55 protein-coding genes (1 of these 55 only partly in view) are annotated in these 54,099 nt (G+C 67.3%); 28 read left to right on the top strand and 27 right to left on the bottom strand.

The window, feature by feature from the left end; genetic code table 11:
• Positions 1–434: the 5' portion of a 2OG-Fe(II) oxygenase gene (locus ACFZCE_RS21620; RefSeq protein ID WP_390942566.1), read on the bottom strand. 355 nt of this gene lie to the left of the window's left edge; 434 of the gene's 789 nt are visible here — the first part of the coding sequence; its start codon is at positions 432–434; its stop codon lies beyond the left edge, outside the window.
• Between the two features lie 107 nt (positions 435–541).
• Between ACFZCE_RS21620 and ACFZCE_RS21615 the strand changes: the two genes are divergently transcribed.
• Both ACFZCE_RS21615 and ACFZCE_RS21610 read left to right on the top strand, forming a co-directional pair.
• Positions 542–1,432: a LysR substrate-binding domain-containing protein gene (locus tag ACFZCE_RS21615; RefSeq protein ID WP_390942565.1), complete on the top strand. Its 891-nt coding sequence runs from the start codon at positions 542–544 to the stop codon at positions 1,430–1,432.
• A 54-nt stretch (positions 1,433–1,486) separates the two neighbouring features.
• A complete protein-coding gene (locus ACFZCE_RS21610; RefSeq protein WP_390942564.1) occupies positions 1,487–1,777 on the top strand; it encodes a DUF1330 domain-containing protein in 291 nt (96 codons plus the stop codon).
• 43 nt (positions 1,778–1,820) lie between these two features.
• Here the strand turns inward: ACFZCE_RS21610 and ACFZCE_RS21605 are convergent, their stop codons facing one another.
• Positions 1,821–2,702 (bottom strand): LysR substrate-binding domain-containing protein, encoded by an 882-nt coding sequence (locus ACFZCE_RS21605; protein ID WP_390942563.1) that lies wholly within the window; start codon positions 2,700–2,702, stop codon positions 1,821–1,823.
• Between the two features lie 93 nt (positions 2,703–2,795).
• Here ACFZCE_RS21605 and ACFZCE_RS21600 point away from each other — a divergent pair, with 93 nt between their 5' ends.
• The 3 genes from ACFZCE_RS21600 to ACFZCE_RS21590 all read left to right on the top strand — a co-directional run bounded on the left by ACFZCE_RS21600 (position 2,796) and on the right by ACFZCE_RS21590 (position 4,631).
• Positions 2,796–3,296 (top strand): lactoylglutathione lyase family protein, encoded by a 501-nt coding sequence (locus ACFZCE_RS21600; RefSeq protein WP_390942562.1) that lies wholly within the window; start codon positions 2,796–2,798, stop codon positions 3,294–3,296.
• 57 nt (positions 3,297–3,353) lie between these two features.
• Positions 3,354–4,037, top strand: a complete 684-nt coding sequence (locus ACFZCE_RS21595; protein WP_390942561.1) for a DJ-1/PfpI family protein — start codon at positions 3,354–3,356, stop codon at positions 4,035–4,037.
• A gap of 78 nt (positions 4,038–4,115) precedes the next feature.
• The gene (locus tag ACFZCE_RS21590; RefSeq protein WP_390942560.1) at positions 4,116–4,631 is read left to right on the top strand and encodes an SRPBCC domain-containing protein; all 516 of its coding nucleotides are present in this window, start codon (positions 4,116–4,118) and stop codon (positions 4,629–4,631) included.
• A gap of 12 nt (positions 4,632–4,643) precedes the next feature.
• Here the strand turns inward: ACFZCE_RS21590 and ACFZCE_RS21585 are convergent, their stop codons facing one another.
• The 4 genes from ACFZCE_RS21585 to ACFZCE_RS21570 form a co-directional block, all read right to left on the bottom strand.
• Positions 4,644–5,102, bottom strand: coding sequence for a hypothetical protein (locus ACFZCE_RS21585; protein ID WP_390942559.1), 459 nt, complete (start codon positions 5,100–5,102; stop codon positions 4,644–4,646).
• A 3-nt stretch (positions 5,103–5,105) separates the two neighbouring features.
• The gene (locus ACFZCE_RS21580) at positions 5,106–5,864 is read right to left on the bottom strand and encodes a hypothetical protein (RefSeq protein WP_390942558.1); all 759 of its coding nucleotides are present in this window, start codon (positions 5,862–5,864) and stop codon (positions 5,106–5,108) included.
• A gap of 96 nt (positions 5,865–5,960) precedes the next feature.
• On the bottom strand, positions 5,961–6,302 hold the full coding sequence (locus tag ACFZCE_RS21575; protein ID WP_390942632.1) for a GNAT family N-acetyltransferase: 342 nt from the start codon (positions 6,300–6,302) through the stop codon (positions 5,961–5,963).
• Between the two features lie 75 nt (positions 6,303–6,377).
• Positions 6,378–7,079 carry an antibiotic biosynthesis monooxygenase gene (locus ACFZCE_RS21570; RefSeq protein WP_390942557.1) on the bottom strand — a complete coding sequence of 234 codons (702 nt, stop codon included), beginning with the start codon at positions 7,077–7,079 and terminating at the stop codon, positions 6,378–6,380.
• A gap of 154 nt (positions 7,080–7,233) precedes the next feature.
• On the opposite strand from ACFZCE_RS21570, the gene ACFZCE_RS21565 reads away from it, so the two are divergent.
• The 5 genes from ACFZCE_RS21565 (at position 7,234) to ACFZCE_RS21545 (ending at position 12,262) form a co-directional block, all read left to right on the top strand.
• Entirely contained in the window at positions 7,234–8,115 is an 882-nt protein-coding gene (locus ACFZCE_RS21565) for a LysR substrate-binding domain-containing protein (RefSeq protein WP_390942556.1), read from the top strand.
• Between the two features lie 109 nt (positions 8,116–8,224).
• Positions 8,225–9,196, top strand: coding sequence for an NAD(P)-dependent oxidoreductase (locus ACFZCE_RS21560; RefSeq protein WP_390942555.1), 972 nt, complete (start codon positions 8,225–8,227; stop codon positions 9,194–9,196).
• Positions 9,197–9,211: 15 nt separating this feature from the next.
• Complete coding sequence (locus tag ACFZCE_RS21555) at positions 9,212–9,901, top strand: RraA family protein (RefSeq protein WP_390942554.1); 690 nt, start codon at positions 9,212–9,214, stop codon at positions 9,899–9,901.
• A 69-nt stretch (positions 9,902–9,970) separates the two neighbouring features.
• Entirely contained in the window at positions 9,971–11,263 is a 1,293-nt protein-coding gene (locus tag ACFZCE_RS21550; protein WP_390942553.1) for a citrate:proton symporter, read from the top strand.
• A 54-nt stretch (positions 11,264–11,317) separates the two neighbouring features.
• Positions 11,318–12,262, top strand: a complete 945-nt coding sequence (locus ACFZCE_RS21545) for an amidohydrolase family protein (protein ID WP_390942552.1) — start codon at positions 11,318–11,320, stop codon at positions 12,260–12,262.
• A gap of 139 nt (positions 12,263–12,401) precedes the next feature.
• Here ACFZCE_RS21545 and ACFZCE_RS21540 read toward each other — a convergent pair whose 3' ends face one another.
• Both ACFZCE_RS21540 and ACFZCE_RS21535 read right to left on the bottom strand, forming a co-directional pair.
• Positions 12,402–12,926: a hypothetical protein gene (locus ACFZCE_RS21540; protein WP_390942551.1), complete on the bottom strand. Its 525-nt coding sequence runs from the start codon at positions 12,924–12,926 to the stop codon at positions 12,402–12,404.
• Entirely contained in the window at positions 12,923–13,669 is a 747-nt protein-coding gene (locus ACFZCE_RS21535) for a hypothetical protein (protein WP_390942550.1), read from the bottom strand. The genes ACFZCE_RS21540 and ACFZCE_RS21535 overlap by 4 nt, the downstream gene beginning before the upstream one ends.
• Before the next feature lie 199 nt (positions 13,670–13,868).
• Between ACFZCE_RS21535 and ACFZCE_RS21530 the strand changes: the two genes are divergently transcribed.
• The gene (locus ACFZCE_RS21530; protein ID WP_390942549.1) at positions 13,869–15,830 is read left to right on the top strand and encodes an ATP-binding protein; all 1,962 of its coding nucleotides are present in this window, start codon (positions 13,869–13,871) and stop codon (positions 15,828–15,830) included.
• Here ACFZCE_RS21530 and ACFZCE_RS21525 read toward each other — a convergent pair.
• Both ACFZCE_RS21525 and ACFZCE_RS21520 read right to left on the bottom strand, forming a co-directional pair.
• Positions 15,758–16,543 carry a response regulator gene (locus ACFZCE_RS21525; protein WP_390942548.1) on the bottom strand — a complete coding sequence of 262 codons (786 nt, stop codon included), beginning with the start codon at positions 16,541–16,543 and terminating at the stop codon, positions 15,758–15,760. The genes ACFZCE_RS21530 and ACFZCE_RS21525 overlap by 73 nt on opposite strands.
• 84 nt (positions 16,544–16,627) lie before the next feature.
• Positions 16,628–17,956 carry an MFS transporter gene (locus ACFZCE_RS21520; protein ID WP_390942547.1) on the bottom strand — a complete coding sequence of 443 codons (1,329 nt, stop codon included), beginning with the start codon at positions 17,954–17,956 and terminating at the stop codon, positions 16,628–16,630.
• Between the two features lie 408 nt (positions 17,957–18,364).
• Here ACFZCE_RS21520 and ACFZCE_RS21515 point away from each other — a divergent pair, with 408 nt between their 5' ends.
• Positions 18,365–19,264, top strand: a complete 900-nt coding sequence (locus ACFZCE_RS21515; RefSeq protein ID WP_390942546.1) for a helix-turn-helix domain-containing protein — start codon at positions 18,365–18,367, stop codon at positions 19,262–19,264.
• Between the two features lie 14 nt (positions 19,265–19,278).
• Here the strand turns inward: ACFZCE_RS21515 and ACFZCE_RS21510 are convergent, their stop codons facing one another.
• From ACFZCE_RS21510 to crcB, 4 genes are all read right to left on the bottom strand, one after another.
• Positions 19,279–19,818, bottom strand: coding sequence for a histidine kinase dimerization/phospho-acceptor domain-containing protein (locus ACFZCE_RS21510; protein WP_390942545.1), 540 nt, complete (start codon positions 19,816–19,818; stop codon positions 19,279–19,281).
• A gap of 93 nt (positions 19,819–19,911) precedes the next feature.
• Positions 19,912–20,850, bottom strand: coding sequence for an AraC family transcriptional regulator N-terminal domain-containing protein (locus ACFZCE_RS21505; RefSeq protein ID WP_390942544.1), 939 nt, complete (start codon positions 20,848–20,850; stop codon positions 19,912–19,914).
• 6 nt (positions 20,851–20,856) lie between these two features.
• Positions 20,857–21,681, bottom strand: coding sequence for an oxidoreductase (locus tag ACFZCE_RS21500; RefSeq protein WP_390942543.1), 825 nt, complete (start codon positions 21,679–21,681; stop codon positions 20,857–20,859).
• Positions 21,682–21,772: 91 nt separating this feature from the next.
• Complete coding sequence (gene crcB, locus ACFZCE_RS21495; protein WP_390942542.1) at positions 21,773–22,150, bottom strand: fluoride efflux transporter CrcB; 378 nt, start codon at positions 22,148–22,150, stop codon at positions 21,773–21,775.
• A 93-nt stretch (positions 22,151–22,243) separates the two neighbouring features.
• Between crcB and ACFZCE_RS21490 the strand changes: the two genes are divergently transcribed.
• Positions 22,244–22,864, top strand: a complete 621-nt coding sequence (locus ACFZCE_RS21490) for a hypothetical protein (RefSeq protein ID WP_390942541.1) — start codon at positions 22,244–22,246, stop codon at positions 22,862–22,864.
• Between the two features lie 51 nt (positions 22,865–22,915).
• Positions 22,916–23,407, top strand: a complete 492-nt coding sequence (locus tag ACFZCE_RS21485) for a sterol desaturase family protein (RefSeq protein WP_390942540.1) — start codon at positions 22,916–22,918, stop codon at positions 23,405–23,407.
• A gap of 9 nt (positions 23,408–23,416) precedes the next feature.
• Here ACFZCE_RS21485 and ACFZCE_RS21480 read toward each other — a convergent pair whose 3' ends face one another.
• A complete protein-coding gene (locus ACFZCE_RS21480) occupies positions 23,417–23,767 on the bottom strand; it encodes a gamma-glutamylcyclotransferase (RefSeq protein ID WP_390942539.1) in 351 nt (116 codons plus the stop codon).
• An 11-nt stretch (positions 23,768–23,778) separates the two neighbouring features.
• Entirely contained in the window at positions 23,779–24,447 is a 669-nt protein-coding gene (locus ACFZCE_RS21475) for a M24 family metallopeptidase (RefSeq protein ID WP_390942538.1), read from the bottom strand.
• A 149-nt stretch (positions 24,448–24,596) separates the two neighbouring features.
• Here ACFZCE_RS21475 and ACFZCE_RS21470 point away from each other — a divergent pair, with 149 nt between their 5' ends.
• Entirely contained in the window at positions 24,597–25,580 is a 984-nt protein-coding gene (locus ACFZCE_RS21470) for an XdhC family protein (protein WP_390942537.1), read from the top strand.
• A 5-nt stretch (positions 25,581–25,585) separates the two neighbouring features.
• Here ACFZCE_RS21470 and ACFZCE_RS21465 read toward each other — a convergent pair whose 3' ends face one another.
• Genes ACFZCE_RS21465 through ACFZCE_RS21455 form a run of 3 tightly spaced genes read right to left on the bottom strand, consistent with a single transcriptional unit; the run spans position 25,586 to position 27,969 of the window.
• Positions 25,586–26,569, bottom strand: a complete 984-nt coding sequence (locus tag ACFZCE_RS21465; protein ID WP_390942536.1) for an acryloyl-CoA reductase — start codon at positions 26,567–26,569, stop codon at positions 25,586–25,588.
• Between the two features lie 42 nt (positions 26,570–26,611).
• A complete protein-coding gene (locus ACFZCE_RS21460) occupies positions 26,612–27,241 on the bottom strand; it encodes a TetR family transcriptional regulator C-terminal domain-containing protein (RefSeq protein WP_390942535.1) in 630 nt (209 codons plus the stop codon).
• A gap of 56 nt (positions 27,242–27,297) precedes the next feature.
• A complete protein-coding gene (locus ACFZCE_RS21455) occupies positions 27,298–27,969 on the bottom strand; it encodes a pentapeptide repeat-containing protein (RefSeq protein WP_390942534.1) in 672 nt (223 codons plus the stop codon).
• A gap of 148 nt (positions 27,970–28,117) precedes the next feature.
• On the opposite strand from ACFZCE_RS21455, the gene hmgA reads away from it, so the two are divergent.
• The 5 genes from hmgA to ACFZCE_RS21430 all read left to right on the top strand — a co-directional run bounded on the left by hmgA (position 28,118) and on the right by ACFZCE_RS21430 (position 35,736).
• The gene (gene hmgA, locus ACFZCE_RS21450) at positions 28,118–29,431 is read left to right on the top strand and encodes a homogentisate 1,2-dioxygenase (RefSeq protein ID WP_390942533.1); all 1,314 of its coding nucleotides are present in this window, start codon (positions 28,118–28,120) and stop codon (positions 29,429–29,431) included.
• Positions 29,428–30,696, top strand: coding sequence for a fumarylacetoacetase (gene fahA / locus ACFZCE_RS21445; protein WP_390942532.1), 1,269 nt, complete (start codon positions 29,428–29,430; stop codon positions 30,694–30,696). The genes hmgA and fahA overlap by 4 nt, the downstream gene beginning before the upstream one ends.
• A 416-nt stretch (positions 30,697–31,112) precedes the next feature.
• Entirely contained in the window at positions 31,113–32,444 is a 1,332-nt protein-coding gene (locus ACFZCE_RS21440) for an OprD family outer membrane porin (protein WP_390942531.1), read from the top strand.
• A gap of 269 nt (positions 32,445–32,713) precedes the next feature.
• On the top strand, positions 32,714–33,415 hold the full coding sequence (locus tag ACFZCE_RS21435; RefSeq protein ID WP_390942530.1) for a response regulator: 702 nt from the start codon (positions 32,714–32,716) through the stop codon (positions 33,413–33,415).
• Positions 33,412–35,736 (top strand): ATP-binding protein, encoded by a 2,325-nt coding sequence (locus tag ACFZCE_RS21430; RefSeq protein WP_390942529.1) that lies wholly within the window; start codon positions 33,412–33,414, stop codon positions 35,734–35,736. The genes ACFZCE_RS21435 and ACFZCE_RS21430 overlap by 4 nt, the downstream gene beginning before the upstream one ends.
• Here the strand turns inward: ACFZCE_RS21430 and ACFZCE_RS21425 are convergent.
• The 3 genes from ACFZCE_RS21425 to ACFZCE_RS21415 all read right to left on the bottom strand — a co-directional run bounded on the left by ACFZCE_RS21425 (position 35,725) and on the right by ACFZCE_RS21415 (position 38,121).
• Positions 35,725–36,654, bottom strand: coding sequence for an AEC family transporter (locus tag ACFZCE_RS21425; RefSeq protein ID WP_390942528.1), 930 nt, complete (start codon positions 36,652–36,654; stop codon positions 35,725–35,727). The two genes, ACFZCE_RS21430 and ACFZCE_RS21425, sit on opposite strands and share 12 nt — an antisense overlap.
• A 96-nt stretch (positions 36,655–36,750) precedes the next feature.
• The gene (locus tag ACFZCE_RS21420; protein WP_390942527.1) at positions 36,751–37,626 is read right to left on the bottom strand and encodes a hypothetical protein; all 876 of its coding nucleotides are present in this window, start codon (positions 37,624–37,626) and stop codon (positions 36,751–36,753) included.
• A gap of 54 nt (positions 37,627–37,680) precedes the next feature.
• Positions 37,681–38,121 (bottom strand): NUDIX domain-containing protein, encoded by a 441-nt coding sequence (locus tag ACFZCE_RS21415; protein ID WP_390942526.1) that lies wholly within the window; start codon positions 38,119–38,121, stop codon positions 37,681–37,683.
• 152 nt (positions 38,122–38,273) lie between these two features.
• Between ACFZCE_RS21415 and ACFZCE_RS21410 the strand changes: the two genes are divergently transcribed.
• Positions 38,274–38,870 carry a cupin domain-containing protein gene (locus ACFZCE_RS21410; RefSeq protein ID WP_390942525.1) on the top strand — a complete coding sequence of 199 codons (597 nt, stop codon included), beginning with the start codon at positions 38,274–38,276 and terminating at the stop codon, positions 38,868–38,870.
• Here ACFZCE_RS21410 and ACFZCE_RS21405 read toward each other — a convergent pair.
• Entirely contained in the window at positions 38,807–39,748 is a 942-nt protein-coding gene (locus ACFZCE_RS21405; protein ID WP_390942524.1) for a LysR substrate-binding domain-containing protein, read from the bottom strand. The two genes, ACFZCE_RS21410 and ACFZCE_RS21405, sit on opposite strands and share 64 nt — an antisense overlap.
• A 96-nt stretch (positions 39,749–39,844) precedes the next feature.
• On the opposite strand from ACFZCE_RS21405, the gene ACFZCE_RS21400 reads away from it, so the two are divergent.
• Entirely contained in the window at positions 39,845–40,696 is an 852-nt protein-coding gene (locus ACFZCE_RS21400; protein WP_390942523.1) for an oxidoreductase, read from the top strand.
• On the opposite strand, the gene ACFZCE_RS21395 is transcribed toward ACFZCE_RS21400, so the two are convergent.
• Positions 40,693–42,159, bottom strand: a complete 1,467-nt coding sequence (locus ACFZCE_RS21395) for an MFS transporter (protein WP_390942522.1) — start codon at positions 42,157–42,159, stop codon at positions 40,693–40,695. The two genes, ACFZCE_RS21400 and ACFZCE_RS21395, sit on opposite strands and share 4 nt — an antisense overlap.
• Positions 42,160–42,324: 165 nt before the next feature.
• Here ACFZCE_RS21395 and ACFZCE_RS21390 point away from each other — a divergent pair, with 165 nt between their 5' ends.
• Positions 42,325–43,542, top strand: coding sequence for a carbohydrate porin (locus ACFZCE_RS21390; RefSeq protein ID WP_390942521.1), 1,218 nt, complete (start codon positions 42,325–42,327; stop codon positions 43,540–43,542).
• A 44-nt stretch (positions 43,543–43,586) separates the two neighbouring features.
• On the opposite strand, the gene ACFZCE_RS21385 is transcribed toward ACFZCE_RS21390, so the two are convergent.
• Together ACFZCE_RS21385 and ACFZCE_RS21380 are read right to left on the bottom strand one after the other, a co-directional pair.
• The gene (locus ACFZCE_RS21385) at positions 43,587–44,297 is read right to left on the bottom strand and encodes a GntR family transcriptional regulator (protein WP_390942520.1); all 711 of its coding nucleotides are present in this window, start codon (positions 44,295–44,297) and stop codon (positions 43,587–43,589) included.
• Between the two features lie 44 nt (positions 44,298–44,341).
• Positions 44,342–45,643: an MFS transporter gene (locus ACFZCE_RS21380; protein WP_390942519.1), complete on the bottom strand. Its 1,302-nt coding sequence runs from the start codon at positions 45,641–45,643 to the stop codon at positions 44,342–44,344.
• 108 nt (positions 45,644–45,751) lie between these two features.
• On the opposite strand from ACFZCE_RS21380, the gene ACFZCE_RS21375 reads away from it, so the two are divergent.
• The 4 genes from ACFZCE_RS21375 to ACFZCE_RS21360 are packed head-to-tail and all read left to right on the top strand — an operon-like array spanning position 45,752 to position 50,193.
• Positions 45,752–46,588 carry an isocitrate lyase/phosphoenolpyruvate mutase family protein gene (locus tag ACFZCE_RS21375; protein ID WP_390942518.1) on the top strand — a complete coding sequence of 279 codons (837 nt, stop codon included), beginning with the start codon at positions 45,752–45,754 and terminating at the stop codon, positions 46,586–46,588.
• 15 nt (positions 46,589–46,603) lie between these two features.
• On the top strand, positions 46,604–47,416 hold the full coding sequence (locus ACFZCE_RS21370; RefSeq protein ID WP_390942517.1) for an SDR family oxidoreductase: 813 nt from the start codon (positions 46,604–46,606) through the stop codon (positions 47,414–47,416).
• A gap of 55 nt (positions 47,417–47,471) precedes the next feature.
• Complete coding sequence (locus ACFZCE_RS21365; protein ID WP_390942516.1) at positions 47,472–48,824, top strand: MFS transporter; 1,353 nt, start codon at positions 47,472–47,474, stop codon at positions 48,822–48,824.
• On the top strand, positions 48,805–50,193 hold the full coding sequence (locus ACFZCE_RS21360; RefSeq protein WP_390942515.1) for an FAD-linked oxidase C-terminal domain-containing protein: 1,389 nt from the start codon (positions 48,805–48,807) through the stop codon (positions 50,191–50,193). The genes ACFZCE_RS21365 and ACFZCE_RS21360 overlap by 20 nt, the downstream gene beginning before the upstream one ends.
• Positions 50,194–50,506: 313 nt before the next feature.
• Here the strand turns inward: ACFZCE_RS21360 and ACFZCE_RS21355 are convergent, their stop codons facing one another.
• Positions 50,507–52,411, bottom strand: a complete 1,905-nt coding sequence (locus ACFZCE_RS21355; RefSeq protein WP_390942514.1) for a hypothetical protein — start codon at positions 52,409–52,411, stop codon at positions 50,507–50,509.
• Positions 52,412–52,597: 186 nt separating this feature from the next.
• On the opposite strand from ACFZCE_RS21355, the gene ACFZCE_RS21350 reads away from it, so the two are divergent.
• On the top strand, positions 52,598–53,908 hold the full coding sequence (locus ACFZCE_RS21350; protein ID WP_390942513.1) for an Nramp family divalent metal transporter: 1,311 nt from the start codon (positions 52,598–52,600) through the stop codon (positions 53,906–53,908).
• The last annotated feature ends 191 nt before the right edge of the window (positions 53,909–54,099 follow it).

The following is a 54,099-nucleotide window of genomic DNA, read 5'->3' as shown; positions in this document are numbered from 1 at the left end:
TAACTCATCACATTGACCCGCGCCAGCGGGTCGGCCATCAGGTGCAGCGCGGGTTTATCCATCACCGCCGCGAGAAACACCAGCAGCGGCGGGTATTCGTACACCTGGGTGACCAGGCTGCTTTGCAGTTGGTCGGCACACAGGGTGTGGCTCACCGTTTCGACCCGGCGCAGCGCCGGGTGGTCGCCCGGCAGCCCGTCGATCTGCGGCTTGAAGTAAATGTTGTGGGTGCGGCTGTGGGTGTGGGACTCGCCGCGCATCGCCGGTTCGAGCTGCCGCGCCGCCTCGGCGATCACCTCGGCGCGCACGAAGCCTTCGAGGTTGAACATGCCGTGCGCCCGCAGCGCCTGCCGTGAATGCTCCACCAGGGCTTGCCAGGCGCCGCTGCCGGGCTGGTCGAGGGGGTAGCGCTGAAGGTCGATAAGCAGGCTCATGGGGCACCTCCGTGTTGAGATGTAGCGAGGTTATTCCAAGAAAAAGTTAGCCACAACGGCATAAATTGTTAGCATCGGCCAAGAAAAACTTAACGGAGAACCTGCCCATGCGCTTGCCGCCGCTCAATGCCGTGCGCACTTTCGAGGTCGCCGCCCGGCTTGAAAGTTTCGCCATGGCCGGGGCTGAACTGGGGGTGACGTCCGCCGCCGTGAGCCAGCAAATCCGCCACCTCGAGGACTTTTTCGGGAAAAAACTCTTTGTGCGCAACGGCAATCGCCTGGCCCTGACCGACGCCGGCCTGGCGATGTACCCGCAAACCGCCAAGGCCCTCGAAGAACTGGCGGCGATGACCCTGCGCACCCTGGAGGGCGAGTTGCGCACGCGCCTGATCGTCAGCGTGCCGTTCTCGCTGGCCGAGGGCTGGTTGGCGCCGAAGCTGGCCACGCTGCTGGCCAGCCACCCACAGTGGTCGGTGGATGTGCGGGTGGAAGACGACCCGGTCGACATCGCCCGCCACGCCATCGACCTGCGGGTGAGCTACGGCGAGTACCACTACCCGGCGTGCCAGGCCAGCCCGCTGTTTCACGATGAGGTGCTGCCGCTGTGCTCGCCGGGGTTCTGGCACCAGCATGGCAACCCGGAGTTCGACCTGGGCGCGCTGCACGACAGCCAGTTCATCCATACCCAGTGGGGGGCGCAGTTTGCCTCGCACCCCACCTGGGGCGATTGGTTCGCCGCCCAGCGCGCCGCCCGCGCGCCAGACCCGGCCGCGGGCCGGCGCTCAGGGTTGTCGAGCCTGGCGATTACCCTCGCCGCGTTGGGGCTGGGGGTTGCCCTGGGCCAGCGGGCGCTGGCGGCCCAAGCGATCCGTGACGGGCGGTTACTGCTGCTGGCCCAAGCGCCGTTGAAACTGGGGCATGGGTACTGTGCGTTTATCCCCCGCGGCAAGCTGGGGCGGGGCGATGTGCAGCGGTTGTTGCAAGTGTTGCAGGGGTAGGGCGGGCGTGGGCAGCGATGCTAGAGTGCCTGTTCATTACGCAGAGGGCACCCTATGAAAGGCTATTGGATCATCCTGGGCAGCGACGTGAAGGACCCTCAGGCGCAAGCCGAATACGGGCGCTTGTGGAAGCCGATCGCCGAGAAATACGGCGCGGTGCTCAAGGTGTTAGGCGCCGGCGCGTTGCAGGAAGCGCTCCACAGCCAGCGGGTACTCGCGGTGGAGTTTGCCTCCATCGAGTTGGCCCGGGCCTGTTATGCCGACCCTGCCTATGTGGAAGCCAAGGGTTTCGCGTTGCGTGCTTCGGCGCGGGAGTTGCTGATCGTGGAAGGTGAGCTGGCCTGACAGGCGTGGTGGGCCGCGTTGGGCCGGGCAAGGAGGCTGCCGCTCAGCCCAACAACTGCCCCACCCGCGCCTGCAGGTACGCCACCACCGCGGCCGCCCGCGCGCTCAGCGGCCATTCGGCGCGGTGGATCAGCCACAAGGTGTCGCGCACCGGGTTGCCGCACTCCACCACCTGCAATGCCGGTTGCTGATGGAACGCCTGGCGCGCCAGCCGCGGTAACACGGTAAACCCCAGGCCACGCGCCACGGGCTCGAGAATCAACCCCACCTGGTTACTGAAGCCGCTGCGCGGTAAATCCTTCACCCCACGGCTGCCCGGGTAGCGCCGGCTGAGCAGGCGGGTGGCCATGCCAGTGCCGTCGGGGTGGTCGATAAAGCCCAGTTGCTGCAGGGTTTCCCAGCCTTGGTAGAGCACCCCGGCCGGCAGGATCAGCTCCAACGGTTCCTCGGTGAAGTGCCGAGCGTGCAGACGTGGGTCGTCGGGGTTGAAGGTCAGCAGGCCAAGTTCAAAGCGGTTACCCAGCACGGCCTCGAGCACTTCGGCGTCTGGGGCGAAGCGGTGGCGAACCACGCACTGCGGGTGCTGTTGCTGGTAGTCGAGCAGCCAGGGGTACAACGCCAGGCCAATACTGCCAGGGCTGACCAAGCCGATCTCACCGCGCTCGGCCTCGGCGCCTTGCAGGCGCGCGGCCAAGGCCAGCCCCGCTTGGTCTACCTGCTGGCAGTAATCGAGCAACGCGGCGCCGGCGGGGGTAAGTTCCACGCTGCGCGGGCGGCGGATCAACAGGGCGCCGAATTGCCGCTCCAGGTGCTTGATGTGCTGGCTCACCGCAGCTTGGGTCAGCCCCAGTTGCTCAGCGGTGCGGGTGAAGTTGCCGAGCCGGGCCAGGCTGGAGAAGGAGGCAAGCCATTGCGGGTTTACCATCATGAACTCTTATCGAAGTGATAATTGGAGAGTGGTTCATTTTATACCCCTGGCTGGCTAAGGTGGCGCATTCCTGGTTCGCCTGAGGTGCGTATGCCCGTTTACCCCCGCAGTTTTTCCCACATTGGCCTGAGCGTGACCGACCTGGACGGCGCCGTGAAATTCTACAGCGAGGTGCTCGGCTGGTACCTGATCATGCCGCCGACCACCATCAGTGAAGACACCAGCGCCATCGGCGTGATGTGCACCGATGTGTTCGGCGCCGGCTGGGGCTCGTTCCGCATCGCCCACCTGTCTACCGGCGACCGCGTCGGGGTCGAGATCTTCGAGTTCCGCAATGCTGAGCGGCCGCAAGACAACTTCGAATATTGGAAAACCGGCGTGTTTCACTTCTGCGTGCAAGACCCGGACGTCGAAGGCTTGGCGGCAAAGATCGTCGCCGCTGGCGGTAAGCAGCGCATGCCGGTGCGCGAGTACTTCCCCGGCGAGAAGCCGTTCCGCATGGTCTACATGGAAGACCCGTTTGGCAACATCCTGGAAATCTACAGCCACAGCTACGAGCTCACCTATTCGGCGGGGGCGTACCAGGGATGAGTACTCCGAGTAACCCGCTGGCGCGTTGCCGGCCCCCAATGACCCAGAGCCCACGCCATGAATAAACGCATCTTACTGGTGTCGACCTCCCAGGCCACCCTGGGCGCCAGCGCCCGCGCCACGGGGGTGTGGTTCGAAGAGTTGACTACGCCGTACTACCACTTTCTCGATGCCGGCTTCAGCGTTGAACTGGCATCGCCCAACGGCGGCGAGGTTCCGATAGACCCGCATTCACGGGAGGAGGCCGCGCCCAGTGTGCAGCGTTTTCTCGTCGACCCTCTGGCAATGGCTGCGCTGGGCAGCGCGCGCCCGCTTGCGCAGGTGCGTGCCGAGGGCTACGCCGCCGTGTTCCTGCCCGGCGGCCACGGCACTATGTGGGACCTGCCCGCCCACCCGCTACTGGCAGCGTTGCTCAGCAGTGCCTGGCAGCTGGGCAAGGTGATCTCCGCGGTGTGCCATGGCCCGGCGGGTTTGCTCAGTGCCCGCGATAGCTCAGGCCAGCCGCTGGTGGCGGGGCGCAGGGTCAGCGCTTTCAGTAATGAAGAGGAAGCGGCGGCAGGCTTGACCGAGGCCATGCCGTTCCTGCTGGAAACTCGCCTGCGTGAGCTCGGCGCCCGTTACGAGGGTGGCCCGGCGTTCACGCCCTACGCCGTGCGTGATGGGCGTTTGGTCACCGGGCAGAACCCGATGTCCAGTGAGCGGGTGGCGCAATTGACCCTGGAGGCGATAGGCGAGGGTTAACGCGATAGCCAAGTGACCAAACCGCATTGGCAACCGGCGCCCGCTGGCACCGGCTACTCTCCCCCGAGGAAACACCCCATGAAAATGAATGCCATCCACTGGCCCGAAGGCTACCTGCCGGGCTTTACCGAGAATTTCTGCTCCAACGAAGTCATCGCAGCGGGCTTGAGCGCCGAGGCGGTGTGGCCTCTGCTGGCGGAGCCTGCGCAGTGGCCCACCTATTACGCCAACTCGGCGAACATCCGCCTGCACGGCATCCCTGGCCCGGCGTTGGCCGAGGGCGCGCGATTCTACTTTGAAACCTTTGGCTTCCCGGTCGAGGCGCAATGCACCGAGTACCAGCCGCCTGCCGGCGGCGAGCCGGGGCGGATTGCCTGGCATGGCTGGGCCGGTGAAGGCGACACTCGGCTAGACGTGCACCACGCCTGGCTGGTGGAGAACCTCGAAGGCGGGCGCGTGCGCGTCCTCACTCAGGAAACGCAAAAAGGCAAACCGGCCGAGGCACTGAGCGTGGCCAAGCCGAACCCGATGATCAACGGCCATCAGGACTGGCTTGACGGCCTGCTGAGCGCGGCGCGCAAGGGCCGCGCCTAACGGCTGGCGCGTTCAGTGCACGCGCTTACCCACCACCTCACCGGTCGCGGCATCTTCCAACCAAACCTTCAGCAAGCCCAGGCCAATGTAGCGAGTCCGGGCGATGATCCGCTGGCCAGGCTTACCCTCGAACTGCAGGTCGGCGAACATGAAGTTCACCGGCAGCTTGTATTCCAGCTGTACCGTGTAGGTACCCGGGGTGAGCAGCGCCCGTTGCGGTGAGTCGTTCTTGTAGTAGTAGGTGGAGAACGGGATGTCGCCGACCTTCTTGCCGTTGATCCTGATGATGTTCAGGTTTGGCTGGCTGTCGGCCCAATGGCGTTGCGGTTGGCCGGCGTAGGTTTCGGTCTCGAACACGACGTTGCTGGCGTCGTCGGCGGGCTGGCCGGCCTCTACGTTGGAGTAGGGCGGCATGTCGGCGCAGCCGTGCAGCAGCAGCGCGGCGGCGGCCGCTAGCAGGCGTGGTTTCATGGGTCAGTAATCCTTGGGTTGCGGCGCGGCCTGGCGCCAGGGCGAATAAGAGGTCCACACCGTGCCATTGGCCAAGCCGTTGTTGCCGGCCGCGAAGCCTGGCATGGCCGCCAGGTTCATCTGCAGGCAGGCGCCGTTGAGGCGTTCCAGCAGGTGTGGGTTGTCACGGAATTCGCCCTCGCGGGCTTCAGCCGGGGCGATGCTGGCGGTGCACGCCAGCACCCGGCCCTGGCGGTCGGCCACGTACTGAAAGCGCGCTTCGCCCACGCTCGTGGGGCCCACCGCGGCGATGCCGTGGTCCCAGAAATACTGGCCTTGGGAGAATGCCGGGAAGGCGATGCCTTCATAGCGGGCGCGCAGTTGTGGGTCGCTGACGGGGTCCATGTCGAACACGATCGGCATGCGCAGGCGCGCCTGGCCGTCAGCGTTGAAGGCCTGCGCCGGCACGGGCGGGAACACCGTGGCCCAGCAGGCACGCTCGGCCACCGCGGCCAGCCCGGGCGCACCCGAGGTGGGCTTGGCCGCGCACTTGAGCAGTTGGTTGTTACGGTCGATGGTCACCTCGAGCGACACCGCGCCGCTGAGCCAGTCTTTGTTGGCGGCCTGGTTCATCGGCCCGAGCACGCGAATCACCGCCTGGTGAAGGTCCGCTTGTTGGGTGGCGCTGAGGGGGCCCTTGGCCGGGCCGGCGCAGCCATTGAGCATCAGGCTGCCAGTGGCCAATGCCGCGCATGCGGCGGCGAGTGAGCGAACGGTATGCATCCCAACCTCCCTGGAAATGGGCGGCCATTCTAGGGGGGGTTGGGAAAGCGCTCAAGTGGAGAGGAACGCATCAGCCAAGGCGTTGGTGAGAGGCCCTTATGCCTGTTTGAACGCTTTGAGCAAGGTTGCAGTAGGAAGCACAAGGCGCAAAACATTATCGAATGAAGGTACAAAGCCCAGCTGCTGGTATAACTCGGCCGCCGGAGGGTCTTTTGCATCGACGATTACGAAAGCCACGCCTGAGTGCTGCGCCGCCACAGACACCCGCCGGAAGAAATCAGCCATCAATCGACGGCCCAAGCCCGTGCCTTGCGCACACTCATCCACCGCCAAGCGGCTCAGCAAGATGGCGGGAATAGGGTAACGGGGTAGCCCCTTCTTGTGCGCTTCGCTGAGCTCCCCAAGGCCCACGGAGGCGTTTGCCGCTATCACTGCCATTGGCGCGGCAGGCGCCAGTGAGCCGGCCAAACCGTTACCTGAGATGCACCCGCGCACGCCTGTAGCGCCTAGCGTTCAACCCGCCGTGATGTCCTTCAACAACACCCGCCCTTGCAGCATCGGCGTCGCCAAGGTGGCGGCATAGCCGCTGCGGATGGTCTGGATCACCGGGCGCTGCAGGTTGGCCTGGTGCTGTTGCTCATCGGCCCAGCGTTCCAGTTGCACCATCTGTTCGGGGTGGTCGCGGTCTTGGAAAATGTCGAACGCCAGGTTGCCGGGGGCCGCGCGGAAGGTGGGGATCACCTGGGCGACGTTGGCGCGAAATTGATGCAACGCCCCGGGCTTGACGTTGAGGAACACCAGCAGGTCGCTGGTACCGGCTGGGTTGGCGACCACCGCCGGTTGGGTGTCGCTGCCTGGGCCCAGGCCCCGCAGGCTGCGGTGCTCGATACCGCCCACCAGCGCGCTGCGGGCCAGCGCATGCATGGCCAGCAGCTTGGGTTGCTTGAGGTGGGCCTGGTAGGCCTGGGTGCTGCCCCACTGCTCGAGAACGTAGAGGGTGGTGGGGCTGCTTTGTGCCTGGAACAGGCTGAACGACAGGTTGCCCGGTTCGTGCCGCGCAGCCTCGGCGTTGGCCCGCAGGGCACTGATGAAGGGCTGCAACTGCTCAGGCTTGACCTGCAGGGTGGCCAGGCTTTCGAACGGCGCCGCCTGGGCCATCGCAGCCATGCCCATGGCCAGCGCGAGGGTTGAAAAACCGCGTACTAGAGCATTCATGTGGATCCTCCTTGGCTAGGCCGCGAACACTAGCAGCGCCCCGGGGGCGGGCGGATGAAACTCCGTTTAAGCGCGCTTCAGGTTCGCCGCGCCGCGCACGCCAGCCGCCAGCCCAGTACACTGGCGCGGCCCCCAGCAGCCATAGGCAGTGCCCATGCGTGATCTTTCCTACTTCATCAAGGTGGCCCAGCTCGGCCACCTGGGCCGCGCCGCCGAGGCGCTGCATATCTCACCTTCGGCGCTGTCCAAGTGCATCGACCGCCTTGAAAGCCAATACGCCGCGCAACTGTTCCAGCGGGTGGGGCGCAGCATTCGCCTGAGCGAGGCCGGCCAATTGCTGCTGGCCCACGCGGTGCAGGTGGAGCGCCTGCTCGACCAGGCCCAGCGGCAAACCACCGCGCTGGGCCAGGGCCTGAGTGGCAGTGTGCGGGTGGGCGCTGCCGCCACCAGCGCCGACTACCTGCTGCCGGCGGCGTGCAGCGCGCTGCAGCGCGAGGCGCCGGCGGTGGTGGTGGAGTTGCAGATTGGCATGAACGATGTGCTGCGCGAGCAACTGCGCAAGGGCCAACTGGACATCGTGGTCGGGCCGCTGGGGGAGGGCGATGAAGAATTGCTCGAGCGCGAGGTGAGCGGCGATGAAGTGGTGGTGGTCGCCCACCGTGAGCACCCGCTGGCCGGGCGCCCGGTGGCGCTGGCCGAGTTCGGCGGGCAGCGCTGGTTGCTCTCGCCGCCCAGCGTCGCCACCCGGCAATGGCTGGATGCTGCGTTTACCCGCCAGGGCCACCCGCCACCGGCGGTGGCGATCGTCACCAACTCGATCGCCGCGGCGCCGCAACTGATCGCCGAAACTGGCCTGCTGAGCTTTGTGTCACGGCGCAACCTGGCAACCTTTGGGCGCGCCTATGGGCTGGTGGAGGTGCAGGTGCGCGCTGAAGCGCTGACCCTGCGGCGGCGCTTCGGCATTCTGCACCGCGCCGATGGGTATTTATCTCCCGCCACCCTGCGTTTTATGGCACTGCTGGCCGAAGCAGCTTGAACGTTTCCTGAAAGGAAAGGTTAACTGAAAAAACGATAATGGAAGCGAACGGTAAGCCCCGCGATACTGCCAGCCACTGCACACAAAAATAAAAGGCTGGAGTACGTTCATGCCCTATACCGTTCTCGTCACCGCGCCCACCTTGGCGCCCGCTGGCCGCGAGCTGCTCGAAGCCGGCGGCCACCGGGTGCTGTACATCCCGCAGGGCCAGGGCAGCGCGGCCATCGAACAACTGCTCGCCGCCGAGCCGGTCGACGCGATCATTTCCCGCACCCTTGAGCTCACCCCTAACGCCATCGCCGCCGCGCGCCAGCTCAAGGTCATCAGCAAGCATGGCGTGGGCGTCAGCAACATCGCGGTGGAAGCGGCCAGCGCCCGCGGCATCCCGGTCTACGTCACCCCTGGCGCCAACGCGCAGTCGGTCGCCGAAATGGCCTTGGGCCTGTTGCTGGCGGCCTCGCGGCGCATCGCCTGGATGGACGCCGAGCTGCGCCAGGGGCGCTGGTCCCGTGCCCAGGATGGCCTCGAGCTGAGCGGCCGCAGCCTCGGCCTGGTCGGCTTTGGCCAGGTCGCGCGCAAGCTCTGGCGCGCCTGCCAGGCACTGGGCATGCACGCCTGGGTGTACGACCCGTTTCTGCCCGAGGGCGCCGACCTCGACGGCGCCCAGCGCGCCCCCAGCCTGGCGGCGTTGCTGGCGCGCAGCCAAGTGCTGTCGCTGCATATTCCCTTGACCGCGCACACCCGTGGGCTGATCGGCGCCGCCGAGCTGGCGGCGCTGCCTGAGGGTGCGGTGTTGATCAACACCGCCCGCGGTGAGGTGATTGATGAACCCGCCTTGGTCGCGGCGCTGCGCAGTGGCGCGCTGTACGCCGCCGGGCTCGACACCACCGCTGAAGAACCCCTGGTCGCGGGCAACCCGCTGCTGGCGCTGGGCAACGTGGTGCTCACCCCGCACGTGGGTGGCTCCACGCCCGCCGCGCTGGCGGCCATGGCGCAGGGGGCGGTGCACAACGTGCTGGGGTTTCTCGGCGGCCAGCCGCCCGCCGCGAGTGCCTGCGTGAACCCGGCTGTTCTTTCCTGACTCGTGAGGTGCTTTATGACAACTGCCCAATGGCCTGCCGGCTACCGTATCAACCCGCGCGCAGAGGGCCTGGCCGCCGAACTGCTGGCGGCGTTTCGTGACATCCCGGTGGCCGTGGCCGGTGACTGCATGGGCCGCTGCATTGGCGCCCGTGGCCTGCGTGCCTACCATGGCGACCTGGCGCTGAAGCTCTGCGGCCCGGCCTTCACCGTGCGCGTGCGCCCCGGTGACAACCTGATGATCCACAAGGCGTTGATGATGGTGCAGCCCGGTGATGTGCTGGTGATCGACGGCGGCGGTGACCTCAGCCAGGCGGTGATCGGCGGCCTGGTGCGCACCACGGCGCTGCGCGTGCGCCTGGGCGGTATCGTCATCGATGGCGCGGTGCGTGACCTCGAAGAACTGGCCGAAGGCGTGCTGCCGGTGTTCGCCGCCGGCCACACCCACCGCGGCCCGAGCAAGGACGGCCCCGGCGAGATCAACGTGCCGGTGGCCTGCGCCGGCCTGGCGGTGCTGCCCGGCGACCTGGTGCTGGGCGATGCCGACGGGGTGATCGCGGTCCGCGCCGAAGACGCCGCCGCGCTGCTGCCCAGGGCCCTGGCGCACCTGGAGCGGGAAGCCGGCATCCGCAAAACCAATGAAGAAGGCAGCGCCGACCCGGAACGTTTCGACGCCCTGCTGCGGGCCAAGGGCCTGCCGCTCTGATGCCTGTTCGCCGCGCCGGGTAGCCCCCGGCGCGGCCTGCCTGACAACTATAAAAAGAAGGGTTCCCCCATGCTGGTTACGCTCAGTTGCGTGATGTTGGCGTGCTTCATCTATGTGCTGATGAGCAAAAAGCTCTCGGCATTGACCGCGCTGATCCTGATCCCCACGTTGTTCGCGCTCCTTGGCGGTTTCCATGCCGAGATGGGCAAGTTCGTGCTCGATGGCTTGAAGATGGTCGCGCCCAACGGGGTGCTGATGATCTTCGCCATGCTCTACTTCCTCTGCATGACCGAAGCCGGGATGTTCGACCCCTTGGTGGCCCGCATCGTCGGCGCGGTGCGCGGCGACCCGGTGCGGATCTTTCTCGGCACCGTGGCGCTGGCCTTCGTGGTCGCCCTCGACGGCGACGGCGCCACCATCTACATGATCGTGCTCTCCGCCTTCCTGCCGATCTACCAGCGCCTGGGGTTGTCGCGGCCGATGGTCTGCTGCCTGCTGCTGCAGGTGGCCGGGCTGGGCAACATGGTGCCCTGGGGCGGGCCCACCGCCCGCGCTGCCACGGCCATGCATGTAGACATGGGCGAGATGTTCGTGCCGCTGTTGCCCGCGTTGCTCGCCAGCGCGCTGTACACCTTCGGCCTGGCCTGGTGGTTCGGCCGCCGCGAGCGTGCCCGCCTGGGGGGCGGGATCGACCTCAATGGGGACTTTTCAGAGCGCGCCCACCTGCGCTGCGAAAGCCCGTGGCGGTTCGCCTTCAACTGGGCGCTGACGGCCGCGCTGCTGTTGGCGCTGTGCCTGGAACTGCTGCCACTGGCCTACCTGTTCATGATCGCCGCGTGCCTGGCGCTGGTGGTGAACTTCCCCAGCCTCAAGGCCCAGCAGGCGCAACTGGCGTTGCACGCACCGCCAATTCTCGCCGTGGCCGGGCTGATCTTCGCCGCCGGGGTGTTCACCGGGATCCTCAGTGGCAGCGGCATGGCCAACGCCGTGGCCGATGGGCTGGTGAGCGTGATCCCGCCGGCGATGGGCCCCTACATGGCGGTGCTTACCGCACTGCTGAGCATCCCGGTGACCTGGCTGGTGTCCAACGACGTGTTCTATTTCGGCATCCTGCCGATCCTCGCGCAAACCGCCCAGCACCACGGCATCAGCGCGCTGGAGATGGCCCGCGCCGCGCTGGTCGGGCAGCCGGTGCACATCCTCAGCCCGCTGGTGGCCTCCACCTACCTGGTGGTGAGCATGCTCAAGCTCGACTACGCCGAAAACCAGCGCTTCACCCTCAAATGGTCGGTGATCAGCAGCCTGGTGCTGTTGGCGATCGCCTTGCTGACCGGGGTGATTCCTCTGGTCGGCCACGCCTAGGGCGGCTGAACGCTGAGTGTTCCGCTCAATAACAACGATAAAGAGGTGTATACGATGCCATTTTCCACTCGCGGGCTGCGCCGCCGCACCGTACTCGGTGCCATGGCCACGCTGGCGGCTGGCCGCGCCTTGGGCGCGCTGGCCGATGGCCCGGGCGCAGGCCCGGCGTTCAAGGTGCCGGCCGCTGCTTGCGACTGCCACCATCATATCTACGACCCACGCTTTCCCTTTGTGGCGGGCGCGAAGCTCACCCCGCCAGCGGCCACGGTGGCCGATTACCGGCGGCTGCAGCAGCGCTTGGGCACCACCCGCAACGTGGTGGTCACGCCGTCGGCCTACGGCACCGACAATCGCTGCCTGCTCGATGCCCTTGGCCAGTTCGGCGCCAGCGCCCGTGGTATCGCGGTGGTCGACCTGAGCGTCACCGACGCGCAGCTCGAGCAGCTCAACGCCCAGGGCGTGCGCGGTATTCGGGTGCTGTTCGGGCGCACCAACCCGGTGACCCCGGAGGCGATCGCGCCGCTGGCCGAACGCATCCGCGGGTTGGGCTGGCACATGCAGTTCTACATGCCCGCCGCGCAACTGGTGGCGTTGGAGCCGGTGCTGCTGAAGTTGCCGGTGGACGTGGTAATCGACCACATGGGCCACGTGCCACAACCGGAGGGGCAAAGCGCGCCGGTATACCACACGGTGCGGCGCCTGCTTGACGCCGGGCACGGTTGGGTGAAGGTGTCAGGGGCGTACATGGACACCCGCCTCGGCGCGCCGGGTTTTGCCGACACGTCCGCCGTGGCCCGTGGCTACATCGCCGCGGCGCCGGAGCGCATTCTCTGGGGCTCGAACTGGCCACACCCCGCTGCCCAGGCCGGCGAAACCCCGGTTCCGAACGACCTGCAACTGTTCGACCTGCTGGCCAGTTGGGCCCCGGAGGCGGCGTTGCGGGAGCGGATCCTGGTGGATAACCCGGCCAGGCTGTTTGGGTTTGGCGCAGGCCTGTAGGCAGATGTGGAGCTTGGCGGGCCCTTCGCCCGGCACAGCCGGCCTCCCACCATTTTTTGGTAAGTACTTGATTTACTGGGAAATACAAGACCCGTGGGAGGCCGGCTGTGCCGGGCGATGGGCCCTGAACGCCGCCACCTCATTCCTCTTCGAACTTCATCTTCTCCAGCGCCCGCCGGGCCACCGTCCCATTGCGCTCGACCACGGCGGCGTCACGGTAACCACTGAGGCAGTCCTTCTCGGCCACGGTATGCCAGGCGTATTCAAACTGGCCCGCAGTGTTTTTGCCGGCCATGTCGCAACGCAGCGAGCGTTTGCCCACGCACATCTTGGCGCCCGGCGGGTGGGCCAAACCGTAGCCGGTTTCCAGCTGGTAGGGGCAGCCCCGGGTGGCCGGAGCGTCCGCCAGTACCGCGCGCTGCGTGCTGGGCGCGCGGGGGGCGCTGGGCGCGGGGCTGGGGGCGGGCTGCCTGGCCACGCTGGGGCGGCTGGCCGGCTGCGCGCTGGCCAGGCGTTGCTGAATGCAGGCGAGAATCGCCTCGGCGCCCTGGCCCTCGAGCTCACGGGCGCAGGCCTGGCCGACGTTGGCTGGGTCCGCGGCCCAGCCCGGCGTGGGTAGGGTGGTTGCCAGGGCGAGCCACATCGCCATGGCGGCGCGGTTCATTTGCGGGCCTGCAGGGTCTGAGTGCAGCGCAGGCCGGCGTCAACGTAGTTATAAAGCGTGTCGGCATCTTTGAGCATCCAGTACACGTTCACGCTTGGGCAATAGATTCCGTCGCTCACGTTGGCGCATTGGTCACGGTCCAATGGGGCCCCTGGGCCGGCGAACACTTGCAGCGCTGTTTCGCGGGCCTGGCTCATGCTGGGCTGGTTGGCCACCTGTTGCGCTGCATTGGCGGCGATCGCCTGGTCATAGCCGCCGGCTTTCTGGGCCATGTCGGTGAAGGTCTGGCTAAAACTTTCAGGGTTACTGAGCAATTCCGGAGCCTTCACAAACGAACGCGCCCCTTCGAGATTCTTCGGGCAACTGCCGGGCTTGAAGCTGAAGGTCTGCGAGGGCGTTTCGGCGCTTGCCAGTGCCGTGCTGGCCGCTGGCGTGGCCGTGGCCACTTGCACCGCGGCGGGCTGGTCGGCGCCGTTGAGCAGGCTCGCCAGGCGGCCAAACGGGTTGCTGCTTTGCTTGTCCATTTCATTCGCCGCCTGGGTCAGGCCCATGACCCGCCATACCGACGAGGTCACCTGCTGGCCTTGGGCGGTGCTGCCGCTGTTGTAGGTGGCGGCGCTACCCAGGGCCACGCCCATCAGCGCGCCGAACATCTGGCTGGCGCTGCCATCGCCACCGCCGTCGGTGGCGCAACCGGCCAGGCCCAGGGAAAGGATCATTGCAACGACCGGCGTATGTTTCATGGCGCACCTCTTGCGTGGGTTGAGTGAAAAAAAACCGCACCTCACTCTCCGCCTGCTTTACTCCACTCCAGCCTCGCGTAGTCGTGCGTGGCCGCGTCTCTGAAGAGCCCTGGATGGGTGAAGCCATGGTCGCACCGCGCGGCCGGCGGCAACATACAACGGGGGTTGTGCTACAGCTGTAGTACCCAGGGGAGGGGCCATGCCTGCCTTGCCATTCAAAGCGCTCAGCGCTGACCTGTCGCGGCTGTTCATCCCGCCACGGGCGTTTGCCGACAACGGCACCGAACAACGCTTTCTGAGCGACTACGCCCGGCAGAACCTCAGCCAGCGGCGGCTGTTCATGATCATCGCGCTGGGCCTGTGGGTCGCCTTCACCTATTGGGACTACCACCACCGCTACCACCACCCCACGGTGATTTCCGCGCAGCGCTTCGGGGCCATTTTGGCCTGGCGCGCGGTGGGTACGCTGTTGATCGGCGCGGGCATCGCGCTGGCCTGGAGCGAGCGCTTTCTCGAAGAAAAACACGCGGCGCGCACCATCATGGCGCTGGTAATCTCCATCAACGGCTGCCTCACGGCGATGATGAGCACGCTGCCAGCGCCGCTGAATTACCAGTACTACTTCGTCGGCATCGTGCTGGTGCTGTTCTTCCAGTACGGCACCATGGCGCTGCTGACCCGCTGTTCAGTGCTGGCCACGCTGGCGCCGGTGCTGATGCTGCTGGTACAGGATTGGCTCCACCACCCGTTGGACATCTACTTCTTCCCGGCGATGTTCTACCTGGTGGCCTTCGCCACCCTCGGGCTGGCGGTCAGCGTGCGTTTCGAACGCGCCGCGCGCGAGCGTTTCAGCCAGTTGCTGGCGCTGAACAGCAACTACCAGCAGTTGCAGGAAGCCAACCTGAGCATGCGCCGCGAGAAACAAAAAACCGATGCCGCCCAACAGGAGCTGTTTCGCAATGAGTTTCTCAAGGCCCAGGCCCTGAGTGAAAAAACCGAGGCCACCGCGCGCTTCGTCCGTGCCACCTACCACGACACGCTGCAGCCGTTGACTTCGATCGCCGTACTCGCCCACGCCGGGCAGCAGGCGAGCGACGGCGGCCGGGGCGCGGAGGTGGCGCCGATCCTGCGAAGCATCGCCACCGCGGCGCGCGAGATCAACCTGCTGTTCAAGGGCCTGCGCGACGTGTTCATGATTGGCGAACGCGAGCCGCAGTTGGCGCCGGTGTCGCTGAACCGGCTGCTGGCCGAACTGCAGCAGGTGCACGCCCCGCGCGCCCAGGAGAAACACCTGCAACTGCGGGTGGTGGCGCGCCGGCAAGACATCCTCATCCACACCGACGCCGCGTTGATGATGCGTGTGCTGGGCAACCTGGTCGGCAACGCCATCAAGTACACCGAGCACGGCGGCGTGCTGGTGGGCAGTGTGTCAGCCAAGACCGTGCTGCGGATCGACGTGGTCGACACCGGCGTGGGCATCGCCCCGGCCTACGGGCAGCGGATTTTCGAAGAGTTCTTTCAGGTCAATAATCCCTCGCGAGACAAGGCCAACGGCCTCGGGCTGGGCCTGTACATCGTGCGCAATTTCATCGGCAAACTGCCTGGCCACCGCTTGAGCTTTGCCTCTCGCCCAGGCCAGGGCAGCCGCTTTTCGGTCGACTGCCCGGTGGCCGATGCGCACCCGCCGCGAGTCGAAGCGCCGTGCCCGGCGAGTGCATTGGCGGGCCTCGGCGAGTTGGCCGGGGCTTACCTGATGGTGGTCGAAGACGACCCCCACGTGCTCGCCAGCCTCGAGCAGTTACTGGCGCCACTGGGTTGCCTGGTGCACAGCGCGGCCAGCCTTGAAGCGCTCCAGGCCCTGCTGGAGCGCGCCCCGGACCGCCACCCTGACTTGCTGATCACTGACTACAAGCTGGCGCCGGGCGCCAGCGGCCTTGACGTGGTGCGCCAGGTGCGCGAGCACTTCGCCTGGGCGCAGGTGCCGGTGCTGGTGTATTCGGCGGAACTGGCGCAGAACCTGGTCAGCGACCTGCCGCTGGCTACCTTCGTGGCCAAGGGCGAGGAGCCGGCGCTGTTGCTGCGGCAGGTTCAGGCGCTGGTCGGCGCCGGGCGCGTGGCCAACGAAGCGGCGTTGCTCGACAACAGCACACCCACCACCTGACCGGTCTTGGCGAACAGCCCTTGCAGGCCGTAAAGGTCGATCACCCCGAAGCGCGCATAGAGCCGGCTGAGGTACTGGCGAACGTTGACCGCGTTGATTTCCAGGATCGCGGCGATCTTCCACGGGGCGTTGCCCTGCAACGCCAGGCGTAGCACGTCGAACTCCCGCGCGGTGATGCCCAGGTCTTTGTGGCTGAGCGGTACGCCAGCACCCTGGCCGAGCTTGCCAACATCGGGCTCGGGGATCGCGCCGCCGCGGCCGATGGCCGGCGACGGCAGGAAAATCCCGCCATGCAGGGCGCGGTGAATGGCCTCGAGCATCACCTCATGGGAGGCGCTTTTGGGCACAAAGGAGGTGGCGCCACGGCGCATCACCTCGTCGACGAACTGCCGGCCGGGCTCGGCGGACATCACGATCACCGGGGCGGCCACCCGTTGCGCCGGGTCGGGGTCGGCCGGCTCGCTGCGCGCACCCTTGAACAGCGCCAACAGGCCCAGCCCGTTGGCCACGTTGAGGTCTTCGCTGTAGCGGGTCTTGGGGATGCACAGGTCGAGGAAGATCACGTCGAAGGCCTGCTGGCGGACCAGGTCCGCCGCTTCATCGCTGCACGCGGCCTCGAGCACCACCGCCTGATGGTGCACCTGTTGGATCAGGCTGCGCACACCGGCCCTGAGGATGCCATGGTCGTCCACCAGCAGTATGTGCATGTTCATGGCCCTCCAGCGGCACCCTGTACAAGCAGTATTGCCGATCCTGGGGTAGGTGTCGGTGCTACAGCTGTAGTAGGCGCGGGCCCCTCACTGCACCTTCAATTCAATCCGATGCAAGCGCCCCAGCAAGAACGCATACGACAACGTACCCACCGCCGCCACCGCGCCGATGAACCAGAACGCATAGGCGAACGAATGGGTGGCCTGGACGATCGCGCCGATCACGATCGGGGTCACAATGCCGCCGATATTGGCCGCCAGGCTGGTGATCCCGCCGGTCAGGCCGATCAGCTCCTTGGGCGCGACTTCCGACACCGCCGCCCACGACGCCGAGGCGATGCCCTGGGCGAAGAACGCGCAGGTGAGGATGGCGATGCACACGGCGTTGGAATCCGTGAAGTTCACCAACACGATGCTCATGCCCAGCGCCGAGCCCACCACCAGCGGCAGCTTGCGCGCGAACGACAGCGAATGGCCCTTGCGGATCAGCGTATCGGACACGATCCCCGCCAGCAGGATGCCCACCGTCGCGCCAAGGAACGGCAGCACCGCGAAGATGCCGACCTTGATCGTGCTCAGTTGGCGCTCTTCCATCAGGTAGGTGGGGAACCAGGTCAGGAAGAAATACAGCGCCGAGGTGCTGGCGAACTTGCCCAGGCAGATCGCCCAGATCTGCCGGTAGCGCAGCAGCTCGGCGACCTGGCGCCAGTTGAAGCGGGTGCGCTGCTGGCTGCTTTGCACCAGCGCGCCGCCTTGCTCGATGTAGTCCAGCTCTTCCCGGCTCACCTTTTTACAGGCGCTGGGGTCGCGGTACAGCCACAGCCAGATAAAACCAAACAGCACCCCGGCGGCGCCGGTGGTGTAGAACACATGGCGCCAGTCCCAAGTGGTCGCCAGCCACAGCAGCGCGCCGGTAAACAGCGCCGTGCCCAGGTATTGGCCGCACACATAGATGCTGCTGGCGATGCCGCGCTCGCGGGCCGGGAACCACACCGTGACCGCGCGGCTGTTGGCCGGGAACGCCGGGGCCTCGAGCGCGCCGACGGCCAGGCGCAAGCCGAACAACGAGGCGAACCCCCCGGCCAGGCCCTGGCCGACGGTGGCCAGCGACCAGGTGATCAGCGAGGCGCCGTAGGCCATGCGCGAGCCCAGCCGGTCGGCGACGAAGCCCGCCGGGACCAGGGCGAAGGCGTAGGTCCAGGCGAAGGCGGAGAAAATCAGCCCCATCTGGATCTTGTCCAGGCCCAGGTCTTTGGCCATGAACGGCGCGGCGATGGAGATGTTCACCCGGTCCACATAGTTGATGATGGTCGCGATCAACAGCAGCGACAGCATGAACCAGCGCCGGCGGCTGGGCAGGCGCCGGGCGGGCGCGGCGTCACGGGGCGCGGCGGCCTCTTGGGTCAGGATTGGCATGCGAAAGCCTCTTTTTGTTGTTGGAAGGGTTCGGGCATGGGGGGGCTGGCGCTAGCCGCCGGGCAGGCGTAGCGGGAGCGGGCGATAGGGGTGAGGAGGGCACGGCATCATGGGTAAGCACCTGATATTTATTGTTGAAGGATGCTGAAGATGATGGAGTTAGGTTATCGTACAAGCTATAAAGATCAACCGGCTGGACCCGTATTCAGGGGGCTTGGGGTGCAAGTCCGTGTTTTTCTCCAAGTCTGTTGGGCTGTGCTGAGGGCGTGGCGTAAACCAGGGTTTGGCGGAAAATATCGCGCTAGAGCACTGGCTGGCGGGTCGCGGAAAAACCCCGGCTTGGATTTCACCCCGGGCAGATAAAACAAGACGTAGCGGCAGTCATCGTACAGGCTGCCAGGAGTGCACATGGTAGCGAGCGCCCGGGTACCCACCTACGGCATGCGCCAGCGCAGCGAGCGCGGCGATTTTCATATCCGTGACAAAGGCCCGGACAACGCCGAGACCGGCGCCCACCGGCATGAGTATTTCCAGATCCAGGCCAACCTCGGCGCCGCCACCGAGCAGCGCATCGGCGGCACCCAGCGGCCGTTCCCGGCGCAGAGCCTGGCGTTCATCCTGCCGCACCGGATTCATTACATCCCGGTGATGGAGCAGGGCGGCGGGTTGTTGATCAACTTCGACCAGCAGTTGCTGTTGCCGCACCTGCAGTGCTCGCCGTTGGACCTCGAAGACGTGCCACTGGCCCAGGCCCCTGAGCTGGCGCCGTTTCGCTTTCAGCAGCAGTTGGACTTCGTGCTCGACGGCGCCGACTGGGCCGATGCCTTGGCGCTGTTCGAGCGCATGCGCCGGCTCGACCGCGACCGCGAGTTCGGCACCCGCGAGTACCTCAAGGGCTGCCTGCTGCAACTGATTGGCCTGGTGTGCCGGGCCTACGCCCAGCCGCTGAAGGCCCTGGCCGCCAGCAACGCCACCGGGCGCAGCCGCCGCGACGCCCTGGCGCGGATGAGCGACTACGTGCGCAAGCACCTCGCCGACCCGGCGCTGGACCTGAAAACCGTGGCCGCCGCCACTTACCTGTCGCCGAACTACCTCACCCACTGGCTGCGCAAGGAAACCGGCAAGACCTTCAGCGAACTGGTGCTGGAGCGCCGCATGCACCTGGCGCGCAGCCTGCTGCAGGGCAGCGAGCGGCCGGTGGGTGAGATCGCCGGGCTGTGCGGGTTCGCCGATGAGGCGTACTTCTCCCGGCGTTTTCGCCAGGCCCATGGGGTGCCGCCGTCGCAGTTCCGGCGCGAGCAGTGCTAGGGGCACGCCACCCGCTACAGGCCAAAGCGCTGCTCACGCAAACTCGCCAGGGCCTTCTCGACCTGTGCATTGGCCTGGTCAAGGTCTCGGCGAAAGCCCTCGCGCAGGGCTGGGTCTTCGAGCAGCTCCAGGCGCAGGCGCAGGCGTGACAACGGTGTGCGCAGGTCATGGGACACCGCCCACACCACCCGTTCCTGCTGCGCCAACTGTTGCCCGATGCGCCGTTGCAGGCGGTTCAGCGCGCGGGCGCCCTTGCGTGATTCGAGCAGGCCGTGTTCGTTCATCGGTGGGCCGTTGAGGTCGTCGGCCAGGCGTTCGCTGGCGCTGCCCAGGCGGCTGATCGGCCGCGCCAGCACCCGCGCCGCCCAGGCCGCGGTGATCACCAACCCCAACACCTGAAACCCCAGCAGCGCCAGGAACCGCAGCAGCGGCTCAGGTTCCAGGCCCGGTTCGGTCATGCTGCAATACCACACCCAGGCCAGCACGTGCGCCAGCGAAATCGCCAGCAACGAGGCGCCGAACAGGCGGGCGAACAGGGATTCGAAAAGGTGCATGGGGGGGCAGCTTCCAAAGCGGGCATCGCGCCACCCTAGCGCGGCCATGTAGCCGGGGTTTGCCCATTGTGTACGCGGCTTTACACAGCCACCTCAATGCGACGACACGTAGCGCTGCGCCTCGCTCGGTGGCGGCAGCGCGTAGGCGGCGCGCATGCGCTGCACCTCGGCCTGCGGGCTGCGGCCAAAGAAGCGCTTGAACTCCCGGCTGAACTGCGACGGGCTTTGGTAGCCCACCTGATAAGCCGCCGCCTGGGCGTTCAGCGCGCCGCGCAGCATCAGCAGGCGGGCCTGGTGCAGGCGGGTGGATTTCAAGTATTGCAGGGGCGTGTTGTCGGTGACCGCGCGAAAGTGCAGGTGGAAGCTCGGCACGCTCATGCACGCGGCCTCGGCCAGCACCTCGACCGCCAATGGCTCGGGGTAGCGCGCGTGGATCAGGTTGATCGCCCGTTGTATCTGCCCAAAGCGGCCGTGGCCGTCGAGCGCGGCGCGCAGGCTGCCGCCTTGTTCGCCGGTAAGCACCCGGTAATACAGCTCGCGCAGCAGCGCCGGGCCCAGCACCTGGGCGTCGGCCGGCTGGCACAGCGCCTCGAGCAGGCGCAGCACGCTTTGCGCCAGCGCCGGCTCCATGGGCGAGGAGAACATCCCCCGCGGTTCGGCGCGCGGCAGCATGGCGGCGGCGTCGGCCTGCTCGACCAGGCGCACGGCCATCGCCACATCCAGCTGCAGGTACAACGCCAGCATTGGCTCCTCGGCGCTGGCGTCGGTCTCCATGGTGAACGGCACCGGCAAGGCCACCACCAGGTAATGCTGGGCGTCGTACAGGTACAGTTGCTCGCCCAGGTAGCCGCGCTTGCGGCCCTGGCAGAGGATCACGATGCCCGGCTCGTACAGCACCGGGGTGCGCGTGAGCGGGCGGTTCGAGCGCAGCACCCGCACCGAGGGCAGGGCGGTGAGGTTATAGCCTTCGTCAGGGCCCAACTGTTCCATCAGCCGGACCATTGGCCGGGTGTGCTCGGTGGCGGCGCTCATCAGGCGTTACCCGTCGGTGGAGCGGCTGAGGGCGTCGAAGGCCGCCAGTTGCTCGCCCATCTGCGTGAGCTTGGCGCCGATGTACTGCACCGCGTCGCTGCCCAGCGCCAGTTGCGTGGGCGGTTGCGGCAGGCCGATCAACTCGAGCATGGCCAGCGCGGCCTTGGCCGGGTCCCCCGGCTGATGGCCGCTGCGCGCCTGGCGGGTGTGCCGGATCGGGTCGAACAGCGCGTCGTAGTCGCTGAGGCTGCGCGGGCTGCGCTGCATCGAGCGGCCGGCCCAGTCGGTGCGGAACGAACCGGGCTCCACCGCGGTGACGAACACCCCCAGCGGCGCCAGTTCCTGGGCCAGGGTCGCCGACAGCCCCTCCACGGCGAACTTGCTCGCGCAGTAGTAGCTGATGCCGGGCATGGTAATCAGCCCGCCCATCGAGGTGATGTTGATGATGTGCCCGCGGCGGCGCTGGCGCATGAATGGCAGCACCGCGTGGGTAACCGCCGCCAGGCCGAACACGTTGACCTCGAACTGCTCGCGCATCGCGCTCAGCGGGGACTCTTCGAAAATACCTTCGTGGCCGTAGCCGGCGTTGTTGACCAGCACGTCGATCGCGCCGATGTCGCGCTCGATGGCGGCTACGCAGGGGGCGATGGCTTCGGTGGCGGTGACGTCGAGCAGCACCCCGTGGGCCTGCTCGCCAAGTGCTTCGAAGGCCGCCAGGGCCTGGGCGTTGCGCACGCTGCCGACCACGCGGTGGCCGGCGTGCAGGGCGGCTTCAGCCAGGGCGCGGCCGAGGCCGCTGCTGGCGCCAGTGATGAACAGTGTCTTGCTCATGGCTCTCTCCATGGGGTGGGCATGGAGCTACTGTAGGCGTTCAGGCCGGCGCCGCTAAGGGCCGATCCTCTGCCGCGCTTGCCTGATCCTATCAGCCCAGCCGTTGTACCAGGGCAAAGCCGGCGATGGTCATGGCCAGCGAGCCGACCACGTGCACCGACACCGTGGCCAGTGCCCAGCCGTAGCGGCCTTGCTGGAGCATGGTCACGACTTCGGCGGAAAACGTCGAGAAGGTGGTCAGCCCGCCGCAAAAACCCGTGGTGATCAACAGCCGCCAGGCCGGGTCGATGTTCGGGTTGCGGATGAAATAGGCCATGGCCCCACCAATGATGAAGCCGCCGATCAGGTTGACCAGCAGGGTACCCAGCGGCAGGCTGGGGAACAGCGCATTGAAGCGCAGGCCCATGAACCAGCGCAGCACGCAGCCGGCCGAGCCACCGAGGATCACGGCGAACAGAGAGTTATACATGGTAAGGCGTTCAGATCCAGGACGAAGCGGCCTATGCTAAACATCCGCGGGCAGCGCTTCAATCGGCCCGTGCCACCTAGAGAGAGGCTGATGATGAAGCTGCGCCCCCTGTTGCCTGCCGTGTTGTTTGTGTGCACCGCCCTGTTGGGCAGCGTTGCCCAGGCCGCCGATGCCCCGCCCGGCATGACTGAAAAGGTTCGCGGCACGTTGGTGTCCGCCACCCCCGATGCCCTGGTGCTGCGCACCGCCGAGGGCCAGGTACTGAACGCCCGGCTGCTGCCGACCACGCGGATCAGCGCGGTGTCGGCGGCCAGCTTCGCCGACATCCACCCCGACAGCTACATCGGCACCGCCGCCGCGCTGCAGCCGGACGGCACCCTCAAGGCGCTGGAGGTGCACATCTTCGCCGCCAGCTTGCGCGGCGCCGGCGAAGGCCACCGGCCGTGGCAAGGCGCCGACGGCCAGGCGGCGACCATGACCAACGGCACCGTCGGCCAACTCAAGGGCGGCCGCCAACTGGTGGTGCGCTACGCCAACGGCGAGCAAACCGTGGAGGTGCCCGACGGCGTACCGGTGGTGCAACTGGACCCCGGCACGCCGGCGCTGCTGGTGGCGGGGGCGAAGGTGATCGTGTTCGCCGTGCCTGGCGCCGATGGCCAACCCCAGGTGCAGTCGGTGGCGGTCGGCACCCACGGGCTGACCCCACCGATGTAACGGAACCGCCGCCGGCCCTGGCCCTCTGAGCTAAGGGCCAGAGGGAATGCCATGCTGTTGCTGCTCAATACACTGATCGTGCTGCTCACCATTGCCGCGATGGAGGGGGTCGCCTGGCTGGCCCACCGCTACCTGATGCACGGCGCCGGCTGGGGCTGGCACCGCTCGCACCACGAGCCGCGCCAGGGCTGGTTCGAGAAGAACGACCTGTACGCGGTGGTGTTCGCCGCCCTGGCCATTGTGCTGATCGCCTGGGGCAACGCCGGGGCCTGGCCATTGCAGTGGGTTGGCGCCGGCATGACCGCCTACGGCGCGTTGTACTTCATCGTGCACGACGGCCTGGTGCACCAGCGTTGGCCGTTTCGCCACGTGCCGCGGCGTGGCTACCTCAAGCGCCTGTACCAGGCGCACCGGCTGCACCACGCGGTGAAGGGGCGCGAGGGTTGTGTGTCGTTCGGGTTCTTGTATGCGCCGCCGTTGGCGGTGCTCAAGGCCCGGCTACGCCAAGCCCATGGTGGCAGCTTGAAGGGGCGGCCCGGCTGACCGGCCGGCTCAGGCCTTCACGTACACCCACGCCTGCAACCCCGAGGCCAGGGTCACGCTGACGCGTTGGTAATCGCTCACCTCATACGCATCCGCCGCGCGCAGCTCCTCGGCGGTGATCTCGAACACCGTGCCCGGCACTCGGTCGCTGTTCACGCCACTGTGCTGCACGATCGGATGGTGGGTCTTGCCGCTGGTGGCCAGCACCTGCGGGTCGGTGATTTCCACCCAGGCCTGGGCATAGCCCACCAGCGCATCGGCCTGGCCGGCCAGTTCACGGCCAAAGCTGGCCAGTTGCACGGCGCGGTCTTGCAGGGTGCCGTAGGAAAACAGGTGCACCAGGGGTGTGGCTTCGTTCATGGGCGGGGGCCTTATACCAGAAGGTCTTCGTAAAACGCCCCATAGGGCTTGGTCGGGTGGGCGATCTGGATTTCCAGGATCCACAGGCTGCTGCCCGGGCGCGCCGCCAGTTCGCCGAGGTCGCCGGCGCGGTAGATGGCGTGGGGGAAGTCACTGACCCGGTGGCCCTTGATGTCGAGGTTGAGCACCCAGCCCATGGCCTTGGCCTGCTGCTCGGCGAAGTCGTACAGCTCCACGCCGCTGCACTGGCTGGCGCGCCAGTGGGCCTCGACCTGGTCGTAAAGGGTTTTCACCGCGGCGGCGCAGGCGAGCATGTCGGGGTCATCGCCCACGGTGTAGGTGGCGCCGGCGTCGCCCTCGTGGCCTTTGAACACCACGCCCATGTCGATGAAGAAAATATCCTCCTCCCCCAGCACCGGGTCACCCTCGGAGCGCTGGTTGAATTTCTTCAGGGTGTTGGCGCCGAAGCGCACCAGCAGCGGGTGCCAGATGCGGTCCATGCCCAGTTCGGCGAGCACCGCCTTGCCCAGCGCGGCGGCCTCGGATTCACGCATGCCGGGGCGTACCTGGGCGGCGATGGCGGCCACCGCTTGCCAGGTCTGCGCCTGGGCGAATTGCATCAGTTCACTGGCGTAGGCGGCGCCTACGGCTTCCTTGGGGTACACGGCGGGGCTACTCATCAGTGCGCTCTCTTTTCGAAGTGCTAAGCGCTGGAGTATACCCACTTGCTGCGGCGGGGGCCGTAACAGAGCCGCTACATCCGGCCGAACCGCGCCAGGCGCGCGCGGTCAACCTTCAATTCGGCCCTTTTGGCCCCATGGAGCGCTAGATGAAACAGCTCGACGTGCAGGTGATCGAGCAGGCCCGCGCCTGGCTCGCCGGCGGCCAGCGGGTATGGTTGTGCACGGTGCTGGCCACCTACGGTTCGGCGCCGCGCGGCCCTGGCGCGTTGCTGGTGGCGCTGGCCAGTGGCGAGTGCGTGGGGTCGTTGTCGGGTGGCTGTGTCGAAGAGGCGTTCTTGCAACGCCTGGCCGCTGGCGGTTTTGCCCCGGTCAACCAGACCGTGCGCTATGGCCAGGGTGGCCTGGAGCCGACCGTGGCGCTGCCCTGCGGCGGCGCGTTGCAGGTACTGCTGGAGCCGATCGAGGCCGACGCGGCCGGCGCCGGCTACCTGGGCGCCATCGAGCAGGCCCTCGGCGGCGGCACTCCGTGGCTGCGCGAGGTGCGCCTGGGCAGCCAGGCCCGCGGCGGGCGCCCGGGTAGCCTGAGTGAGCCGCCGGTGCGGCTGGCGGCCGAGGCGGTGCAAGTGCGGGTGGGCGCGGCGCGGCGCTTGTTGATCGCCGGCTACTCGCCAGTGGCGGCGTTTTGCGCGCAGTTCGCCGCGGCGCTGGGCTACGAGGTGGTGCTGTGTGACCCGCGCGCGGAAACCGCCGCGGCCTGCGCGGCGCTGCCGGTGCGTTTCGAACCGGTGCTGCCCGCGCGGTTCATCGCCGCTGGCGGCTGCCATGCGGCCACCGCGGTGGTGGCGCTGACCCACGACCCACGCCTCGATGACCTGACCCTGATGGAAGCGGTGCGCACGCCGGCGTTCTACATCGGCGCGATGGGCTCGCGGCGCACCAGCGCGCAGCGCCGCGAGCGCTTGGCGCGGGTCGGCCGGCTGGGCGAGGCCGAGCTGGGCCGAGTGCACGCACCGATCGGCCTGCCGCTGGGCAGCAAAACCCCGGCGGAAATCGCCCTGGCGGTGATGGCCGACATCGTTCGCGTGGCCAACGGTGTGGCGGTGCAGCCGGCGCTGGCCTGCGCCAGCTAAGCCCCTCAGCGCTGGGTGTCGACCACCAGCCGGCCGCGCACTGTGCCGGCAAGCAGCTCGCTGGCGGCGGCAATCGCCTCGCCCAGGGCGATTTCCTGGGTGAGCGACGCCAGCAGCGCCAGGTCCAGCTCATCGCGCAGGCGGCCCCAGGCCTCGACCCGTTGGGCATAGGGGCGGGTCACGCTGTTGATGCCGAGCAAACTCACCCCGCGCAGAATGAACGGCGCGACGCTGGCGGGCAGGTCCATGCCCTGAGCCAGGCCGCAGGCCGCGACCCAACCCTCGGCGTAGGTTTGCGCGCACACGTTGGCCAGGGTGTGGCTGCCCACCGAGTCGATCGCCGCGGCCCAACGCTCCTTGCCCAACGGCTTGCCCGGCGCGCTGAGGGTAGCGCGGTCGATGACCTCGCTGGCGCCCAACTGGCGCAGGTGTTCCTGCTCTTGCAGCCGGCCGGTGGCGGCGACCACCGTATAGCCGCGGGCGGCGAGCAGGGCGATGGCGATGCTGCCGACTCCGCCGTTAGCACCGGTGACCAGCACCGGGCCATGGGCCGGGGTGAGGCCGGCGCGCTCCAGTGCCATCAGGCTGAGCATCGAGGTGTAGCCGGCGGTGCCGATGGCCATTGCCTGGCGCTCGCTGATGCCGCTGGGCAAGGGCACCAGCCAGTCACCGTTGAGCCGCGCCCGCTGGGCCAGCCCGCCCCAGTGGCTTTCACCCACGCCCCAACCGTTGAGCAGCACCCGGTCACCGGGCTGGTAACGCGGGTGGGTGCTGTGCTCGACCACGCCGGCCAGGTCGATCCCCGGAACCAACGGCAAGCGCCGGGCAATCGGGCTTTTGCCGGTAATCGCCAGGGCGTCTTTGTAGTTGAGGGTGCTGTAGAGCACCTTGACGGTCACGTCGCCCTCGGGCAGTTGCGGGTCGTCGAGGCGGCTCAGCTGGCAGCTGTAGTCGCCGTTGGGGGTGTCGATCACGATAGCGTTGAACATGTTGCCTCCTTTTAGACCGATCGCCTCAAAATAAGCCTGCGTTCAGGGCCGGGGCAGGCCCGCCAGGTACCCTTGGATGAACACCTGCAGCGGTTGCCCGTGTTGTGCCAGGCGCGCGCGCATCACCGCGCCTTCCCAGCCGATCCAGAAAAACCCCGCCAATGCCTGGCAGTCGCTGCCGGCCGCCAGTTGCCCGGCGGCCAACGCCTCGGCCAGGCACTGGGCCAGGCGTGCTTGCCACTGGCCGAGCATCTGCTCCAGCGCCTCACGAAAGCTGGCGGGCAGTACCAGCACCTCCTGGCCGAGGTTGCCGACCAGGCAGCCGCGGCGGTAATCGAAGCGCGCCATGCCCGCCTGGGCGTCGGCGACAAACGCCTCCAGCCGCTGCAACGGCGCCAGGCCAGGGTTGCCGAGGGTGCGTTCGAGCTTGTGGGCGAAGTACTGCCCATACGCCGCCAGCACCGCGTGGCCAAAAGCCTCTTTGCTCGCGAAGTAATGGTAGAACGAGCCCTTGGGCACCTGCGCGCGCTTGAGCACGGCGTCCAGCCCGGTGGCCGCCAGGCCTTGTTCGGTGAACACCTCCAGGCCGCTGCGGATCAAGGCCTGGCGGGTGTCGGTGTCTTCGCGGGCGACCTTCGGAGGGCGGCCGCGGCGAGGGGCAAGAGTAGGCATGCAGGGTAATTTAGACTGATTAGTTTAATTGTCAAGATGAGGGGGTGGAAGGCCTCTCAGGCCACCTCCAAGCCCAACGCGGTGAGCATCTCGGCCGCCTGCTCCAGCGACACCCGCGCGCCCTTGAAGCGGGCCAGGTCGGCGGCGTCGTGGATGCTCAGCGCTGCCCCGCGCAGGTCGGCGCCGGCGAAGCGGCAGCCGTCGAGGTTGGCCCCGGCCAGGGCGCAGGCCTCGAAGCTAGCCTCGCGAAAATCGCAGCGGTGCAGGTCGGCGTCGCGCAGGTCGAGGCCTTTGAGGTGCTCCCGGCGGAAGCTGCGCCCTGGCAGTTGGCCGTAGCGCAGCGAGCAGTCGCTGAAGGTCACCAGCAGGCCGCTGGCGTCGCTGAAGTTCGCCCCGAGCAACTTGCAGCGTTCGAAGCGTGCGTCGTTGAGGCGGGCATGCTGGAAGCGGCTATTGCTGAAGTTGCAGTCCAGCAGGTGCGCTTCGCTGAGGTCGGCGTGGTCTAGGCGCAGGTCGCTGCCGCGGCAAGCGCTGAACTGCGCGCCTTCGAGGGTGGCGCTATTGAACTGCGCCTCGCTCAGCTCGCAGCCAGTGAACCGCCAGCCGCTGAGGTCAAGGCGGGCGAGGTCGGCGCCGCGCAGGTCGCAGTCGATCAGTTCGGCGGGTTCGCCACGGGCGGCGAGGGCGTGCAGCTCAGCCTTGGCCAAGGCGCGGGAGGAAATCGGCATGGGTTACCTGTCGGGGGTGAAAAGGGGCAAGCGCCCACCCTAGCAAGACGCAAAGGGTTACGCATTGCCAGGGTGGCATTCATTGACCCCGCGCCGCCGCGCTTCTACTTTTTCTGGCCTAAGCTATTGAGTTAAAAAGAGCCACGCCATGACCGCACCACAACACCCCAGCGCCGCCGTGGGCTACCAGCCCGGCTTCGCCAACCACTTCAGCAGCGAGGCGCTGCCGGGGGCCTTGCCGGTGGGGCAGAACTCCCCGCAGCAGGTGCCCTTCGGGTTGTACACCGAGCAGCTCTCCGGCACGGCGTTCACCGTGCCACGCCACGAGGCCCGGCGTACCTGGTTGTACCGCCTGCGCCCGTCGGCGGTACACCCGCCGTTCACCCGGCTGGCGCAGCAGTTGGCCGGGCAGGGCGCCGGGCCGGTGAACCCGAACCGCTTGCGCTGGGACCCTCTACCGCTGCCCGAGGCGCCCACCGATTGGCTCGGCGGCCTGGCCGGCATCGCCGCCACCCACGCGGCCAGCCAGGCCGAGGGTGTCAGCCTGTACCGCTACGCTGCCAACCGCTCGATGCAGCGGGTGTTCTACAGCGCCGACGGCGAGTTGCTGTTCGTGCCGCAGCAGGGCGCATTGCGGCTGGTCACCGAGCTGGGGGTGCTGGAGGTGGGGCCGTGGCAGATCGCCGTGGTCCCGCGCGGGCTCAAGTTCCGCGTCGAGCTGCCCGCGGGCCCGGTGCGTGGTTACCTCTGTGAAAACCACGGCAGCCCCCTGCGCCTGCCGGAACTGGGCCCGATCGGCAGCAACGGCTTGGCCAACCCGAGAGACTTCCAGGCGCCGCTGGCGCACTTCGAAACCACCCGCGGGCCGGTGCAACTGGTGCAGAAGTTCCTCGGCGAGCTGTGGGCCACCGAGCTCGGCCATTCGCCCCTCGACGTGGTCGCCTGGCACGGCAACCACGTGCCGTACCGCTACGACCTGCGCCTGTTCAACACCCTCGGCACAGTCAGCTTCGACCACCCGGACCCGTCGATCTTCACCGTGCTCACCAGCCCGGGCAGCGCGCCGGGGGTGGCCAATGTGGATTTTGTGATCTTCCCGCCACGCTGGATGGTCGCCGAGCACAGCTTCCGCCCACCGTGGTTCCACCGCAATGTAATGAACGAGTTCATGGGCCTGGTCGAAGGCGCCTACGACGCCAAGGCCGGTGGCTTTTTGCCTGGGGGCGCCTCGTTGCACTCCTGCATGAGCGCCCATGGCCCGGACCACGCCTCGGCCCAGGCGGCGATCCACAGCCCATTGCAACCGCACAAGCTCGAAGGCGGCCTGGCATTCATGTTCGAAACCGGCCGGGTACTGCGCGCCAGTGCCGATGCGCTGGCTTCGCCGCAACTACAGGTTGACTACGACAGCTGCTGGGCCGGGCTGCAAGCCAACTTCAGCCCACCCGGGGGCCGGCCATGAGCGGCGCCAGCAGTTGGGTGCCGCACGCTGAGGGCCACCCGCAGTTCGGCCTGCACAACCTGCCATTCGGGGTGTTCAGCGAGGGCGGTAGTGCGCCGCGCGGGGGCGTGGCCATCGGCGACAGCATTCTTGACCTGCGCGCGGCCCTCGCCGCGGGGCTGTTCGCCGGCCCCGCGCGGGGCGCCGCGCAGCGTGCCGCGCAGGGCACCCTCAACGGCTACTTTGCCCTCGGCGCGCCGGCGCGGGCGGCCCTGCGCGAGGCGCTGCGGCACCTGTTGAGCCATGCCAGCCCGGCGCGGCCCGATGTGCTGCGGCCCCAGGCCGCGTGCCAGCTGCACCTGCCGGCGCGCATTGGCGACTACACCGACTTCTACGTAGGCATTCACCACGCACGCAACGTCGGCCGGCTGTTCCGCCCAGACCAACCGTTGCTACCCAATTACCAGCATGTGCCCATTGGCTACCATGGCCGGGCCTCTACCGTGGGCGTGGCGCCAGCGTTCAAGCGCCCGCGCGGGCAATATTTGCCAGCGGGCGCCGAAGCACCGCAGTTCGGCCCCTGCCAGCGGCTGGATTTCGAACTGGAGCTGGGCCTGTGGCTGGGCCCGGGCAACCCACAGGGCGAGCCCATCGGCATCGCCCAGGCCGGGGGCCACCTGGCCGGGCTGTGCCTGCTCAACGATTGGTCGGCGCGCGACGTACAAGCCTGGGAGTACCAGCCGTTGGGGCCGTTCTTGTCGAAAAGCTTCGCCACCAGCGTGTCGCCCTGGGTGGTCACCGCCGAAGCCCTGGCCCCTTACCGCCGCGCGCAACCGCCGCGGCCTGCGGGCGCCGCCCAGCCCTTGGCGTACCTGTGGGACGAGCACGACCAGGCCCACGGTGCCTGGAACATCGAGTTGCAGGTGCTGTTGCGCACCGCGCGCATGCGCGCGGAACACCAGCCCGACCACCTGCTGGCGCAGAGCAATACCCTGAACATGTACTGGACGGCCGCGCAATTGATAGCCCACCACAGCAGCAACGGCTGTGCCCTCAACCCAGGCGACCTGTTTGGCTCGGGCACCTTGTCCGGGCCTGGCCCGGGCAGCCTCGGCAGCCTGTTGGAACTCACCGCCGGCGGGCGCGAGCCGGTGCGCTTGCCCAACGGCGAAACCCGGTTGTTTCTTGAGGATGGCGACGAAGTCACCTTGCGCGCCCGCTGCCTGGCCGAGGGCTTGCCGCCGCTGGGGTTTGGCGAGTGCCGGGGGAGGGTGCTGCCCAGTTAGCTGGGGGTGGCTTCGGCGCCATAAAAAAGGCCACCGCCGAAACCGGAGGTGGCCGAACAAGTATCACCAAAGGACTGAAGTGGAAACGGCCCGGGGCGCCAGGCGGCGGGGGGATGCCTGGCCCCCCGGGCAGATTCGTGCTTCGGTAGTAACCTTATCACTGCTCAAACGAATGGCCGCATTACCCCTGTCGATAGGCATTATCATCCGAATGCATTAACCCCCCTGGTGTTCCGTGCTAAACCTTGGTGCGCGGCGCCTGCCGCCGCACCATAACAACAACGCTGGTGGTCGGTTCGATCCCACTTTTTCGCCTTTGAAGATCTGCCGATTGCATCGTGCCGCGGTCCCATCCAGAGCCCCCCAACCATAGGGAGGGTTAGCCGGACCGGGCACACCATAACCAGGGGATACCCATGCCATTGAAGCGCACATTCAACCTACTGACCTTGGGCGTATCGTTGGGCCTGAGCCAACTGGCGCTGGCCGCGGCGGTCGATGACCAGAGTGAGGCCAAGGGTTTTATCGACGGCGCCAGCGCCAAGCTGTTGCTGCGCAATTACTACTTCAACCGCGACGGCCGAGACGGCGCGGTCGACCGCAAGGACTGGACCCAGGCCGTGATGGCCAACATCAGCTCGGGCTTCACCCAAGGCACTGTCGGCGTGGGCGTGGACGCCTACGGCTACTGGGGCCTGCGCCTGGACGGCGGCGCCGGCACCTCCGGCACCGGAAACCTGCCAGCCCGCAACGATGGCTCGCCGGAGTCCGAATACGGCACCGCCGGCGGCGCGATCAAACTGCGGGTGTCGAAAACCGAACTGCGCTACGGCAACCTGCAGCCCACCGCGCCCGTGTTCGCCGCCGGCGGCTCGCGCCTGCTGCCGCAAACCGCCACCGGCTTCAACCTGCTCTCCAGCGAAATCGACGGGCTCGACCTCGACGCCGGGCACTTCACCGGCAGCAACGGCCCGGTCACCACCAACAACGACCACGACCTGTGGGCCTCGTACGCTAACGTGACCGGCAAGAGCATGGACTACCTGGGCGGCAAGTACACCGTCAACGACGCGCTGCAGTTGGGGCTGTACGCCTCGGAGTTCAAGGACATCTGGCGCCAGTACTACGGCAACGTGAACTACACCCTGGCACTGCCCAGCGAGCAGTCGGTGAACTTCGACTTCAACCTGTACCGCACCCTGGATGAGGGCCAGGCCAAGGCCGGCCCGATCGACAACACCACCTGGTCGCTGGCGGCGGCGTACAGCTTCCTCACCGCGCACACCTTCACCCTGGCCTACCAGAAGGTGCACGGAGATACCCCCTTCGACTACGTGGCTTTCGGCAACAATGGCGGCGGCGACACCGCCGACTCGATCTTCCTCGCCAACTCCGTGCAGTACTCGGACTTCAACGGCCCGGGCGAGCGCTCCTGGCAGGCCCGCTATGACCTGAACATGGCCAGCTATGGCGTGGCCGGGTTGTCGTTCATGCTGCGTTACATCCATGGCGACAACATCGACGGCAGCCACATCGCTGCAACCGACCCGTATGCCGCCTATGGCTATGGCGACGACGGCAAGCACCATGAAACCAACCTCGAGGCCAAGTACGTGGTGCAGTCCGGGCCGGTCAAGGACCTTTCCCTGCGCATGCGCCAGTCGTGGCACCGGGGTAACGCCGACCAGGCCGAAGGCGACCAGAACGAGTTCCGGTTGATCGTCGACTACCCGATTTCCATCCTCTAGCGCCCCCGCCACCCGCGCCTGGCGGGTGGCACTTTGTTGCCTTTTATCACTTTGCGATTTATCTGATAGGGCCACCCACCCAATATCCCTTACAGTGCCGGCGCGTTTACCGGAGTAGTTTCTACTATTCTGAAAGTTCAGCCAGGCCTGGCCTGTTGGCACTGTGCGCCACGCGCGAAATTCAATTTTCAACGCACTTCAGGTTGAAAGTCTTTTCTACGCCGCGGGCGCCTTGCCGCTTCTCAGTGCAAGCTTCAAGGGACAGAATGATGAGCGTAACGTTGACAAGCGAGGCCATCCGGGTGGCGTTGCTCGATGATCATGAATTGATTCTCGAAGGTATGGCCCAGGCCCTGCGCAATGACCCGCAGATCCACATCGTCGGCGCGTTCAGCCGCAGCGTGGAGCTGTTCGACACGCTTGCCGGGCAACCGGTGGATGTGATTCTCACCGACTTTTCGCTGTCGCCCAACGAGAACGACGGTGTCAATCTCATCCGCCAGATCAACCGGCGTTTTACCGCCAGCCAGTGCATCGTGATCTCCGCGTTGCACACGCCGGCGATGGTGTCGTTGGCGCTCAAGGCTGGGGCTCGGGGGTTCTACGGCAAGGAGTTGCCGATCGAGGCGTTGCGCGATGCCGTGCATGCGGTGCACCAAGGTGAAGTGTGGGTCAGCGAGGCCATGCGTGAGCGCCTGGGCGAGGCGTCGGTGGTGTGCGCGCCGTTGGGCGACGAACTGCCCGCCTATGAGCCGCCCTTGGTCAACGTGGCGCTGGCTTCGCTGACCCCGCGCGAAAAAGAAGTGCTGCGTTGTTTGTTGCAAGGCATGACCGTAACCGATATTGCCGCCAAGTTTTCCCGCAGTATCAAAACCATCAGCGCGCAAAAACAGTCGGCGTTTCACAAGTTGGGCATCGTCAATAATAACGAGTTGTTCAAAAACAGCGCACAGTTGGGCTTTACTCCGTGATCCGCTGGGGCTGGTGGTTGTGGCTAAGTTGCGCCGCCTTCAGCCTGCCGGCCGCCGCCACGGTGTTCAGCGACGACGAACAGGCGTGGATGGCGGCGCACCCGGTGGTGCGTTATGCAATCAACCCCAACTGGCCATTGGAATATGTGCGCGCGGGCGAGCATCAAGGCCTGACCCGCGCCTACATCGACCAGGTCGCGCAACTGACCGGCTTGCGCTTCGAGCGGGTGCCCAGCCGCAGTTGGGACGAAACCGTGCGCAAGCTGCGCAGCGGCGAGCTCGATCTCGCCTCGGCGGTGTCGGTGCGCCTGGCCGGCGACCGGGTGCTCGACCAACTGCGCCTGAGCGACCCGTTTTTCGTGGGCGCCACGGTGATCATCGCGCGCCAGGACGCGCCGCTGATGTTCAGCCCGCAAAAGCTTCGCGGGCAAACCGTGGCGGTGCGCCGCAGTGGCGGCTACGAGCAGTACCTGCGCGGCGCCTGCCCTGACATCACCCTGTTGCCCTTCGACCGCGCCGACCAGGCCCTGGAAGCCGTCGCCAGCGGCCAGGCCTACGCCGCGGTGGGCCTCGACCTGATCCTGCAACCGGCGATGCGCCGGCACTTTCCCGAAGCCCTGCGCATCGCCGGGGTGCTGGCCGACATGCCGGTGGTGCTGAGCATGGGCGTAGGCCCGCGCAATGAAGTGCTGCAGAACATCCTCGACAAAGCTCTGGCGCAGATCACCGGCGCCCAGCGTAATGAGATCGAGGCGCGCTGGGTCGACAGCGGCGAGTTGGGCAAGCCGACCTTGGCGGCGATCCTTCAGCACCGCTGGCCCGAGGCCGCGGCGGTACTGGCGGTGCTCTTGGCGCTGGCTTGGCTGGCCCGCCACGCGCGCCAGGCGCAGCGCGTGGCCCAGGCCAGCGAGCGCGCGACCTCGAGCTTTCTGGCGGTGATGAGCCATGAAATTCGCACGCCGATGAACGCCGTGCAGGCGTCGCTCGAGCTGCTGCGGCGCACGCCGCTCAACCCCAGCCAAGGCAACCTGGTGAACCTCGCCAACGACTCCTCCAGCGCCTTGCTCGAACTGCTCGACGATGTGCTGGATGTGTCCCGGCTCGAAGCACGCAAGCTTGAGCTCAACCCGCAGCCCACCGATGTACTGCGTTTGCTGGAATCGGTGGCGGATATTCACCGCCTGCGCGCCGAGAGCAAGGCGGTGGCGTTGCGCCTGAACACCCAGGCGCTGGCCGGCCAGGAGGTGATGACGCTAGACCCGGTACGGCTGCGCCAGGTGCTGTCGAACCTGTTATCCAATGCGGTGAAGTTCACCGACCATGGCCACATCGAAGTGGCCGCGCGGCTGCGCCCCGGGCCGCGCCTGCAGGTGGTGGTCAGCGACACCGGCATCGGCATTGCCGCCGACCAGCAGGCGCGGCTGTTTCAGGCCTTCAGCCAGGTCGCGGCCTACAGCGCGCGCAGTTATGGCGGCAGCGGCCTGGGCCTGGCGATCTGCAAGCAACTGCTGCAACTGATGGGGGGTGAGATTCAACTGTACAGCCAGCCGGGCCAGGGCAGCGAGTTCAGCTTCAGCCTGCCGGTGCAGGCGCTGGCCCCCGCCAGTAGCCTGGTGCCCGCCGAGCCGTGCGTCGAGGCCGGCGCCAGCGCGCCCTCGGGCGCGCGGCTGCTGGTGATTGAAGACCACCCGGTCAACCGCCACGCCCTGGGCCTGCAACTCGATGCCTTGGGTTACGCCTATGTGATGGTCGCCGACGGCCTGCTCGGCCTCGCCCGCCTCGAGGCCGGTGAAGGGTTCACCGCGGTGCTGCTGGACTGCTACCTGCCAGAGGTCGACGGCTACGAAGTCGCCCGGCGCATACGCCGCCAGGAAGCCGAGCGCGGCGCGCCGCGGCTGCCGATCATCGCCATCTCCGCCGCCACCGACGAGCGCCACCGCAGCCGCGCGCTGGAAGCCGGCATGGACGCGATCCTGAGCAAGCCGCTGCGCCTCGAGCCGCTGCGCGAGCAACTCGCCCATTGGGCCAAGGCCCCGGTTGCCCCCGCGCCGGCGGCCAGCGGGCTGGCGGCGATGTTCGTGCGCAGCGGCGAGCAAGACCTGGCGGCGCTGCGCCAAGCGCTCGCGCAGCACGACTGGGCCAAGGCCCGCTACCATGCGCACCGTATCTTCGGCGCGGCCTTGATGCTCAAGGCCAGCGCCGTGGCCGCCTGCGCGGAAGTGATCGAGACGGGCCTGGCCGCCGAGCCGGCGCAGCCCCCAGCCGAGGCCGAACTCAGCGCCCTGCGCCAGGCGCTGCGCGATTACGCTTCAAACCCCTAGCCAATACAGGCAGAGCGACAGGCTGAGCAACGACAGCAAGGTCGAGAGCAGGATGCTCCGTGACACCACCCCGGCTTCGCGCTGGTAATACTCAGCCAGCATGAACGGCCCGGTGCCGGTGGGCAACGCGCTGAGCAGCAGCGCGGCGTGGGCCCACAGCGGCGGCAAGGCAAACACCCGGTAGGCCAGCCAGGCGGTCAACGCCGGCTGCGCCAGCAACTTGATCACCACCAACGGCCAGGCCCCGGCTTGCCGGCCTTGCTGTTTTTGCGCCAGGAACAGCCCCAGGGAAATCAACGCGCACGGCGTGGTGGCGGTGGCGAGCATGTCGAGAAAGTGCAGCACGGGCGTGGCCAGGCCCAGCCCGGTGGCGGCCCAGCAGGCGCCGACGATCGGTGACACCACCAAAGGGTTGCGCGCCAGCGCCTTCAACACGGTGAACAGCGCGCGGCCGAGGTGCTTCTCCTGCTGCAGGCCCACCTCGATGCACACCACGGCGATGGCGAACAGCACGCAGACCACGATCAGCGAGGCGATCAGCGCCGGTTCCAGGCCCGCCTGGCCAAACACCAACAGGCACAACGGGATGCCGATGTAGCCGGTGTTGGCATAGCCGGCACTGAGGCCGTCGATGCTCGCCTCGACCAGGTGGTGGCCTTGCCACAGCCGCCACAGCACGGTGGCGGCGAAGGTCAGCAGGCAGCCGGCGCTGAACGACAACACAAACCCCGGCTGCCAGATCTGCGCCCAGGTGGTGGTGGCGGTGACCTTGAACAACAACGCTGGCAGGCACAGCCAGACCACCATGCGGTTGATTTCCGACGCCGCGGTGGCCCCCAGGCGCTCATAGCGCCGGCACAGGTAACCCACCAGGATCAAGGCGAAAATCGGCAATACGACAGCAACGACGGTGTGCATGCAAAGGCTCTGCGGCGGGGATCAAAGCCGCCAAGCCTACCGCCGGGCGGCGCGGGCGTCCATTAATTAGTGAGCCAGCTATCGGTATCGGCGGGGTTACCGCGCCGGCTCGATCGGGTCGAACTCGGCATGCCAGTACAGCAGGTACTCGGCGTGGTAGCGCGGGTCCATCAGCGCCATGTAGGCCCCCCGCGCCTGCTCGCGGATCGGCCCCAGGCGCTGGTTCAGCGCGGCAATCAAGGCTTTGCCCTCCGGGCTATTGGCGCAGCCGAAGCGCCCACGCAAAAACGGTGGCGCGCCCTTGATCGGGAAGCTCTCCAGCGCCGGCGCATTGCGGTGGCTTTGGCTGTAGTAGGTGATCTCGTTGGGGAACGCCAGTACCCCGTCGAGGCCGCGTTCATGCCGCGCCAGCATGTCGAACAGCCCGCTCAATTGGTCACGGGAGAACCGCCGGTAGAGGTTGTCCTGGTCTGCGTAGCGCTCCAGCGCCGCATCAACCCCGGCGCCAAACCGCCGCCCACCGAGCACGCCGAGATGAAAACCGCTACCCAGCAGCGCTTCGAGGTCCACCGGTTCATCGGCGCCGCCGGGCGGCACCTGGCCGGCCGGCAACAACAGCCGGGGCGGCATGAACAGCACGTAGGGTTCGCTGAACACCATATAGCGTTCGCGGTCGGGGGTTTTCACGAAGGCCGAGAAGCACAGGTCTGGGTGGCTCTGGATTTCCCTCTCGATGCGCACGTAATTGACCGGCAGCGGCTCCAGCCGGGTGGCGTAATCGGGCAGCGCGGCGATCGCCAGGCGGGTGGCCACATCACCGATCCCCCGGCCCTTGCGCGGGCCGTCGAGGATAAACACCGGCGGGTAATCCATGGTCAGCCAGCGCACGCCGCCGGAGGGGGCAGGGGCGGCGTAGGCCAGGGCAGGGAGCACGGACATCAAGCTGCACAGCAGCACACGGCGAACAGTCATTATGGCCTCGGCAGGCTTTTTGCCAGTGTGCTCCGCCAGGCCAAGCGCTGCCAATCACCGCTCATCTTCTTGGCTGGCCAGCGCGCCCAGGCACTCACGCAGGCGCACCTGCAAATGCGGCACTGCCGCCGGGTGGTCGATGAAAGCGTCGGTGCCCAGCACCGCCCAGCGCTGGCCCTCGTCACCGAAGCGCACCTGGTCGAAGGTACCCGGGGCGACCCGGGCGACGAAGAACCAGGTCGGCAGGCTGGTATGGGCATGCCCGGGGTAGGCCCGCGCCAGTACCACGCTGCTGGGCGCAATGCGCAGGCTGAATTCCTCGGTGGTTTCCCGCAGGGCGCAAGCCAGCGGGGTTTCCTCACCCTCGCGGCCACCGCCGGGCAGGTCCCACAGGCCGGGCCAGGGGATGCCGGGCTTGGCGTCGCGTTGGTAGGCCAGCACCTGGCCTTGGCAAAGCAGGGCGATCTTGGCGCCGGAGAAGGGTTCGCTGGGCATGCAGAGCTCCTGTTCGAGTGGGGGATTGTAGGTGGGTTTCAGGGCCCGGCATGCCACCGCAGATAGCCGCAACACTCCGAAACCCAATTGCAATAGGGCAACCCGGCGTTGGCGGCTAAGCTTCGGCGCCTATCCCGATGATGGAGTTCCCGATGCAAGCACTACCCCCCATCACCCGCGTGGTCACCGGGCACGATGCCGATGGTAAGGCCGTGGTCTCGAGCCAAGGCCCTGTGCCCGGGCAGTTTCCGATTCCGGCGATTCCGGGCATGCATTTTCAGGAAGTGTGGAACAGCCAGGGCCTACCGGTGGTGCTGGATAACGCCACCGACCCAACCCACAAGCCACTGCAGTTGGCGCCCCGGCCGGCGGGCAGCTTGATCCGCGTGGTCGACATCCCGCCAGACAGCGTGCTGGCCGAGGTCAGCGATGCCGCCCTGGCCGCCACCTTCGCCGCGGTCGGGCACGGCGGCGAGGCCCGCGACACCCGCCGGCACAAGCTGATGCATCGCACCCAAAGCCTGGACTACGGCATTCTCGTGCAAGGTGAGTTGTGGCTAATGTTGGACGGCGAAGACGTGCGCCTGCGCCCGGGCGACATCGTGGTTCAGCGTGGCACCCAACACGCCTGGAGCAACCGCACCGACGCGATGGCCAGGATCGTGTTCGTGCTGTACGACGGCTACTACGCCGAAGAGGAGGCGCAAGGCCCAGCCGCGAACGCAGCCGCCCCTGGCCCCCGCACATAATCCACGAACGCCCTCAGCGGCGCCGGTAACAGGCGCCGCCCAGGGTAGTACAAAAACGGCCCGGAAAACCGCGGCCACCATGCCTCCAGCACCGGCACCAGGGCGCCGCTGGCCAGGTGCGGGCGCAGCCAGTCTTCGAACAGGTAAACCAGGCCACTGCCGGCGATGGCCATCTCCACCAGCAACTCCGAGCCACCGCCGATCTGCACCTCCAGCGGGCCCTTGGCCTCGACCATGATCACCTGGCCGTGCTGCTCGAACTCCCAGTTCGGCCGCACCCCGCTGGAAAACCGCCCGCACAGGCAGGCATGTTGCATCAACTCATGGGGGTGTTGCGGCGCGCCATGGAGGGCCAGGTAGGCGGGCGCGGCGGCCACGGCGAAGCGCTGCTGGCGTGGGCCGATCGGCACGGCGACCATGTCTTGTTCAAGGCGTTCTTCGTAGCGAATGCCAGCGTCGCAGCCGCTGGCCAGCACGTCGACGAAGCGGTCGTCGGCGGTCACCTGCACCTGGATGTGCGGGTAGGCCGCCAAAAAGCCTGGCAGCAACTTGGGCAGCACCAGCCGCGCGGCCACCACCGGCACGTTCAGCTTGAGCGTGCCGCTGGGCTGGTCGCGAAAACCGTTGAGTACGTCCAGCGCGCTGTGCACCTCACCCAGCGCCGGGGCCACGCGGCTGAGCAACTGCGCCCCGGCTTCGGTCAACGACACACTGCGGGTACTGCGGTGCAACAGCCGCACGCCCAGCTCGGCCTCGAGGCGGCGCAGCGCGTCGGACAACTTCGAGGCGCTGCCGCCACTGCGCCGGGCGGCGTCGCGAAAGCCCTGGGCCTGGGCCACGGCGATAAATGCGTGCAAGTCATTCAGGTCGATGTTCATTGTTCGCTAATCCGTACAGCCTGTGCGCACTATAGCGGATTATCGTGCAGCGCCGGCGCCCCTATAGTGGCTTCACACCCACTGGAGGCACTGACCATGAACACCCGCACTTACCGTTTAGGCGACCGCGACGTTCGCCGCCTGGGCTACGGCGCCATGCAACTGGCCGGCCCCGGCGTGTTCGGCCCACCGAAAGACCCGGCCGCCGCCCTGGCGGTACTGCGCGAGGCGATTGCGCTGGGCGTAGACCACATCGACACCTCGGACTTCTACGGCCCGTTCGTCACCAACCGGTTGATCCGCGAAGCCCTGCACCCGTACCCGGCCGGCTTGACCCTGGTCACCAAGGTCAGCGCCCGCCGCGGTGAAGACGGCAGCTGGCTGCCGGCGCTGAGCCCGGCCGAACTGACCGAAGCGGTGCACAGCAACCTGCGCCACCTGGGCCTGGAGCAACTGCCAGTGGTCAACCTGCGCAGCATGCACGGCATCCACGGCCCGGAAGAAGGCTCGATCGCCGAAGCCGTCGGCACCCTGGCGCGGTTGCGCGAGCAGGGCCTGATCGGCCATGTGGGCGTGAGTAACGTCACCCCCACCCAGGTGGCCGAAGCCCGTGCCATTGTGCCGATCGCCTGCGTGCAGAACTTCTACAACCTGGTGAACCGCGCGGACGACGCCCTGATCGACCAACTCGCCGCCGATGGCATCGCTTACGTGCCGTTCTTCCCGCTGGGCGGCTTCAGCCCGCTGCAGTCGGAGGGGTTGAACCGCATCGCCGCGGAGCTGGAGGCCACGCCGATGCAGGTGGCGATTGCCTGGTTGCTGCAACGCTCGCCGAACATCCTGTTGATCCCCGGCACCTCCCAGGTCGCCCACCTGCGGCAGAACCTCGCCGCCGCCGAACTGGTACTGCCGGCCGGCGCCGTCAGCCAGCTCAACGCGCTGGCCTAGGCCGCCTGCGACAGCGGCCGCGCCACCTTCTCAAGAGACTGGCGTTCGGCCGCCACACCCCAGCGTGCCTGCACCAGGCCGGCGGCGATCATCAGCGCGGCGCCGATCAGGTAGCCAATGAACACGTTGCCGCGGTCGTGGCTTTCGATCAGTTGGCCAAACAGGGTGGGCCCGACGATCCCGCCCAGGCCGGTGCCAAAGGCATAGAACACCGCGATGGCGAGGGCGCGGATCTCCAGCGGGAAGGTTTCCGCCACGGTCAGGTAGGCTGAGCTGGCCGCCGCCGAGGCGAAGAAGAAAATCACCATCCAGGCGATGGTCTGCTGGATCACGTCCAGCACCCCTTGCTGGAACAGGTAGCCGCTCACCGCCAGCAGCACCCCGGAGAGGATGTACGTGCTGCTGATCATCACCTTGCGCCCGACCACGTCGAACAACCGCCCCAGCAGCAACGGCCCGCAGAAGTTACCCAGGGCGAACGGCAGCACGTACCAGCCGATGTGCGCCGAGGGCACGTTGTAGAAGTCGGTCAGTACCAGCGCATAGGTGAAGAAGATCGCGTTATAGAAGAACGCCTGGGCGGTGAGAAGGGTGAGGCCGACGATCGCCCGCAGCCGGTGCACTACGAACAGGCTATTGAACACCTCACCCAGCGGGGTGTGGTCGCGCGCATGCAGGCGCAGCGGCGGTTCGGTCAGCGGCGGCAGTTCGTGGCCCTGGTCGCGGAAGGCTTTTTCGATGTTCTCGACGATGCGCTGGGCTTCCTCGGGCTGGTTGTGGATCATCAGCCAGCGCGGGCTTTCCGGCACCCACAGGCGCATCACCATGATCACCAGGCCCAACGCCGCGCCGATGCCGAAGCACAGCCGCCAGCCGAGGTCCCCGCTGACCACGTTGGGGTCGAGCAGCACGATCGAGCCAAACGCCCCCAGCGCCGCGCCCACCCAGAAGGTGCCGTTGATGGTCAGGTCGACCCAGCCGCGAAAGCGCGCCGGGGTGAACTCCTGGATGGTCGAGTTGATCGCGGTGTACTCCCCGCCAATGCCAGCGCCGGTCAGGAAACGGAAAAACAGGAAGCTCCACAGGTTCCAGGAAAACGCCGTGAGCAGGGTGGCGCCGATGTAAACGAACAGGGTGATGAAGAACAGCTTGCGCCGGCCCAGGCGGTCGGTCAGCCAGCCGAAAAACAACGCCCCAAGTACCGCCCCGGCGATGTAGGCGCCACCGGCCAGGCCGATGTCAGCGTTACTCAAGTGCAGCGCGGGGCTGTCTTTCAGCGCCCCAGACACAGACCCGGCGAGGGTCACCTCCAGCCCGTCGAGCAGCCAGGTGATGCCCAGCGCGATCACCAACAGGGTGTGGAAGCGCCCCCAGGGCAGGCGGTCGAGGCGGGCGGGCAGGTCGGTTTCGTAGATCCGTTCATCCGTGGCGCCGCTGGAGGCGGGCAGTTCACGCGTGGTCATGGGCGCGGTCCTTGTTGTTCTGCGTATTCACTGTGAATCACCGCTGGCGCGTGGAGTTCCGCTGCAAGGTATAAATGGATCCTCTTTGCACTTTCTGGGTTGGCCACGGTCGCTGTTATTGCAACGCATAACAACAGCACACCAAAGGACAGCAAGGAGAGCGCGATGGTCATTCACCGCAGAGCAGGGTTGAGTGTGTTACTGCCGCTGGCGATGGCCGTGCCCATGGACGCCCACGGCTGGGAATTCAAGGGGTACGGGCGGGTCGGCACTGGCGGCGCCACCAGTGGCGGCACCCAGCAGTGTTTCCAACTGCCGGGCGCGCCGATGAAGTACCGCCTGGGCAACGAGTGCGAAACCTACTGGGAGCTGGAGCTGGCCCAGGACCTTTACCGCGGTGACGACGGCAGCGTGGTGCGGGTGGGCGGCATGGCCAGCCTGTACGAGCCGTTGAACCATTTGCCGACGTTCGTCGGCGACGACGGCCGGGTGCGCCTGCCGCAGTTGTACGCCGGCTGGCAATCGCCGCTGTTCAATGGCGGCACGCTGTGGGCCGGGCGGCGCTATTACAAGCGCCACGACATCCACATCGGCGACTTCTACTACTGGAATCCCAGCGGCGAAGGCGTGGGCCTTGAGGACTACCAGTTCGCCGGGCACCTGTTCAGCTACTCGATCACCCGCGAAGACACCACTGACCAGCCCGACAAGGCCACCCGCCATGACTTCAACGTCGGCGCCTGGCAGGTCAACCACAACGGCTTCATTGAGCTGGGCGCCAGCTATATCGACAAGGCCAGCCACGTGGAGAACAGCCACAGCGGCTGGTCGCTGACGGTCGAGCACAACCAGGAACAATTCTTCGGCGGGCAGAACCGCTTCGTGGTGCAGTATGGCGAAGGCCCGGGCATCGGCCTGGGGCAAACCGGCGACCTTACCGCCTCGCGCCAGACCACCAGCTGGCGGGTGCTGGAATCCCCACGCTGGCAGGTGACCGACAACTTTGGCGGGCAACTGCTGGCGCTGATCCAGAAAACCCAGGCGCCGAACAACCAAGGGCTGACCTGGACGTCCTTCGGCGTGCGGCCCTCGTATGCCTTCAGCGAGCACTTCAAGCTGGTCGCCGAGTACGGCCACGATCAGATCAAGCCCGATGCCGGCGGCACCCGCAAACTCGACAAGTTCACCCTCGCCCCCACCTGGGCGGTGGGCGGCAAGGCGTTTTTGGCGCGGCCGGAGGTGCGCCTGTACTACACCTACGCGAAATGGAACCGCGCCGCGCAACTGGCGGCCGAGGATGACACCGCGCTGTCGGCCACCGGGGCCTATGGCTCGGCGCTGCATGGGTCGAACATGGGGGTGCAACTGGAGACCTGGTGGTAACGCGTGTAGGGCGGCTTTACCGAGCTACACCGAGCAAAGCGCCCTCAAATCCCCAACTTGCGGCGCATCCGGCTCGCCGCATCCGGCTGCTGTTCTTCACGGTCACGCAGCGCCTGGATGTAGTTCTCGCGGGTGCGCATGATGTGCTTGCTTAGCAGCGTGGCCAGGGGCCCGTCGCGGCGTTGTTCGACCAGTTCGACGATGCGCTCGTGGTCGGCCATCGAGCGGCCGGGCTCGTGGCGCGCGCGGTTGGCCAGGTGGGTACGCAGGGTGGCCACCCGGCCCAGGGTGCTGGCGTAGGCGGCGTGCAGGTAGCGGTTCTCGCAGTGCAGGAAGAACGCCTGGTGAAACCGCGTGTCATGCCGCCCGTAGGCCGCCATGTCGCCCTCGGCCACGGCCTGGCGCAGCCCTTCGAGGGTGGCGGCCATGGCCTGGTGCAAGGCTTCGGGCGCGCGGGCCAGGGCCAGGCGCATGGCGGCGGTTTCAAGCACCACGCGGTGCTCGCACAACTCGGTGATGTCTTGCTCGTTGGGGTTGAACACGTAGGTGCCGGATTTCGGCACGATGCTCACCAGGCCTTGCGCCTCCAGTAGCGCCAGGGCCTCGCGCACTGGCGTACGGCTGACCGCGAACGCCGCCGCCAGGCCCTCTTCGGAGAGCGCTTCACCGAGGCCGAAACGCCCCGAGACGATGGCCTCGCGGACCTGCTCGGCCAGGCGGTGGGCCAGGGGTTTGTGTTCACTGCGCGGTTTCATCGCAAGGCCTGTAACAGAGGTGCCGTGCATGATAGCGGCCTGGCCTAGTCGCGCCTAGCCGGCAGGCTCAGGCACACCAGCGCGCCCAGCAGCGGGAAGGCGCCGAGCACCACCAGCGCCAGGGTAAAGCTGCCCGACGCCTCCTTCAGCACCCCCACCAGAAACGGCCCGGAAAAGCCGCCCAACTGGGCAAAGCCGTTGATCGCCGCCAGCCCCGCGGCCGCCGCGCTACCGCTGAGAAACTGCGCGGGCAGGGTCCAGAACACCCCCAGCGTGGCCCAGAGGAAGAACGCCGCCCCGCACAGCACCACAAAGCCCAGGTACGGCGAGGGCAGCAGCGCGCTGACGATCAACAGGCCACCGCCGAGGGCGCCGGCCGCGGCGGTGTGCAGCTTGCGCTCGCCGCTGCGGTCCGAGCTGCGCGCGATCGCCAGCAGGCCGATGGCGGCGAACACGAACGGGATCGCCGAGACCAGGCCGATCTGCTGGGTGCTCAGCCCGCCAAGGCTGCGGATGATCTGCGGCAGCCACAGCACCACGCCGTAGATGGCGATGCCGTTGAGCATGTAGACAAGGGTCAGGCGCAGCACGCGGCTGTCTTTGAACAGCGCCTTGAGCCCGTGCAGGCTGTGCGGGGTTTCCTCGGCCTGGTCGCGGGCCAGCTCGCCGAGCAGCCAGGCTTTTTCGTCGTCGGCCAGCCAGCGGCAGTTGGCGGGCTTGTCGACCAGGTAAAACAGCGTGACCACCCCCAGCAGCACCGCCGGGATGCCCTCGAGGATGAACATCCACTGCCAGCCGGCCAGGCCCAGCCAGGCGTGGGTGCTGGCCATCAACCAGCCCGACAGCGGCGCGCCGATCACCGACGACAACACCGTGGCGGTCATGAAGCCGGCCACCGCGCGGCCGCGCTCGCGGCGCGGGAACCAGTAGGTGAGGTACAGCAGCACCCCCGGGGCGAACCCAGCCTCGGCCACCCCCAGCAAAAAGCGCAGCAGATAGAAGCTGTAGGGCCCCTGGATCAGCGCCATGGCGCAGCTGACCAAGCCCCAGGTGACGAGAATCCGCGCAATCCAGATGCGCGGGCCAACCCGGTGCAGGATCAGGTTGCTCGGCACCTCGAAAAGCATGTAGCCGAGAAAGAAGATACCGGCGCCAAAGCCGAACACCTGCGCCGACAGGCCCAGGTCGCTGTTCATCTGCAACGCGGCGAAGCTCACGTTGACCCGGTCGATGTAGTTGACGATGAACAGCAAAAAGCAGAACAGCACGATACGCAGGTGCAGCTTGCGCATTACGCGGTCGCGCAGGCCGGCGGTGGCCGTGGGCAGGGACAGGCTGGTGGGCATTTGTTGTTCTCCAGGCCGCATCGGCATCGAGGCCGGCGGTTGTTTTATTGTTTGTTGCATACTAGCTTATGTATCCTAGTTGCACATAACAACAACACGAGGAATGCCATGAAAGCTTCCACCCGCCTGGCCCAGCGCCTGCGCGAACCGGGCATGGTCGTTGCCCCGGGGTGCCACGATGCACTTGGCGCGCGCATCATCGAACAAGCCGGTTTCGGCGCCGTCTACATGACCGGCAATGGCCTTTCGGCCAGCCTGCTCGGCGCGCCCGACATCGGCCTGCTGACCCTCACTGAAATGGTCGCCCGCGGCCGCGCCATCGCCCAGGCCATCGAGGTGCCGCTGATCGCCGACGCCGACACCGGCTACGGCAACCTCAACAACGTGCAGCGCACCATCCGCGAATACGAAGCCGCCGGGGTTGCCGCGGTGCACCTCGAAGACCAGGTCACCCCGAAAAAATGCGGCGCCATGAACGGCCTGGCGCTGGTCAGCGCCGAAGAACACGCCGACAAGATCCGCGCCGCCATCGCCGCCCGCAGCAGCGAAGACTTCCTGATCATCGGCCGCTCTGACGCGCGCCTGCCCAACGGCTTTGCCGATGCGTTGAAGCGCGGCCAACTGTACGCCGAGGCCGGGGCCGACCTGGTGCTACTGGAAATGCTCCAGAGTGAGGCGGAAATGCGCGAGGCGATCGCCAGTATCGACGCCCCGCTGGTGTTCAACTTCGTTGAGCACAAGGTGCCGCCGCTGAGCGTGGCGCAGTTCGAGGCGCTGGGCTTCAAGCTGCTCAACTACCCGGTGGCCTCGACCTTGGCCTACGCGCGGATGATGCGCGACTTCGCCCAGGCCATCGCCCGCGACGGCACCACCCTGGGCAGCGCGCCGGCGCAGTTGGCGCTGCATGACTACGAACAGATCCTCGGCCTTAACGCCTACCACTGACAAAAGGGCAACCCCATGAGCACCCCTTATACCCAACTGGCCGTGGCCATCACTGGCGGCGCCCAAGGCATCGGCCGGCGCATCGGCGAGCGGCTGGCCGCCCTCGGCGCCCGGGTGGCGCTGATCGACCGCAACCTGGCGCAGGCCGAAGCCAGCGCCGCCGAACTGCGCGCCGCCGGTTTCGAGGCCATCGCCGTGGGCGCTGACGTGACCCGCGCGGCCGACTGCGCGCAGATGGTCGCCGCCACCGTCGAGGCGTTCGGCCGCCTCGACCTGATGGTGTGCAATGCCGGGATCATCCAGGTCAAGCCGTTCATGGAGATCACCGAAGCCGACTGGGACCCAACCTTCGCGGTCAACGTCAAGGGCTTGTTCTTCACCCTGCAGGCCGCCGCCCGGCAGATGCGCGAACAGCCGCCGCTGGCCGCCGGCCGCCCGCGCGGGAAAATCGTCACCCTGAGCTCGATCGCCGGGCGCTACGGCGCCGGGCCCATGGCCCCGGTGATCCCCCATTACCGCGCGAGCAAGGCGGCGGTGATCAGCATCACCCAGTCGGCGGCCTACACCCTGGCCCCGGACATCACCGTGAACGCCGTGTGCCCAGGCCTGGTGGAAACCGACATGTGGCAGCAGATCGACCGCGAGTGGTCCACACTCGAAGGCTGGAACAACGGCGAAGCGTGGAAGCGCCGCACCGCGGCGGTGCCGCTGGGGCGCCCGCAAAGCGCCGACGACGTAGCCGGGATGGTCGAGTTTCTGGCCGGCCCGGCCGCCGACTACATGACCGGCCAGGCGCTGAACATCGACGGCGGCCTGGCCATGAACTGACCCAGCGCGGTACCCGCATTACCCACTGAACAATAACAATACCGAGGGTAACACCATGAACCCGCACGCCCTGACCGGCGCCGGCGCGCCCAGCCCGGCCCTGCAATCGGCCCTTCGCCGCGCCCGCCGGCGCCTGGTGCCGTTCCTGATCCTGATGTACCTGCTGGCGTACCTCGACCGCTCCAACGTCGCCTACGCCAAGCAGGCGTTGCAGGCCACCACTGGCGTCAGCGAGGCGGCCTTCGCCTTTGGCGCGGGGATCTTCTTCATCGGCTATGCGCTGTTCGAGGTGCCCAGCAACCTGATCCTGCATCGGGTCGGGGCCAAGGTCTGGCTGGCGCGGATCATGGTCACCTGGGGCTTGCTGGCGGCGTGCATGGCGTTTGCCTACACCGACACGATCTTCTCGACGCTGCGGTTTTTCCTCGGCCTGGCCGAGGCCGGGTTCTTTCCGGGGGTGATTCTGTACCTCACGTTCTGGTTCCCGGCCCGTGAGCGCGGGGCGATCCTCGGCCTGTTCTACCTCAGCCAGCCGTTGTGCTTCGTGCTCGGCGGGCCGCTGTCGGGCCTACTGCTCGACATCGACGGGCTGTTCGGCCTGCACGGCTGGCAGTTGATGTTCATCGTCGAGGGCCTGGCCGCGGCGGTGGTGGGGGTGTGGGCGTACTTTTACCTCACCCGCGGGCCCGACGAGGCCCACTGGATGCCCGAGGAAGAACGCCAGGCGCTGGCCACGGCCCTCGCCGAAGAGCGCCGGCTGAAGGCCGAGCAGGGCACGGTGCACCTGGGCAAGGCCTTCCGTGACCCGCTGGTGGTGCACTTTGCCGCCACTTACTTCTGCATTGCGATGTGTGGCTACGGCGTGGCGTTCTACCTGCCGGCGCAGATCAGCGCCTTGCTCGGCATGAAGGTCGGCTTGCAGGTCAGCCTGGTGGCGAGCATCCCCTGGCTGTGCGCCTTTGGCGCCTGCCTGTTCTGGCCGGGGCTGGCCAGCCGCACCGGCAAGCGCCGCACGCTGGCGGTGATCTCGCTGCTGTGCGCCGGCCTGGGCATGATCGCCGCCGGTTATGCCACGCCGTTGCTGGCCGTGGCGCTGCTGTGCGTGTCGGTGGCCGGGTTGATCAGCGCCCAGCCGATCTTCTGGACCTTCCCCACCGGTTACCTCGGCGGCCTGGCCGCGGCCGGCGGGATTGCCCTGATCAACGCCATCGGCAACCTCGGCGGTTTCGTCGCGCCAAGCCTGAAGGTGATTGCCGAGGCCCAGACCGGCACCGCCGCGGCGGGCTTCTGGGTGATCGGCGGCGGCGCCCTGGTGGCGGCGCTGTTGGTCACCCTCATACCGAAACGGGCAGACCCTGCCCATGTGGCCACCGAACAAGGAGTACTGCATGAACGCGCACCAACCTGACCCCGTGCAGGGGCTGATCGAGCAACTGCGCGGCTGGCTGGGTGAACGCCTGTCGACCCGCCCAGCCGAGCGTGAGCAGCACGGCCGCGGTGAATCCTGGCACGCCACGCAACCCCCGGACGCCGTGTGCTACCTCGAAACCACCGAAGAGGTGGCGCGGGTGGTCAAGGCTTGCGCGGCGCTTGGCGTGGCGGTGATCCCGTTCGGCGCCGGCACCTCGCTGGAGGGCCACGTCGGCGCGCTGCGCGGCGGCATCTGCATCGACCTGTCGCGGATGAACCAGGTGCTCGCGGTGCGCCCGGATGACCTGGACGTGACCGTCCAGGCCGGGGTCACCCGCCAACAGTTGAACATTGAGCTGCGCGCCACCGGGTTGTTCTTTCCCATCGACCCGGGCGGCGAGAGCACCCTGGGCGGGATGGCCGCCACCCGCGCCTCGGGCACCAACGCCGTGCGCTACGGCACCATGCGCGAGAACGTGCTCAACCTCACGGTGGTGACCGCCAGCGGCGAGATCATCCGCACCGCCCGGCGCGCGCGCAAATCCGCCGCCGGCTACGACCTGACCCGGCTGTTCGTCGGTTCCGAAGGCACCCTCGGGGTAATCACCGAGGTGACCTTGCGCCTGTACGGCGTACCCGAGGTGACCCAGGCCGCGGTGTGCACTTTCCCCAGCGTGGCGGCGGCGGTGAGCACGGTGGTGCAGGTGATCCAGTACGGCATCCCGGTGGCGCGGGTGGAGCTGCTCGACGCGCGCACGGTGATGGCGGTCAACCGCTTCTCGCACCTGGGCCTGGAAGAGGCGCCGACGCTGTTCTTCGAGTTCAGCGGCGCGCCGGCGGCGGTGGCCGAGCAGGTGGAGCAGGCCCAGGCCCTGGCCGAAGGCAATGGCGCCGCCGGGTTTGTCGCCGCCGCCGACGCCGAGGCGCGCAACCGCCTGTGGAAGGCCCGGCACAACGTGCACTACGCCTTCCAGGCCATGCGCCCGAACGGCAAGGTGTGGAGCACCGATGTGTGCGTGCCGATCTCGGCGCTGACCGAGTGCATCGCGCAAACCGAGCAGGACATCCTCCAGGCGTCGTTTTTCATGTCGATGGTGGGGCATGTGGGCGACGGCAACTTCCACCTGGGGCTGGTGGTCGACCCGTCGAACCCGGCCGAACTGCTGGAGGCCGAGGCCATCAACGAACGCCTGGTGCACCGCGCCATTGCCCTGGACGGCACCGCCACCGGCGAGCATGGCATCGGCAGCGGCAAGATCAAGTTCATGGCCCTGGAGCATGGCGCGGCGGTAGCGACCATGCAGGCGATCAAGCAGGCGCTGGACCCGCAGGGGATCATGAACCCCGGGAAGGTGTTGCCGGGTTAACCCCGTGCCCAGCTTTCAGGGCCCCTCGCCCGGCGCAGCCGGAGTGCCGGACCACGGCCTCCCACCAGATTTGTGTGGCGTCTGATTTCCTAGGCAACACAGAACCCGTGGCCGGCTGTGCCGTAAGGCTGTTCACCGCTAAATCCTAGGTACAAAGCCTTGATCTCTCCCTGGGGTTTTACCGAGCGCATGATCTGACTGGCCTATCGCCCGGCACAGCCGGCCTCCCACCAGATTTGTGTAAGTACTTGATTTACGGGACAACACACACCCCGTGGGAGGCCGGCTGTGCCGGGCGAAGGGCCGGCAAGGGTTAACCCCGCTTTGCGCCACGCCGCCGCGCCAGCATCGCCTGCAACAGCTCCGCATGGTTGGCCGGCAGGTACAGTTGGTCGCGCACGCGGGTCATGGCGGTGTAGAGCAGCGCCAGTTGCTGGCCCAGTTCGCGGTCGGTGCTGGCCGCGGCGTGGCCGTAGAGGTCTTCGGTCAGGGCCAGGCTGCTGAACTCGAAGTTGCGCACATCGCGCACCAGCGCCACCCGGTAGCCACTGGCGGCGGGGAGGTCCCGCGGTGCGAGCAGGCTGTACCAGGGCTTGAGGTGGCTGTGGTCGTGGTGGCTGGCCAGCCACTGGGTCACGCGCAAGAAGCTTGGGCAGGCCGCCTTGGCCACGTGCAGTTGGTCCCAACTGCGGTAGCGGGCGAGGTCCGCGCGGTGCGAGCGCACGTCGCTGCGAAACAGCCGGGCGGCATCCGGCACCAGGCTCAGCAGTTCATCCGGCCCGCTGGCCACCACCTGGCAGCGCACCCCGGCGCTGGCCAGCCGTTGCACCCAGTCCCACATCCCCCAGTGGTCTTTCACCAGGATCAGCGTGGGCTGCTCGGGAATGCCCAGGGCTGGGTAGGGGTGCAGTTGGGTCAGGCGCGTGCGGTTGCCCTCGAAGGGCGCGTCGAGGCTGCCCGGGTAGGCTTCGATCAGCGGGTTGACGAGGTCTTGCAGGGCCACCCCGGCGCGCAGCGACAGGTGCATGTCGCGGTGGCGGATGTTGGCATCGTGCCGCAGCGCCACGCCGTTGAGGTTCTGGTAACGGTCGCCCAGGGTGATCACCGCCTGCGGGCTGCGGTCGAGAATCTGCAGCAGCGGCGCGGTGAGGTCGTGGCCTTCGTCGATCAGCACATGGCTGTAGCGCGCGTCGATCACCTCGGCGGACAGCGCCATGCGTTTGATCCAGTGCGCCGCGCGGATCGGCAGGCTGATGCCGGCCTGGGGCGGTTGGAACAGCGCGTCCCACAGGCGCCGGGCATGCTGCACCAGCACCCGCCGCTCGGCCTCGCCGAGCCAGCCATAGGCCTTGGGAATGTGCGCCAGGTCCAACACGTCATCGCGCGAGGCGCAGTACTTGATCACCGCGCCGCGGCAAATGGCCGCCACCTGGGTCGGGGTGTACGGGTGCACCTCGGGCAGGGCCAGCAGTTGCGCCACGTCTTGGGTGGTCATGCTGTAGTCGGGGCGGCTGCGATGGGGCGCGAAGGCCCAGCCCAGCGCGCGTTCCACGCTGCCGGCGGCCAGCGCGAGAAAGGTCGCGGTGTGGGCCTCGGGGAAGCGCTCGCGGATCGGCGCCAGTTTGGCCTCGGTGTCGGCCAGGAACAGGCAGCGGGCCTGGCCGAGGTGCTCGAGGATGGCGCTGAGCAAATGGGTTTTGCCGGTGCCGGCGTGGGCCTGGGCCTCGACCGATTCGTCGGGGTTGGCCTGCAGGGTTTGCAGCAGCCGCAACTGGTGATCGCTGACCGCCAGCGCCCGGCCACTGGCGGTGTGGTAGGTGTGGCGCAGCGGGGTTTCACGCTCGGCGAACTGCGCGGCGTAGTCGTAATCCCATTGGCCGTCGGCCTGCAAATAGGCCTGGCGGTCGACCGCGGCCTGGTCCATCAGGGCAATGCCATAGGCACTGGAGAGCAACAGCCCATGGCTGAACGCGCCACGCTCGAAGTGCTCGGCGAGGGCGCCTTCGAGCTGTGCGGTGTGCTGCCGCAACAGCCCGGCGAACTGGCGCTCGAGCACCAGCGCGGTGGGCCGCGAACGGTGCAGCACCGGCAGGTGTTGCAGGAACAGCAGCGCCGCCACTTCGCAGCGGGCCAGGCGTTGGTCGGCGGGTTGCGCGCCTTGCGCCAGGGCAGTGGCGAGGGCGTCGCTGAGCGGCAGGTACCAGGCGGGAACAGTCACGTATTGCACTCACGGTTGGCGGAGGCGCACAGGGTGCAGAGCCGGCGCGGCCCAGGCAAGCGCTGCATTATTGACAAATGTGTTCGGCAAGGCTTTGGCTAAGCAAAACATAGGTGAAATCTATTGTAACACTTCACTTGCCGGCGCTACCGTAATGCCCTCAGCCGCCCACCCGCCAGGTTCTGTGTGACGTTCAAGCTCCCTACCACGGCCACTGCGCCGTTCTGCCCGTCGGCGGTGGCCGACAGCGTGCCGATCCCGGCCAATGCCGGCCTACTGAAGAAACTGCTGCTGTTCATGGGCCCTGGCCTGATGATTTCGGTGGGCTACATGGACCCCGGCAACTGGGCCACGGCCATCGAGGCCGGCTCGCGCTTTGGCTATGCCTTGCTGTTTGTCGTGGTGCTGGCCAGCCTGGCCGGGATGGCTTTGCAAAACCTCTGCTCACGGCTGGCCATCGCCACCGGGCGGGACCTGGCGCAACTGCAGGCCGAGCGGTATTCGCGCCCGGTTGCCACCGGCCAATGGCTGCTGGCGGAGTTGTCGATCCTCGCCACCGACCTCGCCGAGGTGCTCGGCGCGGCCTTGGCGTTTCATTTGTTGCTGGGTGTATCGATGACCTGGGGCATCGTCCTCACGGCCTTCGACACACTGTTGGTGCTGGCCTTGCAAGGCGCTAAGTTCCGCCGCCTCGAGGCCATCGTGCTGGGCCTGATCGGCACCATTGGCGGGTGTTTTTTCATTGAGCTGGTGCTGGTCAAACCCTACTGGCCAGACGTCGCGGCCGGGCTCAAGCCCAGTTGGGAGGTGCTCAGTGGCCAGGCGCCGCTGTACCTGGCGATTGGCATCCTCGGCGCCACGGTGATGCCGCACAACCTGTACCTGCACTCCTCGGTGGTGCAAACCCGAGTCAACGGCGACAGCCCGCAGGCACGGCGCAGCGCGGTGCGCTTCGCGCGCCTCGACACCATCGCCTCGCTGAGCCTGGCGCTGCTGATCAACGCCGCGATCCTGATCCTCGCCGCCACCGCCTTCCATGGCAGCGGCAACAGCGTGACCGAGATCCAGGACGCCTACCACCTGCTCGACCCGCTGGTGGGCGGCACCCTGGCCAGCCTGCTGTTCGGCATCGCCTTGCTCGCCTCCGGGCAAAGCTCGACCTTTACCGGAACGATCGCCGGGCAGGTGGTGCTCGAAGGCTTTTTGCAGGCGAAGATCCCGTGCTGGAAGCGCCGGTTGATCACCCGCGCCATGGCCCTGCTGCCGGCGTTCATCGGCGTGGCCTGGTTGGGCGATGCGGCGGTGGGCAAGCTGCTGGTGCTGAGCCAGGTGGTGCTCAGCCTGCAATTGCCGTTCGCCTTGTGGCCGTTGATTCGCTTCACCAGCGACCGCGCGCTGATGGGCGAATTCGCCAACAACCTCGCCACCCGGGTGCTGGCCTGGGGGCTGTTTGGCTTGATCAGCGCGGCGAACGTGGCGTTGTTGTTTTTGTTGTAGGCGAGGAGGGCCCATCGCCCGGCACAGCCGGAGTGCCGGACCACGGCCTCCCACGGGTTCTGTGTTGTCCCGTAAATCAAGTACTTACATAAATCTCGTGGGAGTCGCCCCGCCGCCAAGGCGCCGCGCTGTCGCGCAGCAAACAGGGGGCGCACGGCATTCGAGCCAAGGTGATCCGACCTGATTAAAAG

The organism is Pseudomonas sp. NPDC007930, from assembly GCF_042958985.1.
Taxonomy (GTDB): Bacteria; Pseudomonadota; Gammaproteobacteria; order Pseudomonadales; family Pseudomonadaceae; genus Aquipseudomonas.
This window is presented reverse-complemented; position numbering and strand designations above follow the sequence as displayed.

Coding starts and splice junctions, on each gene's coding strand:
- ACFZCE_RS21365 (WP_390942516.1), top strand. CDS start 47,472: ATGAACCCGCACGCCCTGACCGGCGCCGGCGCGCCCAGCCCGGCCCTG.
- ACFZCE_RS21475 (WP_390942538.1), bottom strand. CDS start 24,447: ATGAGTAGCCCCGCCGTGTACCCCAAGGAAGCCGTAGGCGCCGCCTAC.
- ACFZCE_RS21540 (WP_390942551.1), bottom strand. CDS start 12,926: ATGAACCGCGCCGCCATGGCGATGTGGCTCGCCCTGGCAACCACCCTA.
- ACFZCE_RS21590 (WP_390942560.1), top strand. CDS start 4,116: ATGAAAATGAATGCCATCCACTGGCCCGAAGGCTACCTGCCGGGCTTT.
- ACFZCE_RS21615 (WP_390942565.1), top strand. CDS start 542: ATGCGCTTGCCGCCGCTCAATGCCGTGCGCACTTTCGAGGTCGCCGCC.
- ACFZCE_RS21600 (WP_390942562.1), top strand. CDS start 2,796: ATGCCCGTTTACCCCCGCAGTTTTTCCCACATTGGCCTGAGCGTGACC.
- ACFZCE_RS21485 (WP_390942540.1), top strand. CDS start 22,916: ATGCTGTTGCTGCTCAATACACTGATCGTGCTGCTCACCATTGCCGCG.
- crcB (WP_390942542.1), bottom strand. CDS start 22,150: ATGTATAACTCTCTGTTCGCCGTGATCCTCGGTGGCTCGGCCGGCTGC.
- ACFZCE_RS21585 (WP_390942559.1), bottom strand. CDS start 5,102: ATGAAACCACGCCTGCTAGCGGCCGCCGCCGCGCTGCTGCTGCACGGC.
- ACFZCE_RS21420 (WP_390942527.1), bottom strand. CDS start 37,626: ATGACTGTTCGCCGTGTGCTGCTGTGCAGCTTGATGTCCGTGCTCCCT.
- ACFZCE_RS21595 (WP_390942561.1), top strand. CDS start 3,354: ATGAATAAACGCATCTTACTGGTGTCGACCTCCCAGGCCACCCTGGGC.
- ACFZCE_RS21555 (WP_390942554.1), top strand. CDS start 9,212: ATGACAACTGCCCAATGGCCTGCCGGCTACCGTATCAACCCGCGCGCA.
- ACFZCE_RS21570 (WP_390942557.1), bottom strand. CDS start 7,079: ATGAATGCTCTAGTACGCGGTTTTTCAACCCTCGCGCTGGCCATGGGC.
- ACFZCE_RS21580 (WP_390942558.1), bottom strand. CDS start 5,864: ATGCATACCGTTCGCTCACTCGCCGCCGCATGCGCGGCATTGGCCACT.
- ACFZCE_RS21605 (WP_390942563.1), bottom strand. CDS start 2,702: ATGGTAAACCCGCAATGGCTTGCCTCCTTCTCCAGCCTGGCCCGGCTC.
- ACFZCE_RS21520 (WP_390942547.1), bottom strand. CDS start 17,956: ATGCCAATCCTGACCCAAGAGGCCGCCGCGCCCCGTGACGCCGCGCCC.
- ACFZCE_RS21400 (WP_390942523.1), top strand. CDS start 39,845: ATGAACACCCGCACTTACCGTTTAGGCGACCGCGACGTTCGCCGCCTG.
- fahA (WP_390942532.1), top strand. CDS start 29,428: ATGAGCGGCGCCAGCAGTTGGGTGCCGCACGCTGAGGGCCACCCGCAG.
- ACFZCE_RS21535 (WP_390942550.1), bottom strand. CDS start 13,669: ATGAAACATACGCCGGTCGTTGCAATGATCCTTTCCCTGGGCCTGGCC.
- ACFZCE_RS21545 (WP_390942552.1), top strand. CDS start 11,318: ATGCCATTTTCCACTCGCGGGCTGCGCCGCCGCACCGTACTCGGTGCC.
- ACFZCE_RS21525 (WP_390942548.1), bottom strand. CDS start 16,543: ATGAACATGCACATACTGCTGGTGGACGACCATGGCATCCTCAGGGCC.
- ACFZCE_RS21490 (WP_390942541.1), top strand. CDS start 22,244: ATGAAGCTGCGCCCCCTGTTGCCTGCCGTGTTGTTTGTGTGCACCGCC.
- ACFZCE_RS21415 (WP_390942526.1), bottom strand. CDS start 38,121: ATGCCCAGCGAACCCTTCTCCGGCGCCAAGATCGCCCTGCTTTGCCAA.
- hmgA (WP_390942533.1), top strand. CDS start 28,118: ATGACCGCACCACAACACCCCAGCGCCGCCGTGGGCTACCAGCCCGGC.
- ACFZCE_RS21360 (WP_390942515.1), top strand. CDS start 48,805: ATGAACGCGCACCAACCTGACCCCGTGCAGGGGCTGATCGAGCAACTG.
- ACFZCE_RS21575 (WP_390942632.1), bottom strand. CDS start 6,302: ATGGCAGTGATAGCGGCAAACGCCTCCGTGGGCCTTGGGGAGCTCAGC.
- ACFZCE_RS21500 (WP_390942543.1), bottom strand. CDS start 21,681: ATGAGCAAGACACTGTTCATCACTGGCGCCAGCAGCGGCCTCGGCCGC.
- ACFZCE_RS21410 (WP_390942525.1), top strand. CDS start 38,274: ATGCAAGCACTACCCCCCATCACCCGCGTGGTCACCGGGCACGATGCC.
- ACFZCE_RS21380 (WP_390942519.1), bottom strand. CDS start 45,643: ATGCCCACCAGCCTGTCCCTGCCCACGGCCACCGCCGGCCTGCGCGAC.
- ACFZCE_RS21390 (WP_390942521.1), top strand. CDS start 42,325: ATGGTCATTCACCGCAGAGCAGGGTTGAGTGTGTTACTGCCGCTGGCG.
- ACFZCE_RS21460 (WP_390942535.1), bottom strand. CDS start 27,241: ATGCCTACTCTTGCCCCTCGCCGCGGCCGCCCTCCGAAGGTCGCCCGC.
- ACFZCE_RS21425 (WP_390942528.1), bottom strand. CDS start 36,654: ATGCACACCGTCGTTGCTGTCGTATTGCCGATTTTCGCCTTGATCCTG.
- ACFZCE_RS21455 (WP_390942534.1), bottom strand. CDS start 27,969: ATGCCGATTTCCTCCCGCGCCTTGGCCAAGGCTGAGCTGCACGCCCTC.
- ACFZCE_RS21440 (WP_390942531.1), top strand. CDS start 31,113: ATGCCATTGAAGCGCACATTCAACCTACTGACCTTGGGCGTATCGTTG.
- ACFZCE_RS21480 (WP_390942539.1), bottom strand. CDS start 23,767: ATGAACGAAGCCACACCCCTGGTGCACCTGTTTTCCTACGGCACCCTG.
- ACFZCE_RS21395 (WP_390942522.1), bottom strand. CDS start 42,159: ATGACCACGCGTGAACTGCCCGCCTCCAGCGGCGCCACGGATGAACGG.
- ACFZCE_RS21530 (WP_390942549.1), top strand. CDS start 13,869: ATGCCTGCCTTGCCATTCAAAGCGCTCAGCGCTGACCTGTCGCGGCTG.
- ACFZCE_RS21550 (WP_390942553.1), top strand. CDS start 9,971: ATGCTGGTTACGCTCAGTTGCGTGATGTTGGCGTGCTTCATCTATGTG.
- ACFZCE_RS21610 (WP_390942564.1), top strand. CDS start 1,487: ATGAAAGGCTATTGGATCATCCTGGGCAGCGACGTGAAGGACCCTCAG.
- ACFZCE_RS21565 (WP_390942556.1), top strand. CDS start 7,234: ATGCGTGATCTTTCCTACTTCATCAAGGTGGCCCAGCTCGGCCACCTG.
- ACFZCE_RS21465 (WP_390942536.1), bottom strand. CDS start 26,569: ATGTTCAACGCTATCGTGATCGACACCCCCAACGGCGACTACAGCTGC.
- ACFZCE_RS21370 (WP_390942517.1), top strand. CDS start 46,604: ATGAGCACCCCTTATACCCAACTGGCCGTGGCCATCACTGGCGGCGCC.
- ACFZCE_RS21515 (WP_390942546.1), top strand. CDS start 18,365: ATGGTAGCGAGCGCCCGGGTACCCACCTACGGCATGCGCCAGCGCAGC.
- ACFZCE_RS21510 (WP_390942545.1), bottom strand. CDS start 19,818: ATGCACCTTTTCGAATCCCTGTTCGCCCGCCTGTTCGGCGCCTCGTTG.
- ACFZCE_RS21385 (WP_390942520.1), bottom strand. CDS start 44,297: ATGAAACCGCGCAGTGAACACAAACCCCTGGCCCACCGCCTGGCCGAG.
- ACFZCE_RS21405 (WP_390942524.1), bottom strand. CDS start 39,748: ATGAACATCGACCTGAATGACTTGCACGCATTTATCGCCGTGGCCCAG.
- ACFZCE_RS21470 (WP_390942537.1), top strand. CDS start 24,597: ATGAAACAGCTCGACGTGCAGGTGATCGAGCAGGCCCGCGCCTGGCTC.
- ACFZCE_RS21375 (WP_390942518.1), top strand. CDS start 45,752: ATGAAAGCTTCCACCCGCCTGGCCCAGCGCCTGCGCGAACCGGGCATG.
- ACFZCE_RS21435 (WP_390942530.1), top strand. CDS start 32,714: ATGAGCGTAACGTTGACAAGCGAGGCCATCCGGGTGGCGTTGCTCGAT.
- ACFZCE_RS21505 (WP_390942544.1), bottom strand. CDS start 20,850: ATGAGCGCCGCCACCGAGCACACCCGGCCAATGGTCCGGCTGATGGAA.
- ACFZCE_RS21560 (WP_390942555.1), top strand. CDS start 8,225: ATGCCCTATACCGTTCTCGTCACCGCGCCCACCTTGGCGCCCGCTGGC.